Origin of the sequence: Buttiauxella sp. BIGb0552, assembly GCF_004366275.1 — a bacterium.
Lineage (GTDB): Bacteria > Pseudomonadota > Gammaproteobacteria > Enterobacterales > Enterobacteriaceae > Buttiauxella > Buttiauxella gaviniae.
Genome location: NZ_SODY01000005.1, coordinates 346,028 through 403,698 on the forward strand (window position 1 = coordinate 346,028; position 57,671 = coordinate 403,698).

A 57,671-nucleotide genomic window follows, 5' to 3' on the forward strand; every position below is an offset into this window, starting at 1 on the left:
ACCCACGCCAACATCCGCCGCAAAAACCGCAAACTCGCGCCGTTTACCGTCATCGAGCAGATAGATTTTGATCTTATCGCGCGGGTAGTCGATACATTGCGCGGCCAGTACGGTATCGCGCACCACATCGAGGCTTTCGTTGTAGCTGGGAATATAAACGTCCACCGTCGGCCAGGTCGACGTATCGTCCGGCAACGGCACAATTCCCCTTTTTAACGGGAAAGAAGTTTGCAGATAGCTCAGTAATAAAATAACCCAGATAAATAGCTCAGCTAAAAATAGCCCTATTCCGAGGATGGCTTCTATTTCAGAATTAAAGTGCAGCGTTTGCGTGGCACGAAAATAAATATAACGCGTCGACATCAAGACCGAGACCAGCATCATGATTATCGACACGCTGTGCTTTTTGCTAAAACCTAATACAAACATTATCGCGAGACTGATAAAACCAAAAATATACTGCTTCTGGCTATCCATAGGCGTAATGATGATCAGCACTGCTATTGGTGCTAACACCAATAGCAGTAAATAGAACAGGACCTTTTTCATAGGACATCCTGAATGATTGTCAGAAATTTGACGTTCTTAAGGCGGTGTGAACCGCGCCATCACCAATTTTTATACCGAGAAGAGCGGCTACGCGTTTACTAATAAGCTCAATATCAAAAGCCGCAGCGGAAGCTGGGCTGAAATCGAATATTGATTGCTGAGAGGCATTAGCTTCAGCCACACTTTCATCGCGGTTAATAACACCAAGCAGGCGATCGCCAAGACGTTGCTGCATAAATGCAGTGACGTCGCGGCTTATATGACGGCGGTTATCACTTTGGTTGAGCACAAAATAATATCCTGCTTTATTGTTTAGCGGCTCGCCAATCAAGCGGTGATTTTCAATATGCGGCAATAGGGAAAGTGAAGCTGTATCCGCAAGCATCGTCACCAGATGCAAGTCGGCCAGATGCGATACGGCTTTCAGTGCAGGATTCGGCCCTGGGGGGAAATCAGCAATAATCACAAGGCCTGGATAGTTCAGCAAAGTGCTTAACCCGCGTAACAGAAAGTGGCTGTCGTTAGTCAGACGCTGTTCAAACTCAAGTCTTTGATCTTCAGTGACGTCACCATATGGCAGTACAAACATATTACTGCCTGCCGTCAGAACTGACTGGCTCCAGTCTGCCGATTCAATGGCTTTCGCGACATAACCCCGTCCATCAGACAAAGGCACACCAAAGTGCAGGCGCAGCGCGTTCTGCACATCAAAATCAATGGCTAACACTTTGCTACCTGCGCGAGCCAACGCATACGCCAGATTGGCGGTAACCGTGGTTTTTCCTACTCCGCCTTTTGGCGAGCAAACACAGACTAGCGGCATGACGCAATCATCTCCAGCAACGGTTGCAGCGGTAAGTCTTTGGCGGGATGACTCCGCGCCGTATTCCCTTTGGCTGCGAACAGTTTGTCAAAACGCACGGGCTCTGTTTTTACCGGCGCAGGGGCCTGCGGCGCTGAAACAGCGGCAGGTTTCACGATTTCTTTTATAGGTTCTATAACCGGTTCAGGTGGTGCAACCACGGGGGCCAGTTGTTCAAATAATGTATTAGTGGTCGGTTTACCAGGCTCGGGCTGCGAAATCGTAGACTTAGCTTCAGGCAATGCACTATTCAGGCTATTGAGAATCGAGCCCTGTGATGCAGTGTTACTGATAGGTTGTGCCGTAATCGGCCTGAAGTGGCTGGCATCAAACTCATCAGCCTTCACTGCTTGCGGCGCAGGAACAGAAATACTCCCGGCCTGAGCAAGCACAGAATCATCATCGCCAGCATTCATTAACTGTTTAATTATCGTCCAGTTACTGGCTTCTGATTGCTGATTTTGCGCCGACATATCCTTGAATTCGATAGCGCCTGTGCGGGTCTTATCCTTGAATCGCTGCAAGTCATCATAGTTTTTCATTGCGACACTCATGATTTATAAGACGTTTCGATGAGATAGTTATTCAAAGCTTATACCAATACTATTAAAAAGGTTTTTTAGTTAATGATTATGACTTATTGACTTCATGAATCATTATTAATTGCCATGCGTTATCATTACTTATTTTATTATTCTTTTTTTGATAAATCGACGGCATTTCAAGCCAATATATAGGCTCAGGAGGTCATTTCTCCACCTTTTTTTCTTATTAATATCTATCTAAGCATGAAGATGCATAGATTTGTGATTAAACGCCATTTAATTCTGATCGGTAAAGGTAGCAGACTTTTTTTGTGATTCAACACACATAAAGGAATATTTATAGCCCACTAATATTTCACGATGGACATTAACTTTATAAGGAAAATAAATGTTTTTAGGGAGTTTTGTAGGACAAATATGACAGGATTTGTAGGAATAATATGACAATAAGGAAATCGCTGGGATTATTTTTGATAATTATCCACTTTTTGTGTGGTTAATTTATGGGGATTAAGGAGAAAAAGAAACTTGTCGCCCTCACCTCAACCTTCCGCTTTGTGCGGAACTATAATCCCTGAATTTGGTCGATAGGGGCATGTAGTTTTAACGATCTAAAGTTCACTAAAATGCACTAACGGCTCCATTTTATGATGCTATATTCTGAGGATAAAAATATCGTTATCGCGAATGCGATAGAAGATGGCATGTAAGCGGTAGTCCACCCCAGGAACACCTTCCGCGATTTCTGAGTTTTCCCGCCCCATTCGCGGCGAATGGACAACCGACAGTAAAACCGAGCGATCGCCTGGAGCGAGTCGCGAACGCACCTGAATGTTGGGGAAATAATCGGGGTTTACCGCGCAGCGGCGATTTACTTGCCGGGCGCGGGGGTCGCCAGGGGGCTGGCGTTCAGTACAGCATGAGCCACCTGGCACGTTCACCATTTACATCGCTTACAGAGATAACCAAACGTTCGGCTGAACGGAAAACAACAGAGCTTCCATGCTCACACTCGTGCTACCGAATTTCCCCGTTCTCATCCTGATCAACAGCGAAACACGCCACCAGTTGGCCGCCGTACTCTTTGAGCTGTGGCTGCAACTGCGTGCACGGGCCGAAACGGCGGCGGCAGCGGGCGTTGAACGCGCAGCCTGGAGGCGGGTTCAGCGGGCTTGGCAGTTCACCGGTAAGTTTGATGCGTTCGCGGCGGTCGTCCGGATTCAGACGAGGTGTCGCAGAAAGCAGTGCCTGAGTGTACGGGTGGAGTGGGTTTGAGAAGATCTGATCTTTCGTCCCTTTCTCTACACAGCGCCCCAGATACATCACCATTACTTCGTCGGCGATGTGTTCAACCACAGACAAATCGTGGGAGATAAACACATAAGACAGCCCCATTTCCTGCTGCAAGTCCATCATCAGGTTCAACACCTGCGCACGCACGGAAACGTCGAGCGCGGATACCGGTTCATCGGCGATCACCACGTCCGGGTCGAGCATCAGGCCACGGGCGATAGCAATACGCTGACGCTGGCCACCGGAGAACATATGCGGGTAGCGGTCGTAATGCTCGGTTTTCAGGCCAACTTTCGCCATCATCGCCAGCGATTTTTCACGGCGTTCGGCTTTGCTCAGGTTGGTGTTGATTTGCAGTGGCTCTTCAAGGATTTGCCCCACTTTTTTACGTGGGTTCAGCGAGCCATACGGGTTCTGGAAGACGATCTGGATTTTCTGACGACGCAGCTTTTCAGCTGTTTCGTCAGGCTTGAGCAGATCCTGACCCTGATAGTAAAGCTCACCACCTGTTGGGATCTCAATCATCGTCAGCAGGCGGCCCAGCGTGGATTTACCACAGCCGGATTCGCCTACCACGGCCAGCGTTTTGCCGCGTTCGAGTTCAAATGAAACGCCATCCAGCGCTTTTACCAGGCGTTCCTGGCCGAAAAAGCCCTTCTTCACCGGGTAGTGTTTTTTCAGGTCGATGGCCTGCAACAGAGGTTGCGCGGTGGCCTTATCGGTACTCATAGCGTTGGCCTCCCGGCATCATCGAGTGGGAAATGGCATTTGGACTGACGCCCGTTATCCACCATATTCAGTTCTGGCTCTATGCTGCGACATTTGTCGGTGGCATACGGGCAGCGTGGGTTGAGCAGGCAGCCGTTCGGGCGGTCGTACTTACCCGGAACCACACCCGGCAGCGAGGCCAGACGCGCTTTGTCCTGTGCAAATTCAGGCAGCGCACGCAGCAACGCCTGAGTGTACGGGTGACGCGGCGCACGGAAGATATCTTGCGAAGCCCCCGTTTCCACCACTTGCCCGGCGTACATCACGATGATTTTGTGTGCCGCTTCAGCCACCAGCGCGAGGTCATGGGTGATAAGAATCAGCGCCATGTTCTCTTTTTGCTGCAGTTCCAGTAACAGTTCGATGATTTGCGCCTGGATGGTCACATCCAGTGCGGTTGTCGGTTCATCGGCAATCAACAGCTTAGGGCGACAGGCAATCGCCATCGCGATCATGACGCGTTGGCTCATACCGCCGGAAAGCTGGTGCGGGTAGACGTCCAGACGCGAAGCCGCATCGGGAATACCCACCAGGTTCAGCAGGTCGATTGCTCGCTGAACGCGGGTTTTCTTGTTGCCGCCCTGGTGCACCTTGATAGCTTCCATAATCTGGAAACCAACGGTGTAGCAAGGGTTGAGGCTGGTCATCGGGTCCTGGAAGATCATCGCCACTTCGGCGCCCACCAGGTTGCGACGTTCTTTCTCAGAAATCTTTTGCAGATCCTGGCCGTTAAACTCCAGCTTTTCGGCCATCACGCGGCCTGGGTAATCAATCAGCCCCATAATCGCCAGCGAGCTGACCGATTTACCGGAACCAGATTCCCCAACGATACCGACAACTTCGCCTTGATTTACGCTGTAACTCACGCGGTCTACGGCACGGAACGGTGTCTTTTCGTCGCCGAAATGCACCGATAATTTATTTACATTCAATAACGCCATTACGTAGCCCTTTACTGCTTGAGTTTAGGATCGAGTGCATCACGCAGCCCGTCACCCATCAGGTTAAATGCCAGCACCGTCAGCAGAATGGCGACACCAGGGAAGGTGACCACCCACCAGGCACTTTGTGCGAACTGCAACACATCGGAAAGCATTGTGCCCCACTCCGGTGTTGGCGGTTGCGCACCCATGCCGAGGAAGCCGAGAGCGGCCATATCGAGAATGGCGTTAGAGAAGCCAAGTGAGGCCTGCACGATAAGCGGTGCAAGACAGTTTGGCAGAATGTTGATGAACATCTGACGCATGGAACCTGCACCCGCAACGCGCGAAGCGGTTACGTAATCGCGGTTCACTTCCACCAGCACCGCACCACGCGTCAGTCGCACATAGTGCGGCAAGGCGACGAAGGTGAGCGCCAACGAAGCGTTGACTATCGACGGGCCGAAAATCGCCACCAGTACCAGCGCCAACAGCAGACTCGGCAGCGCCAGCATAATGTCGACAACACGCATAATAATGTTGTCGATAATGCCGCCGAAGTAACCAGCCACCAGGCCGAGCACCACGCCCATAATCAGCGACAGCAAAACCACCAGGCAACCTACCAACAGCGACAGACGCGCGCCGTACATCAGGCGAGCCATGATGTCGCGGCCTACGTCGTCAGTACCGAGCAGGAACTGCCAACTGCCGCCATCCTGCCAGACCGGTGGGTGCAGCAGTGAATCACGGAACTGTTCTGCCGGGCCGTGTGGTGCTAGCACGTTGGCGAATATGGCGATCAAGATCATCGCGGTGACATACACCAGGCCGATGACCGCCCCTTTGTTACGTTTAAAGTAGTGCCAGAATTCCTGGAATGGCGTCATTGGAACTGGCGCCGCTACCACTTTGTTTTCAGTTAATTGCGTCATGATGGCCCCTTATTTCTTATGGCGTATACGCGGGTTCACCACGCCGTACAGTAAGTCGACGATCAGGTTCACGAGGATAATCATCGTCGCGACCAACAATACGCCGCCCTGTACTACCGGGTAGTCACGACGTTGCAATGCATCAATCAGCCAGCGGCCAAGGCCCGGCCAGGAGAAGATGGTTTCCGTCAGGATGGCACCCGCCAGCAACGTACCGACTTGCAGGCCGATAACCGTCACAACTGGCAGCATGGCGTTGCGCAGCGCATGAACCACGATGACGCGCATACGCGTCAGGCCCTTCGCACGAGCGGTACGGATGTAGTCTTCACCGAGTACTTCTAGCATTGAAGAGCGAGTCATACGCACGATAACCGCCAGCGGGATAGTACCGAGCACCACGGCTGGCAATATCATATGCATCACTGCATCGATGAAGTCGCCCGGCTCACCCCATATAGCGGTGTCTATCAGCATGAAGCCGGTGAGGGGCAAGGTGTCGTCGAGGAATACCGTATCGCTGACACGCCCTGATACCGGGGTGAGGTTCCAGTAGACGGAAACCAGCATGATTAACATCATACCCCACCAGAAAATTGGCATTGAGTAGCCTGTCAGAGCAAGTCCCACAGAGGTGTGGTCAAACACGGAACCACGTTTAACCGCAGCCAGCACGCCAACCGGAATACCCACGGCAACGGCAAACAACATCGCGCAGACACCGAGTTCCATGGTCGCTTTAAAACGCGGTACGAACTCGTCCCACACAGGAAGACGGCTTTTTAACGAAATGCCCAAGTCGCCGTGCATCACGCCCCAAATATAATGGACGTATTGCTGCCACATAGGCTTGTCGAGGCCAAGTTCAGCCAACAACTGAGCATGACGTTCAGGAGAGATACCGCGCTCACCGGCCATAATCATCACCGGGTCACCGGGAATCATATGCACGAAGGCGAAGGTAAGAAGGGTAATACCGATAAAAGTGGGGATAACTAGCCCCAGACGTCGGAGGATGAACTGCAACATAACCCGGATTCTCTGTAGTGACTGAAAGCCTTGCAGCCTTCAGTCTGTATTGCTCACAAATCTTTCACCCTCTCCCCACTGGGAGAGGGAATAAAGCACGCTACTGTTATTTATTATTCGACAGACACGTTCTCAAAGTGGTGTTTGCCCAATGGGTCAACCACATAACCTTTCACTTCTTTGCGCACTGGCTCATATACCGTGGAGTGAGCAACGATCAGCGCCGGAGCCTGGTCATGCATCACGACCTGAGCTTGCTTGTACAGCTCGATACGCTTGTTGTGATCGTCTGTGGCACGCGCAGGTTGAATCAGGTCTTCAAACGGCTTGTAGCACCAGCGAGAGTAGTTAGAACCGTCTTTTGCTGCGGCACAGCTGAATAGAGTCGCGAAGAAGTTATCCGGGTCCCCATTGTCGCCAGTCCAACCCATCATCACAGCCTGGTGTTCACCGGCTTTAGCGCGTTTCAGGTACTCGCCCCACTCGTAAGTTACGATTTTGGCGGTCACACCGACTTTCGCCCAGTCAGCCTGAATCATCTCAGCCATACGGCGAGCGTTCGGGTTGTACGGACGCTGTACTGGCATTGCCCACAGATCAACGGTGAAGCCGTCAGCGTGGCCGGATTCTTTCAGCAGCGCTTTTGCTTTCTCAGGATCATAAGTGTAATCCTTCACGTCATCGTTGTAGCCCCACATGGTTGGTGGGATCAGGTTTTTAGCCGCAGTGCCTGCGCCTTGATAAACCGCTTTGATGATCGCTTCTTTGTTCACCGCATAAGTCAGCGCCTGACGAACTTTCACGTCATCAAACGGTTTTTTCTCGGTGTTGAAGGACAAGTAACCCACGTTCAGGCCAGCCTGTTCCATCAAGTTGATGCTCTTATCTTGTTTCATGCGAGCGATGTCAGCCGGGTTTGGATACGGCATAACCTGGCACTCGTTTTTCTGCAGTTTGGCGTAACGCACAGACGCATCAGGCGTGATGGAGAAGACCAGACGGTCGATCTGCGGCTTGGTGCCCCAGTAGCCTGGGAACGCTTTGTACAGAATGCGAGAATCTTTCTGGTATTGCAGCAGCTGGAACGGACCGGTACCGATTGGGTTCAGGTCAGTTTTTTCCGGCGTACCGGCTTTCATCATGTTGTCAGCATATTCTTTGGAAAGAATAGAGGCGAAGTCCATGGCGAGATCGGCCAGGAATGGTGATTCTGGACGAGTCAGCACGAACTGAACGGTATTGTCGTCCACTTTCTTAATTTCGCTGATCAGGTCAGATAAACCCATGCCTTCGAAGTATTCGTAGCTGCCGCCAGAAACTTTGTGATACGGGTTGTTGGCATTTTTCTGACGATCAAAAGAAAACACGACGTCATCAGCATTCAGATCGCGCGTTGGTTTGAAATCTTTGTTGTCTTGCCACTTCACACCTGAACGAAGGTGGAAGGTATAGGTTTTACCGTCTGCACTGACTTCCCATTTCTCAGCAAGGCCCGGGATAATTTCAGTGGTACCCGTTTTGAACTCGACCAAGCGGTTATAGATTGGCACTGAACTGGCATCGTAAGTTGTACCAGAGGTGAACAACTGCGGGTTAAAACCTTCTGGGGAACCTTCTGAGCAATAAACCAGGGTTTTTGCCTGAACGCTAGCTGCTACGGTCAAGGCCACCAGGCTCAGACCAAACTTCAGCATCCCTGACTTCTTCAAGGAAAGACTCATTCTTCTGCTCCGTTGTGATGTTCCCTTTATCTTTCTTGCCACGGCTTTACGGGCTGCCTTTACTCACACCGATCGCGTACTCAAGTAAGCTCACAATGATTTGTTCAGTTACCGCAGTGCTACAGCAAGAAATAATTCGGGGACATATGTCGTGTTGTTTTTTCCGTTAGACCTTTGTTATTTGTGTGCGGTCCGTTCGGTATGCCCGGAGGCGGTAGTGAGGCCAGGTGTTCCTTTCGTCAGGCTAGCTGTGTGGTAGTGCGGACTGTCCATAATTTGCCCCTCACGCCCTACAATCTGTCAATAGATGAGTAAAACGTCAATATAGGTAACGGGGATTTACAACCGAGGTGAGAATCAGCGAACAAAGTTTAAAAAAAGCCAGTCGCTCTGTTTCCAGCAGGGAAATTTATGCTACTGCCATGTAACCAGAATTATCCACTGATTAAAAGACGAGCGGGAGTGGTATGCAGTTGTGCTATTTCTGTAAAATTTCTTGCCAGATGCTGATTATCTGAACGATAAGTTTTGTGATCTATATCTCTTACAGCGAATCATGCTGGTATGAAACATAAGCAATGGCGTATTAACCCACGATTTTCCATAACAAAATACGATGGGAAATGTCACAAAAGCATATAAAGACAGATGTTGGACGATGAAGCGGATATTTTTACAAGGTTAGGGGTTTAACGTGGGGCGGGTGAGCGAGATGTCAGATGCGTGGCGGTAAACTACAGACGTAAAAAAACCCAACCTTGCGGTTGGGTTTTCTTGAATTTGGTCGGCGAGAGAGGATTATTCCCCTACGGGCCGTTGCTAAAGCAACGTTGTCTCGCTGCGCTCGGCTCAAACCTCCTGCGGAGATTCTCATCCTCTTCAAACTACAGATGCAAAAAAGCCAACCCGAAGGTTGGCTTTTTCTAAATTTGGTCGGCGAGAGAGGATTATTCCCCTGCGGGCCGTTGCTGAAGCAACGTTGTCTCGCTGCGCTCGGCTCAAACCTCCTGCGGAGATTCTCATCCTCATAAACTACAGACGTAAAAAAACCCAACCTTACGGTTGGGTTTTCTTGAATTTGGTCGGCGAGAGAGGATTCGAACCTCCGACCCACTGGTCCCAAACCAGTTGCGCTACCAAGCTGCGCTACTCGCCGAATGCGGAGCGCATCTTACTGCGCACCGTTTTACCCGTCAATCCCTGAAACTGAAAATCCTGTCTGTTTGCTTTAAATTCCAGCACATGTGGCTAAAAAGTTACTGTGCGGCTTTCTTTTCGGGCACATGGCACCAGTTGTTGTTCTGGTTAATACCACCGTCTGGAGATGTATAGCCCAGACAACCCATGATGGTGTCATACAGCTCAACATGGCGGTGCGGCACCTTCATTTTCGCCTGTTCCTGCATATGTGCAAACTCACGTGCGCGATCCGGGTTTTCCAGATATTTATCAGATGCCCAAACCAGCAACGGCACACGGAACTGCTCAGGTGGAGCCATTTTACGTGGTGTACCGTGCAGGTGTTTGTGCTCGTCGATAGACTCACCATGGTCAGAGGCATAGAAAATAATCGCACGCTTATCACGCAGCTCAGAAATCACTTGTTCAAGCACGCTATCGGTATACAACACCGAGTTATCAAAAGCGTTAATCAGCTGCTCTTTGCTGCACTCTTTATCAATGCTGACGCACTCTGGAGTCCATTTCGCGTAGCTGCGTGGGTAACGTTGCACGTAAGAGAAGTGCGAGCCTTTGGTGTGCAGCACAATCAAATGCTTGCCGTTAGGATGCTCGTCCACAGAACGTTTCATCTCTTCGACCAGCAGCATGTCATCGACTTGCTTACCGCGGTTCCGCGGTTCAGCGGCAATCTGCTCACGGTAAGAGAAGTTATCTGCCATGGTGTTGCCGTAGAACCAGACTTCACTTTGCATCGCAAAAAGGTTTGAGCTGAAACCAAGCTGTTTAAGTACCGCAAAGACGTTCTGCTCTTTCAGAGTACGCTGCGGATTCTCTTCCGTCCCGCCTTCACGCACGAACATACAACGCAGCGAAAGCTTAGTCGCGGTATCGCAAGATTCACCTCTGAACGCGACCAGGTTTTTCTCCTGGGCGAGTTTTGGTGTGGTGTCACGGTCATAGCCCAGAATACCCATGTGATCCCAGCGAGTGGTTTCGCCAATCACAAACACAACATAGGTATCATCGAGCTCTTTTGGCGCGACATACGTAAACTTCTTCGCTGGGTTGAGCAACGAACTATTGTCGTTGGACTCATCAGCCTGAGCCCAGGCAAAAAGACCCAACGCTGAGACCCAGTTTGATGGCAGATAAGAGTTAGCCACCACGCCGCCGTAGCTTGGCATATCTACCGTGGAGCGTTTTTCTGTACGATTTTGTTGTTTATCAAGTAAACGCAGTGGTGCCCAAACCATCAGTCCAGCCAACAGCACAATGGCCACGTTTTTGATGCGCTGACCAGGGGTTTTCAATTGATTAAGCAAGGTATCGCGTGTTTTGCTTCCCCAGATAAGTACCAACGGAATAGCACTGACCAAAACCATCCACAATACGAATTGATAGCCGACAATTTCTTTCGAGAGGTCGATATCTGTGGTCATCACCGAGGCGATAATACCGTAGCCAATAACGACGTTAAGCAACGTCATGTAATAGCTGGCACCAACGGAGCACAACACGATTAATGTAGCGAGGATTCGCCAGACGGTACGGCCAAACAGGGATAACACACGGAATAAAAAGAAAGTGACCAGTACACAAGCCACGACCTCTGCGACCATGGAGAAACCTTTCAGGCGACTAAAGTCCTGAGCAAAGCCCATGAAACGATTATAAAAAACCGAAAGGTTCAAAAATATGCCGATGTATACCGCTAACAGAAAACAGAGTTTCTGCTGGGTCATCGATTTAATGTAATTCATGCAGGTTGTCCGAAAAAATAATGCAAAAAAGAGATGTTATAAACATCACTCAGACTCCCCCTGGTGAAGAAAATTCTGAGCAATAAAAAATAGAGTCCGAATCAGGATGATTCTTAGCCAATTTTTGGCGCGGATTAGTAGAACATAGGGAGAGTAAAAAGTATCGGCAAAATTAGTGATCCACACGGTTGTTTACATATCTCATGCTGGCTCAACACAGGTGGGTTATGGAACATATCAGGCAATATTGGTGATGCAGAGAGGTAGTTATGCTGTCTTTAGAAGAACGCGCACGCCGATATGCAACAAAGGCTCATGCAGCTTGCGATCAGCGCCGCAAATATACACTTGAGCCATATATCGTCCATCCCGCAGCCGTGGTGGAGATAGTCAGAAGCGTTTCTCCTATTGAGGAAGTGCTCGCGGCAGCCTGGTTGCACGACACTGTTGAGGATACCGGTACCACGCTTATCGACATTCAGGAGCACTTTGGTCCGGATGTGGCAACTCTGGTGGCAATGGTCACCAACCCTGAACAACTCCCCGGCACCAATCGTATGCATCGTAAACGTGCTCACTTCCTGCATACCGCCAACGCAAGCCTCGAGGCGCAAACCATCAAACTGGCTGACATCATCGATAACACGCGTGAAATTTTGCGCTACGACCCACACTTTGCCCGGGTCTACTTGATAGAAAAACGCATTCAGTTGGCAGGATTACAACGAGGGAATGAGATCTTAAAAGCACAAGCGGAAGGCATTATAGAACAGGGGATTTCACAATTAATGATGCCGCCGTATAACGTCCCGGCGGCATGGTTTGCGGCATTAATGGCTCGCTATCAAGCGTGAGCTTCTTGATAAACTTCGCGCGCTGGAGTGCGGATGGTGGTGGAAATCGCCAGAGACAAAATCAGCAAGGCAAAGATGACGCAGAAGGTCACGTAGAAGCCGCCGAAGATGGAAGCGATAATCGAACCGCAGATGCTGCCGATACCGAAGCCTAAGTAAATCACACCGTAGTTTTTAGTCAGGTTATTCAGACCAAAGAACTCGCTCACCAGTGATGGGTAAACGGTGATGGTGCCGCCGAAGTTAAACGCTACACAGGCAATCGCTGCAAAGAAAGTCGCTTCGTTAAGTGGGGCAAACAACAGTGCAGCCATGCCGACCAAAGAAATAACCTGGCCGATAGTGATAACGCGGATACGAGCAATCTTATCGGACAGAATACCCAGCACCAGGCGGCCACTCAGGTTAGCAATCGCGATAACGGTTACCGCGTTTGCCGCAGACTCAGCAGTCAAATGCACCATGCCTTGTGCGATATCTTTTGCTACACCGATAACATACAAACCACTCATGCAGGCAGTCAGGAACATGATAGCCAGCATCCAGTACTGTGGCTTACGCATAGATTCTGCAAGGGTGTAATCTTTTTCGGCCACACCATTCGCGGTTTTAACTTCCTGCAATGGGGCATCTTTCATCAGTAATGAACCGAGAAGAATCATCACCATCGCCAGGCCACCCCAAATCATAAAGGTGCTTTCAAGGCCGTAAGTTGCCAGTAAATGGGTATCGATATATTTGAAACCCAGGCTGCCGAGGCCGTAAGAGCCAATGGCGAATGCGGAAATCAGGCCTTTACGCTCCGGGAACCATTTCACGCAGTTGGAGAGTGTTAACAGGTAACCCGCACCATCGGCCAGGCCCACCAGCACACCGGCACTCAACCACAGCATCAGCAAGTTATTGGAATGTGCGGTCAGGAAAAAGCCGACACCCAGCAGAACACCTGCCGCCATCGTTACTTTGCGTACACCAAAACGTTCCTGCAATTTGCCCGCAACGGAAGAGGAAATCGCAAGGCCAAGGCTTAATAAACCAAAGGAAAATGCCACCTGGCTGATTGGCTCACCCAGCTTTTGCGACAGTGCGCTGTTGAACAAGCTCCAGGTATAAACGGAACCCAATGCAAACTGGGTAATGATGGTGCCGATCAGAGTTAACCAACGAGTACGGTTGTAGGTAGAATTATTCATGGCAGATGTCCGCAAAATTTAAGAGAAATCTTCTGCTGCCAAGAGTAACGAAGTGCATTTTATTCCAGGAGAAAAAGGCATGAAGTGCACTCAGGCCGGAATGAAATGCACCTGAGAGGGAATGAATGACCTGGACGTTAATTCAAAATCAATAAAGTTAGTGCCTACTATCAATATAAGGTGCGTAAACACTGATTATTAAATGTTAAATATATCAGTTCAAGGTTACATTAATGATCAGAAGCGCGCGCTAACGCCAACATTATAAATATATGCCTCACCTGTCGTTAATCCTTCGGCTTGTGACATAGAAGCAAACGCTGCCATATTTTTACCAATTGGCATATCGGCACCCACGGTCACATCCATCCAGCTTGCGTCCTGACTCGGCACGACATTTGCTCGTAGTCCTGACTGTGCCTTCCAGAGATTTTCACCATACTGATGGTTATAACTAACTTGTGCCCACGGGCGCAGATAGCCTACCGAGGAATCCATACGCCAACCCACAGTAGAGACGCTGGCATGCCAGAGTTGATCGGTAAATCGCGCTGCGACAGCCGTGTCGCCATACTCGTTATAAATTCCGGGCGTTGTGCCATCCCAACTGTATTTTGCTGTCGGGCCGGTTGTAATATTGCCAGGCAAAGAGATATTCCAGCCGATGCCCAAACGTGAGGTATCAGCGCTAATATTATCGTTACCAGAAACGAGCATCAGCCCCTCCTGGTTTTGGGAGGTAAAAGAAGAATTGATCCTTTCTGCGAGAATATCGTTGTAGCTTGGTTGGCGATTACTGTCCCAAGTGTAACGATCCTGCGCTTCGCCCGAAGTTTCTTCGGCGACATATTCTTGTTGCCAGGCAAATACATTCGTAGCGTGTGACAGGCAACACAAAGCCAGCACCGTGGAGAAAGTGACACGGCGACCACTGCGTATAATTTTGATCATCAAAACGACTCCAGAAAAGAGCCAAATCCGGCGATATTATTAGTCTTTTTGTCGGGCTTGCGGATAACCCCTAATTAACTCATGGTGTATCAAGATGGCCCTGAATTAACTATTGTCGCTTTATTTCGCACGTCAAGTTGGCACGAGAAATTTCATCAAAGGAGAAACGTATGCTGCGTTGTGGATGGGTATCAAATGACCCGCTCTATATTGAGTATCACGATAAGGAATGGGGTGTGCCGATGACTGACGGGCAACACCTGTTTGAGATGATTTGCCTTGAAGGACAACAGGCCGGTTTATCATGGATAACCGTGCTGAAAAAACGCGAAAACTACCGTCGCTGCTTTAAAAATTTCGATCCGCAGGCCGTGGCTTTACTGCAACCGGAAGACGTAGACGAACTGGTACAGGATGCCGGTATTATCCGCCATCGCGGGAAAATAGAAGCCATCATCAATAACGCGAAAGCGTATCTGGCGATGGAAGCCAACGGTGAGAAATTCCCGGAGTTTGTCTGGTCGTTTGTCGATAACCAGGCGCAGATTACACAGGCGGCAACGCTTGCAGAAATCCCTACCACCACCCCCGCGTCCGACGCGTTATCAAAAGCGCTGAAAAAACGCGGCTTTAAGTTCGTCGGGTCAACCATTTGCTACTCGTTTATGCAGGCCTGTGGGCTGGTCAATGACCACGTCACCACTTGCTTCTGCCATCCCGATAATCTCAAATGATTCGCCGCCTACAGCCTGGTGAAATGGATGAACTGATTGAAATCTGGCTTGCCAGCACGATTCAGGCTCATCCATTTATTAGCGAAAATTACTGGCACGAAAGTGAGTCCATCGTACGGAATGTTTATATTCCGCAATCTGCGACCTGGGTTTATCTGCATCAGGACAAAATGGTGGGATTTATTAGCGTGCTGGATTCGCTATTTATTGGCGCATTGTTTGTTAGCGAACCTTTTATTGGCAAGGGAATTGGGCAAGCGTTGATGGAGCACGTCAAAGCGCTTTATCCCTCACTGAGCCTTGAGGTTTACCAGAAGAATCATCGGGCAGTGCATTTCTATCATCACCAGGGCTTTCGCATTGAAGAAAGCGCCTGGCAAAACGAAACGCACCACCCGACCTGGATTATGAGCTGGCAGGCGGAACAAATGCCGTAACTTCCGGTACCGGGCCGAGATACTTTTCGGCCCATACCAGCGACGAGTTTGCAGCACAGCCATTTGCCAGGCGCGAAGTCGGAATATCAAGCGTCAGCACATTCACCGCACCGTTTTTACACAGCTTTTCGTCGTCTAAATCAGGCCACGCCCCTTGGTGAATACAGACCACTCCAGGCTTTATGCCTTCTGTTACCAGCGCACCCACCAGCACCTGCCCACGCGCATTCCAGACACGCACTAAATCACCATCCGCAATGCCACGTTCAGCCGCATCTTTTGGATGCAGTGTTAACGGCTCACGTCCGGCAATCGCGTATTTATCACGCAGCGCCGAATAGTTAAGCTGGCTGTGCAGGCGATGTGCCGGATGAGATGAAAGCAGTTGAAGCTGACCGGACTGCGCATTGCCTTGCCATTCGTCTGGCGCAAGCCAGGTCGGATGCGCAGGGCAATCAGCGTAACCAAAACTGGCAATACGCTCGGAATAAATTTCGATTTTCCCGCTTGGTGTTTTTAATGGATTAGCCTGCGGATCATGGCGGAAATCAGCGAAACGAATAAAAGCGGCGTTCTTTTCACTTTCCGGCATTTCTATCAGCTGGTTAGCTTCCCAGAACTGTTTAAATTCCGGCAGTTCTACCTGCTGCGTTGCACCGCGCTTGCGCGCAATGTCATAGAACTCCTCCAGCCATTGCAGCTCGGTTTTTCCTTCAGTAAAACGGGCTTCGCCGCCCTCTTCCCACAATGCACTGAGTTGGGCAAAAACATCGAAATCATTGCGCGCCTCCCCTTGTGGGGAAACGACCTGCTTCATCGGCACTAAATGCTGATTACTGTAATCACCGGTCATCGTTAAATCATTGCGCTCAAACGATGTGGTGATCGGCAACACAATATCTGCGTGTTTTGCGGCCGCCGTCCAGAAGCATTCGGAAATAATAACCAACTCCGGTTTCTGCCAGGCTTTGATCAGACGATTGGTATCTTGATGGTGGGTAAAATTACCGCCACCCGCCCACCAGAGCATGCGAATATCCGGGAATATTTTTTGCTGCCCATTATGCTGATACTCGCCACCTGGGTTTTCCAACGCTTCAACAATGCGTGCCACCGGGATTTTCTCGACAGCATCAGTACCGTTTGCCACCGTTCCCTGCATTGAGCCCAGCACCGCCGCGCGCCGCGTTGGGTTGCCACCGTTCGCAAAGTGATAAGACAAACCAAAACCGCTGCCCGGCGTACCAATTTGCCCCAGCATCGCTGCAAGCGTGACCAACATCCAGTGCTTTTGCTCGCCATACTGCTGGCGCTGCATCCCCCAGCCCGACATCAGCATGGTGCGATTGCGGCTAAATACCTGCGCCAGGTATTCAATGGTTTGCACCGGCACACCACAAATCTTCGCCGCCCATTCGGCGTTTTTCGGCTGACCGTCTGATTCGCCCGTCAAATAAGCGGCGAATTTATCGTAGCCATGAGTACAGCGCGCCAGGAAGTCAGTATCGTGCCAGCCGTGTTTAACCAGCGTATGCGCGATACCCAACATCAGCGCGACATCAGTTCCCATATTTGGAGCAATCCACTGGGCATTTTCACCAAAGAAATCCACCGTTTCCGATCGCATCGGATCAATGGCGATCACGGTTTTACCGCTGTTTTTCAGTTGCTCAAAAAACTTCACGCCCTGTTCGTCGCTGGCATTCCAGGCAATCTTCAGCGTGTTCAATGGGTTGGCGCTCCACAGCACCACCACATCGCTGTGCTCCAGCACCAACGGCCAGCTAGTTTGCTGCTGATAAACCTCATTTGAGCCAACCACATACGGCATGATGACCTGCGCAGCACCGGTTGAGTAATCGCCCAGGTGCCCGGTATAACCGCCCGCGAGACTCATATAGCGCTGCAATAATGTCGCCGCTTTATGAAGTACGCCATTGGAGCGCCAGCCGTAGGAACCCGCAAAAATGGAAGCTGCCCCATAAGTCGTGCGAATGCGTTGGTGCTGCTGGTGAATCAACTGGAGCGCTTCACCCCAACTGATGCGCACATACTCATCTTCACCCCGCACACCTTGTGGTGCTTCGGGTGAGGCAAGAAAACCTTTCCTGGCCATGGGATACTGCACACGGGCTTTACTGTGTACCTGGTCTGGAACTGCGCTTTGCAGTGAATTCTCATGCCCGGTTTCCAATGCCCCTCTGGAAGCGAGGACTCGCTCTCCATCAGTTTCAACTATCATCGGGCCCCAGTGTGCGGCAGTTAGAATTTTCTTGTTTGATGAGAATACGTTAGCCAATTCGGGCTCCCTTATTTGCAGGTGTTGTGCAGGTGGCGGCCTGATGGCCACTCAATATTTTGTTTACAAATTCAGACGACTCTATAGAAATTTCTACACATTCACACGGCATAATCAACCGCCGCTGAAGTCGCGGTTGAGTTATTAAATTCACAAAGGAAATGAGATGAAAAAACGCGTCATGATGATTGCCGCCATTGTTTGCGGCACGTTAGCAGTTTCTGGTTGTACTACCAACCCTTACACCGGCGAACGTGAAGCAGGGAAATCAGGCATTGGAGCCGGTATTGGCTCGCTGGTAGGCGCAGGCGTTGGCGCACTCTCCTCATCTAAAAAAGATCGCGGCAAAGGTGCACTGATTGGTGCCGCAGCAGGTGCTGCATTAGGTGGTGGCGTTGGTTATTACATGGATGTGCAGGAAGCGAAGCTTCGTGAAAAAATGCAGGGAACGGGCGTGAGTGTGACGCGTAGTGGCGACAACATCGTGCTTAACATGCCAAACAATGTCACCTTCGACAGCAGCAGTGCAACTCTGAAACCGGCTGGTGCGAATACCCTGACCGGCGTGGCAATGGTATTAAAAGAATACCCAAAAACTGCGGTTAATATCGTTGGTTACACTGACAGCACCGGAAGTCAGGAGCTGAATATGAAGCTTTCCCAGCAGCGTGCAGATGGTGTGGGTAGCGCGCTGATCACACAAGGTGTGGCAGCAAACCGTGTGCGTACCACAGGTGCAGGCCCGGCCAACCCAATCGCCAGCAACAGCACGGCTGAAGGCAAAGCCCAGAACCGCCGCGTAGAAATTACGCTGAGCCCGCTGTCTTAAGCATTGGATTTGGCTGTATCTCGCCCTGGCTCATTGCCAGGGCGAAGTTTGATAAAAAACTCTGCATTTACATCGGCGGTATCAGGCCATCTTTACCGGCGGATATCCCGCGAGCAACTAACTGACCTTTATCATCTTTCGCTGTGTGTAATACGACTTTAGTACCAGGTTTCAACAGTGATTTATCCGCTGGGGTAATTAGCACCACCGGAGCGTCATCCGGAACAATGACTGTTTTTTCCTGATCTTTAACCTTCACCGTCATCGTACGGCCATGACTATTAACCAGTTTTCCGACCGTACCGTTGGTCATCGTGTTTACATTGCCGTCGGCAGATTCAAAAGGGTTAAACCCTTCACCCGATCCCCGCAAGCTCGGCGCGAATACATGTACTTCTAACGCTTTTAGCGTTCCATCAGCTTGCTGCACCGCCGCTGTGCCAATAAAACTATCAGGTTTGATATCACTTACTTTTGCCTCGCTAACGCTATTCACTTTGGTTTGATCGGTCAGAGTGACATCGAGCTTCTCCCCCTGCCGCGTGGTGATAATGAGCGTATTACCATTCACAGCATCGATAATGCCACGCACCGGCCTGATAACATTTTCAGCTGCCGTCGCCATAGAACCAGCACTCAGCAACAATGCGCTGAGCAGCAAAGCGGAAAAACAATGCTTAGTCATTTTTCTCTCCAGTATTCAGTTTACGAATCATTAGCAAGCTTATTAAGGGTAATTCGCAAATGAAAACCGGTGAGGAAAGTCGTTTGAAAGAGTGTGTTTAAACATTTCGCCAAATCGTGTGGCGCCAGGCAGTCGGAGCTAAACTATCCATGATACGCTGCGTGAATACGCTATCCATTGTGCTGATCCAGGAAGAAATATGGCTTACAAATTTGCTCTGATAGTGCTTATCCCACTCGCCGTTATTGGCTGTTCATCGACTGATACCTCAGGCTATGACGGGCATAAAACCATTAACCCGGCAGAGACTAACGAGGCATTAATCATGCGCTCGAAATATCCGGATCAGTATTATGGCCGTGAAAACTTAACCACGGAGCAGCGCAGAGAAATAAGCGAGAAAATGCGTGCAGACAGGCTGGAAGCACGAGGACGGCAGGATAATAGCACTGACAGTGGCGATGGCTTCGGGCAATCCGTTCCCCACGGGTTTTAGAACTAAGTCAATTTCAGAACCTACAAAAACAAAAAACCCCGCTGGTGAGGCGAGGTTTTTTGTTTTTGCTACTAGTGCTTTTACTGCTTCGCACACCAGATCACATCAACCCCCAAAATATACGACGAAACCCACTCTGGTGCAAATAGTTGCTGATAATGTGAGCAATGCATAAATCTGTGGCTTGCGAAGCTGTTCGCATTTTCATCTTTTTACTGTTTATTTATACAGTATAATGGATATACTGATTGTGTTGAATGTGATGTGCTCTGAGGCCGCAAACCGCCGCGCAATTTAAGTCCTGGCTGAAACGGGTGGTGCCGTCAGTGCCTTAACCTCAGAGGAGCGCATCGGATCACCTCAACAAACTCAGCCGACTACAGGCAGCGGAAAGGCTCGTCGGCTGAAAGTGCTCCTGGTAACAGGAGAAAGCGTATGGGCTTGATGGGACTGGCTATTTTGTTTCTGAAACTCATGGTTGCGTTACTGCAACTGCTTGAAGTCGCCATGAAATACTTCAAGTAATTCATCGTCTTCAAGTCGCACCAAAAGGAGGCGGGAAACCGCCTCCTTTTTATAAACCTCTGTTGCCGTTTCGCTGGCAACATAAATTGCCGTTCAGGCTTTACATGCTGCCAATTTATCTCTCATCCAAAAGGTGTCAGGCCATAGGTTTTCATCGTCTTTGTGTGGTAGATTCCTCTCGATTTTTTGGCGCAGTCAGTTTAATAAACTGACAATTGGCATATACACCCCAAATAACACCTGAGAAAATGAAAAAGTTAGCCAATATTCACCTGCTGATGATGTTGATTCTGCTGGTTGCTGTCGGGCAAATGACGCAAACCATTTATATCCCTTCAATTCCCGATATGGCTCACGATTTCGGCGTGCGCAGCGGTGCAATTCAGCAAGTGATGGCGGCATATTTGCTGACCTATGGCGTGTCGCAACTTGTCTACGGGCCGATATCAGACCGCATCGGCCGCCGCCCGGTCATTCTCACCGGTATGAGTATTTTTATCCTCGCCACACTTTGGGCTCTGTTCACCACTAATTTAACAGCTCTGGTGATTGCCAGTGCGTTGCAGGGAATGGGGACAGGCGTTGCAGGTGTGATGGCACGAACCATGCCGCGTGACCTTTACGAAGGTGCATCGCTCCGTTCTGCCAACAGTCTGCTGAATATGGGGATTCTGGTCAGCCCGCTATTGGCTCCGGTCATCGGCGGGATGCTTGACTCCGTATGGGGTTGGCGTGCTTGCTACGGCTTCTTGCTGGTGCTTTGCACCATTGTCGCTTTCTGCATGTTGCGTTGGTTACCTGAAACTCGCCCGGTTCAGGCTAAACCTCAACGACTGGTTGCGAGCTATAAAGCCTTACTAGGCAGCGGCTCGTTTAATTGCTATTTGCTGATGCTGGTCGGTGGCCTTGCAGGCGTGGCGGTGTTTGAAGCCTGTTCCGGTGTGTTGATGGGCGGCGTTCTTGGGCTCAATGGCGTAGTGGTGAGTATTCTGTTTATTCTCCCTATCCCAGCAGCCTTCTTTGGCTCCTGGTATGCTGGCCGGGAGAATGCGCGCTTCTCTTCATTGATGTGGCAAGCCGTATTGAGCTGCCTGTTTGCCGGCATTTTGATGTGGATTCCAGGCTGGCTTGGAATTATGAACATCTGGACATTACTGGTACCAGCCGCGCTGTTCTTCTTCGGCGCAGGGATGTTATTCCCATTGGCGACCAGCGGCGCAATGGAGCCGTTCCCATTCCTCGCAGGCACCGCGGGCGCGCTGGTTGGTGGGCTGCAAAATATTGGTTCAGGAGCGATGGCGTGGTTTTCTGCGTTACTGCCACAAACCGGGCAATTCAGCCTCGGAATGCTCATGACGGCAATGGGCGTGATGATTTTGTTCTGCTGGCTTCCGCTGTCGCATAAGTTTCAGCGGCATGGGGAAGCGGTGTAATTTACGCTAAATCCGAGAGAATTAAACGCGAACGTAGGTCGGGTAAGCGTAGCGCTACCCGACACTATCCAACTTAAAGCACTTTACTCAAAAACTCTTTGGTACGTGGGTTAGTCGGGTTGCTAAACAGTTGCGACGGCGGCCCCTGCTCCTGAATCACACCCTGATCAATAAACACCACGCGGTCCGCCACTTCACGGGCAAAGCCCATTTCGTGGGTGACGATAACCATCGTCATTCCTTCCAGCGCCAGTTGTTTCATGACTGCCAGCACTTCACCCACCAGCTCGGGGTCGAGTGCCGAAGTCGGCTCATCAAACAGAATGATCGACGGCTCCATTGCCAATGCACGAGCAATCGCTACACGCTGCTGCTGCCCGCCGGAAAGGCTTGACGGCCAGGCGTCGATTTTGTCTATAAGCCCAACCTTTTGCAGCAACTTTTCCGCACGTGACACGGCTTCAGCCTTCGATAACCCTTTAAGCGACATCGGCGCCATCGTCAGGTTTTCCAACACTGTCATATGTGGGAACAGGTTAAAACGCTGGAATACCATGCCAATACTTTCGCGCAGCGTGTTGAGGTTAGTTTTCGGGTCGTGCACGGCAAAACCGTTCACCATAACCTCACCACCGTCTGGTTTTTCCAGCGCATTCAGGCAACGTAAAAAGGTACTCTTACCGGAACCGGACGGACCAATCACACATACCACTTCCTGCGGCGCGATATCACAGGAAATGCCGCGCAGCACATGAGTTTTGCCAAATTTTTTCTGTAAATCCTTAACGTGAATCACTTTTGCCGAGCCTCTTTTCCATGTGTTGCACCATCAGCGAGAGCATGAACGTCAGCACCCAATACACCAGCGAGATCGTCAGGTACGGTTCCCAATAAGTCGCATAAGCGCCAGAGACAGTACGTGCAACGTAGGCCAAATCTGCAAGGCCAATCGCCGAGGCCAGTGAAGAATCTTTCACAATGGCGATAGCGTTATTACCCAGCGGTGGCAGAATCCGGCGGAACGCCTGCGGCAAAATCACTTTGCGCATCGTTTTGCCCCAGCCCATACCCAACGCACGCGATGCTTCCATCTGGCCTTTGTCGATTGACTGAATACCCGCACGGAAAATCTCAGAGACATAGGCCCCGGCATTGAGCGTAATCGCCACCACGCACGAGAGAAACGCGCCATATTCAGAGCGCAGTGCACGGGCAAAATCGACCGACATCAGCCCGCTGGTCACTAACATGCCATCACGCGGGTTGATAAACAGCGGCACCAGCGCAAAGTGAACCACCATGATTTGCACAAACAGTGGTGTGCCACGGAACGCACTGACGTAAACGCGCACTGGCCATTGCACCGCATAACGCAGTACATGTTTCCACGGGCCATCTTCGGCGTGCGCCATGCGGCCAAGTCCAAGTAATAATCCCCAGGTGGTGCCTAAGATTACGCAGATGATGGTGCACTTGATGGTCATGATCGCGCCTTGCATAAATAACGGCGCGTATTCTGAGATTATCTCCCAGCGAAATCCGGTCATACCTGTCCTTGTTGGGGCCGAAAAGGCCCCAAAGTCATATACCCATTATCCTTCAAGCTGCAGGGGTGTTGGCTGCAACTCGAATGCTAACGGGTATTGCAAATTATTCAGCGGGGAGAGTTGGAACGTTGCTATCAAACCATGTGGAATAGATTTTTGCGTAGGTCCCGTCTGCGACGATTTTCTTCAGGCCTGCATTGATTTTACCCAGCAGTTCCTGGTTATCTTTCGCTACCGCAATGCCGAAATACTGGCGTTCAAATTTGTCGTCTTTTACCGCTTTCAGCGCTTTTTCCGGGTGAGATTTGATGTAGTACTTCACCACACCCACATCGCCAACCGCTGCGTCGATACCGTCTTCAGCCAGCTCTTGCAGCATCAGCGGCGTATTATCAAAGCGCTTGATGTCAGTGCTGTTTTTGCCCAGCGTGTCGGACACGACAGTATCGCCAGCGCTAGAGTTCACTACGCCAACTTTCTTACCTTTCAGCGCGTTAACGGAATCCACTTTGGAATCATTAGGTACCACGATGGACTGCTCTGCCGGGAAATATGGCGCTGAGAAATCAACCATCGCTTTGCGTTTATCGGTGATGGTGATGCCAGAAATAATGATGTCACGGTCACCGGAGTTCAGCGTGGCAAAAATACCTTCCCACGGTGTATTAACCAGTTTGATATCAAAGCCTTCTGCTTTAGCGATGGCTTTGATGATGTCGATATCAAAACCTTCCAGCTGTTTCTGGCTGTTTTCAAATTCAAACGGGCGGTACGTACCACCAGAACCCACAACATAGGTCTGTTGTGCGGCATAAGCAGAAGTACAAACAGCGGAAACCATGCATCCGGCCAAAATAACTGACTTAACTAACTTCCTGAACATTTCGCGCTCCATTAAATTATTTATGCACTTTATATGCATAAAAATACATAATTTAATGCTGCACGGCAACTACAAAATTACACCGCCGACTGCATCCACTGAATAAACGCTTCAATTTTTGGCCATTGCCGCCCAGGCAATGTAGTGGCGTAATAATGCTGATGGCACTTCAATGTCATTTCGCCAAAGGGGGCAACCAGCTCACCGCGATCCAACCGTTTTTGCACCAATCTTTTGCGCCCCATCGCCACTCCAACCTGGTTTACCGCGGCAATCACGGCTAAATCTGAGCGATCAAACCCGATACCCGAAGAGGAAGGTAAATCGACGGTAAAGTGCTGCGCCCAGCTGTGCCATTCATCTGTACCCGAATCATTACTCCACGCCTGGCGGTCATGTAACAGCGTGCAATTGCGTAAATGTGCAGGTTTATTTTTTAACTCAAAACGCTGGGCATATTCCGGGCTGCACACCGGCAGAATGGACTCATCCATCAAAAAATGATGGGTTAGCTGTGACGAAGGGGCATCGTCAAAATAGAGCGCCAGATCGACTCCCGCACGTTGCAGATTCACGTTGTCATTGCCAGTCAGAATGGTCAGTGAAATCGAAGGGTAGCGCCGCGTAAAATCCCCGAGCCGCGGCACCAGCCAACATTGTGCAATGGAAGGGCGCGAATATATCGTCAGCAGGCCAGACAGTTCCTGATTTTTGATATCCAGAATTTCCTGGTTGAGCGTATCGAGCGACGATTTCAGCGCCCAGAAAACCCGTTTTCCCTCATGCGTTAACTCGACTTTACGGTGTGAGCGCACAAACAGCTGGATCCCCAACTCCTGCTCAAGTTGATTAATCCGGTGGCTGACCGCGCTCGAACTTAGCGAAAGCTCTTCCGCTGCCAGTGCAAAAGATTGATGCCGGGCCGCGACTTCAAATGTGTAGAGTTTTGATAGCTGCCAGCCGTTAAGCAGGCGGTTTCTGACTTCACGAATCGGGTCCATAGTGCTTTCCTGAAAGATAAATCATGGCGGCATTGTAAAATACGCCCTCGAAAACGTCGTTTTAAGATGTGAAAAATCGAATCAAAATCAAATAAACACCCCTAATTTCGACCTAAATCACTCTTTTGCATCAATCTGGCTCATCTGAGATGCCATTTATATCGTTTGTCAGCCTGGAGCAATTTTTATCCAATAGCGGCAGATAAATCACAGAGTGAGGTGGGTATGGAATCTCAGATTTGGGTTGTGGGAACGCTGCTCAGCAGCATAATTTTAATCGTCTTTACCATCGTAAAACTGAAGTTTCACCCTTTCCTCGCTTTGTTGCTGGCTAGTTTTTTTGTCGGCACCATGATGAGTATGAGCCCGCTGGATATGGTGAACGCCATTGAAAACGGCATTGGTAGCACGTTGGGCTTCCTCGCGGCAGTCATTGGCCTTGGCACGATTCTGGGCAAGATGATGGAAGTGTCAGGCGGTGCTGAACGAATTGGCCTGGCGTTACAGCGTTGCCGATGGTTATCGGCTGACGTGATCATGGTTTTGGTCGGCTTGATTTGCGGTATCACGCTGTTCGTAGAAGTTGGGGTTGTGCTACTGATTCCACTGGCGTTTTCAATTGCTAAAAAGACCAACACCTCTTTGCTGAAACTGGCTATTCCATTGTGTACTGCGTTAATGGCAGTCCATTGCGTGGTTCCGCCACATCCAGCGGCGATGTTTGTCACCAACAAACTGGGTGCGGATGTCGGCACAGTGATTGTGTATGGTTTACTGGTGGGCTTAACTGCATCACTAGTCGGCGGGCCACTGTTCCTGAAAATCGTTGGAAATCGTCTGCCGTTTAAAGCGGTGCCAGCTGAATTTTCCGACCTGAAAGTGCGTAACGAAGAAACGCTGCCTTCGTTGGGCGCGACACTGTTCACGATCTTGCTGCCAATTGGACTGATGCTGGTCAAAACCCTCGCCGAGCTGAATATGGCGAAAGGCGGGGCGTTATATACCCTGCTGGAGTTTATCGGCAACCCAATCACAGCCATGTTTATTGCGGTGTTTGTCGCTTATTACGTACTTGGATTACGCCAGCATATCGGCATGAGCCCGCTATTAACCCATACCGAGAATGGCTTTGGTTCTATCGCAAATATTTTGCTGATTATCGGTGCGGGCGGTGCGTTTAACGCCATTCTGAAAACCAGCGGCCTGGCAGATTCTCTGGCTGTGTTGTTATCCAATTTGCACATGCACCCGATTTTGCTGGCATGGCTGGTCGCCCTGATTTTGCATGCGGCTGTAGGCTCTGCAACAGTGGCAATGATGGGCGCAACCGCGATTGTGGCACCGATGCTGCCGCTTTATCCCAACGTCAGCCCGGAAATTATCACCATTGCTATTGGCTCCGGCGCAATTGGCTGCACCATCGTCACAGACTCCCTGTTCTGGTTGGTGAAGCAATATTGCGGCGCAACGCTTAACGAAACATTCAAATATTATACAACGGCGACTTTTATCGCCTCTCTGTTAGCACTGGGCGCGACGTTCCTGCTTTCCTTTATCATCTAAGCGCAAAGAGATTGTCTTATGAAAAACGCTGAAATAAACACATTGATTCAACAATTTCCGCTGGTTCGCGATCTGATTGATTTGCAAGAAACCCGTTGGTTTAACCCGGAAACTACAACTCTCGCCGAAGGATTACCGTACGTGGGGCTCACAGCCGAAGATGTGCAGGATGCCCATGCACGCCTGACGCGCTTTGCTCCTTATCTGGCGCAGGCATTCCCGGAAACCGCTGCGACTAACGGTATTATCGAGTCCGAACTGGTCGCGATTCCGGCGATGCAAAAGCGCCTGGAAAAAGAGTTTGATCAGAAAATCTGCGGCCAATTGCTGCTGAAAAAAGACAGCCATCTGCCGATTTCGGGCTCAATAAAAGCACGTGGTGGGATTTATGAAGTCCTGACACATGCCGAAAAACTGGCTATCGAAGCCGGTTTACTGACCACTGAAGATGATTACACCAGACTGCTATCACCTGAATTTAAAGCTTTCTTTGGCCAATACAGCATCGCCGTGGGCTCAACCGGAAACCTGGGGTTATCCATCGGCATCATGAGCGCGCGCATTGGCTTTAATGTCACCGTGCATATGTCTGCCGATGCCCGAGCGTGGAAAAAAGCCAAACTGCGCAGCCATGGCGTGACGGTTGTGGAATACGAGCAAGATTACGGCGTTGCCGTTGAACAAGGTCGCAAAGCGGCTGAGTCCGACCCTAACTGTTTCTTTATCGACGATGAGAATTCCCGCACGCTTTTCCTTGGCTATTCCGTTGCCGGTCAGCGCTTAAAAGACCAGTTTGCCCAGCAAGGTCGCGTTGTGGATAAAGAACACCCGCTGTTTGTTTACCTGCCATGCGGCGTGGGCGGTGGACCTGGTGGTGTGGCATTTGGCCTGAAAATGGCGTTCGGCGATAACGTTCACTGCTTCTTTGCAGAACCGACGCATTCGCCTTGTATGCTGCTGGGGGTTTATACCGGCCTGCATGATGAGATATCCGTGCAAGATTTGGGTATTGATAATGTTACTGCCGCTGATGGCCTGGCGGTGGGGCGTGCATCCGGGTTTGTTGGGCGCGCAATGCAACGGTTACTCGACGGTTTCTATACTCTTGAAGACCAGACCATGTATCATTTGCTCGGCTGGCTTGCGGAAGAAGAAAATATTCGCCTTGAACCTTCTGCGCTGGCGGGAATGCCAGGTCCACAGCATGTAAGTGCCGATACGGCTTACCAGCAGATGCATGGCCTCACAACGCAGCAACTGCAAAATGCCACTCATATCGTTTGGGCTACAGGTGGCGGCATGGTGCCAGAAGCAGAGATGGCGCAGTATCTGGCGAAAGCGAAGTAATCCGTTTACAGCAAAGTTGTCGGATGTCACTAACGCTAATCCGACCTACGAAAAAATCTGGAGTAAGGGGCAGCCCCTTACTCCAGTTAGCCGCTATTTCAGCTCAGGCCAGTACTCTTTATTCGCTACAATCAAATCATCAAGAATCGCTTTGGCAACCGAGGCGCTCGGCACGGTTTTAGACAGTGTAATCGCCTGCCACAGTTTCAGATAAGAACGCTCTTCCCAGGCTTCGACAACCAGTTTTTCTACCGCAACCTGTTGGCTCATCAACCCTTTCTGGAACTGTGGAATATTGCCGACTACCAGCGGCTCCGGCCCGCTTTTCCCAACCAGACATGGAATTTCAACCATCGCTTCCGGGTCAAAGTTATTAATCGCGCCGTTGTTTGGCACAATCAAAAGCATGCGTTCTTGTGTGTTAAAGGCAATTGCTGCCGCCAAATCGACGATGTACGACGCATGTTCGTCAATCTCCAGCTCCCCTGCCGATGATTTCCCTGCCTGAATGATGGCATTACAGGAACCGAAAACGTGCTTTTCACGGTGTTCCATCACTTCTTTGGCGCGGGTATGTTCCGGGTTGGAGTGCTCAACCACATAATCCGGGAACAGATAGTATTTCAGGTAAGTATTAGGGAAGGTGCTCGGGTCCAGGGCCCACACATCTTTTGCTTTAGAGAATGTATCGTTCCAGCTGGCTTCGGTTCCATGCTCATCTGATGGCGGAACATAACCAAATTTAGCTACATGTTCGCGGATTTTAGGCATCAAATCATTGCCATTCTGGTCCTCGATTGATGTCCACCAGCCAAAGTGGTTAAGGCCGTAATAACGTACGCGCATCTCTTTACGATCTTTCAAGCCAGCGATTTGCGCCATGCGGCTTTCAATGCCTATTGGCATATCGCAAATGTTGAGAATCTTCGCGTTCGGGCGCAGTTTACGAGTTGCTTCAGCCACAATCGCTGCCGGGTTGGAATAGTTAAGCATCCAGGCATTTGGCGAGTATTTCTCCATGAAATCAACCAGCTCTAATACGCCACCGATGGAGCGCATACCGTAGGCGATCCCGCCTGGGCCACAGGTTTCCTGGCCCAGAACGCCATGGCGCAATGGGATTTTCTCATCTTGTTCACGCATCGGGTATTTACCCACGCGGATATGGGCCATCACGAAGTCCACATCGGTAAAGGCTTCTTTCGGGTCGGTGGTATAGCTGAACTCGATTTCAGGAGCCTGCTCTTTGAGGATAACTTTACAAGCTTCTGCAATCGTTTCCTGGCGTGCACCGTCATTGTCATAAAACTTCAGGGCACGCAGCAGGAAGCGATGCTGGTTTGCCAGTAACATCAATACGATACCAGGAGTGAATGTGCTGCCGCCACCGGCTACTACTACAGAGAATTTTTTCATGATACTGCCTCCGTCATGGATTTAAGTTCGGTCGAAGAAGTGTCTTTCATCAGAGTTTCAAGTTGGTCTCGGACTTGTGGGACATGCAGGCCCACAATCACCTGAATACCGTTGCCGCGTCGCACCACACCGTGGGCGCCCAGCGCTTTGAAAATGTCGTCACTGTGCGTCAGAGCCATATCTGCGAGGGTGATACGTAAGCGAGTCGCACAGTTATTGATGCTAAGAATGTTGTCGGTACCGCCGAGCGCTTCGAGGAAGCCTGCGGCCTGGCCTTGTTTGGTCTCTTTGGTCGCCGCAGCAGTGGTTTGCTTGCGTGATGCCTGGTAATCCGCCTTGCTGTACAGCTTGACCTCACTGTCTTCACGCCCTGGTGTTTTCAGGTTGAAGTGCAAGATGAGGGCGCGGAACACCACGAAGTAGATACCGGTGAAGACGAGGCCAATACCAATCTGGATAAACATCATCGAGGCGTGGTTGTGGAACATCGGTATCCAGTTTTGCGGTAGGAACTGGTCGAGAAGCCCGCCCCCCATGTTGCCCACCACGCCACACATGTACATTACGGTCGCCATCGTTGCGGCGAGGAATGCATGCACTGCAAATAAAACCGGCGAGATAAACAGGAAGGTAAATTCGAGTGGCTCGGTAATACCCACAAGCATCGCAGTGAGTGTTGCTGGTATCAGCAATCCGGCGACTTTTACGCGATTTTCAGGTGCTGAGGTGGCGTACAGAGCAAGCGCAATACCCAGGCAGCCAAAGATCTTAGAGTTGCCGTGCAGTGCAAACCCGCCTTCCGGGAACAGGGTTTTCAGCGGCAGCGTGCTCTGGCTGAACTCCTGTAAATGCTGCGCCCAGTAAACCTGAATACCGCCTTCAACTACCGCCGGGCCAAAGATAAACGGACCATAGATGAAGTGATGAAGGCCGGTTGGAATCAGAATGCGTTCCAGGAAGGTATAAACCCAGACGCCAAGCGAACCGGCGCTGCGCAAAAACTCCTGAAGTGACTCAATGCCCATTTGCACTTTTGGCCAGCCATAAAGGGTGAGCCAGGCGCAAGGAATCATGGCAAAGAAGGCGACAATCACGACAAATGAACTGCCCTGGAAGATGCCAAGAAAGACGGGGAGTTGTTTTTCGAAATAGCGGTTGTGGATAGCCGTGACAAAACCGGAGATAACAATCGCGCCGATGATGCTGGTATCAAGCGTTTTGATCCCGGCAATCATCGTTAGCCCGGTTCCCGCTACCGGATCGGCGCTGAAATCGACACCGAAGTAATGGCCCCAGGTCATACCCATGGCGTTGATGAAGTAGTTCCAGGTCATAAAGCTCACCAGCACCGCTAAGCAAGCACGGCCCTGCGCTTGCTTAGCCAGGCCAATCGGTAAGCCGACGGCAAAAATCAGCGGCATATTGCGGAACACCGTCCAGCCGCCTTCTTCAATAATGTGAACAATTTGCGCGAATAAATTATCGGGTGCGGTTAGCGCTTCGCCGACAAACATCGGATTGCGCAACATAATGGCAATGCCTACGACAATCCCGGCGAACGGAAACAACAAAACCGGGGTAAACATTGCGCCACCAAAACGTTGTATTTGACTGAGCATTTTTAAATCCTCACGTAACAACCTGTAGGGTAAATGGCCTTATTTTTTAACGCTGGTTTTAACGCTGGCCTGAGACTGAGAGTAGGGAGACACAGGTGACTTATCGTTGCCCGTCACACTGATTCGTGATCGCTTTCATAGTTTTTATTTGGGGTAAGTTGTCTACTTTTTAATGCTTAACTAGACACGATGATTTTAAATTTCTTATTCATCATAAAAATATGAAATAAAAACCATTTAAATTATGTAGTTGATTAATGAAATGACGGTTCTATAAACCCCATTCGAAGCGGCTAAGAGGTCTACAGGTGATCTACAAATCTATCGCCGATCGGTTACGCATCCGGTTAAATTCTGCTGATTACAACATTGGCAGCCCACTACCTTCTGAAGTTCGTCTGGCAGGCGAGTTTGGTGTTTCACGTATGACGATTCGTAAAGCCATCGATTTGTTGGTGGGCTGGGGGTTGGTCGTACGCCGCCATGGCAGTGGCACTTATGTAGCGAAGAAAGATGTTCACCATGAAACCACGAATCTGACCGGGTTTATTGAGGTGATGCGTAACCAGGGCAAAGAGGTGGTGAGCAATGTGCTGGAGTTCAATGTGATGCCCGCCCCACCAGCAATCGCCAGCCAATTACGCATTAATATTGATGAACGGATCTATTTCTCGCGCCGGGTGCGTTCGGTAGATGGCAAGCCGTTAATGGTAGAAGACAGCTATATGCCGGTGAAATTATTCCGTAATTTGTCCATCGCACATCTGGAAGGTTCTAAATTCAGTTATATCGAAGATGAATGTCACATCATCGTATGCGGTAACTATGAAAGCCTCACGCCCGTGCTGGCCGACAAGAAAATGGCAAAACTGCTCAATATCGATGAGCTAACACCCATTCTGCGCATCACGTCACTGTCATACAGCGACAGCGGTGACTATGTGAATTATTCGGTGATGTTCCGAAATGCCAGCGAATACCAGGTGGATTACCATTTGCGGCGGGTGCATTAAAAAGAGATGCCCGTCGAAGCGGGCACCTTTGTGTGTCAGATCCAGAAAATAACAGCCAATAGCTGCGGCGTAATAATGCGCAGGAACATTACCAGTGGATAAACAGTGGCATAAGAGAGTGCTGCAGCTCCACTGGTTGCGTGCAAGCCGTTGGCAAAGGCCAGTGCAGGGGGATCGGTCATTGAGCCTGCCAACATTCCGCACAGTGTCAGATAATTCATTTTGGCGAGTAATCTTGCCAACAATCCAGTAACCAGCAATGGAATTCCCGTAATCAGAATTCCGTAGCCAATCCAACTCACTCCTTCTCCGTGTAGCAAAGTACTGACAAAATCACCGCCCGATTTCAACCCAACCACCGCCAGGAACAGCACAATTCCTAACTCGCGCAGCGCAAGATTCGCACTTGGTGGCATAAACCAATAGAGCTTGCCGATGCTGCCAATTCGCCCAAGAATGATCGCCATAATAAGCGGCCCACCTGCCAGCCCAAGGCGTAGCGCCACAGGGAAACCAGGGATGAAAAGCGGGATAGAACCGAGCAACACCCCAAGACCAATGCCGATAAATACCGGAAGCATTTGTACCTGCTGGAGTTTCTGTTGCGCGTTACCGACTTCAGCGGCTACTGCTTCAATAGATTCCGGACGACCGACCAGGTTCAGGATGTCACCAAATTGCAGGCTGGCATTGCTGCTTGCGACCAGTTCAATACCTGCACGATTCAGACGCGAAATCACCACGTCATACTTTTGTTTTAAATGCAGATCGCGAATTTTCTTGCCGAGCACTTTCTCGTTAGTCACCACCACACGCTCAACGCGCAGGTCTGTGCCTCGAGTCGAAAGCGAGGTATCCACCTGCTGGCCAATCACCAGCAATGCAGAGTGCAGATCTTTTTCCTGGCCGACGAGGTGTAGTAAATCTCCGGTTTGAATAACAGTGCCAGGCGCTGGCACCATCAGCAATTCCCCACGTTTCAAACGCGAACAAATAATAGTGTCGCTATTAAGGACCGGCACTTCCTGAATAGGTAATCCGTTAAGGTTAGGGTTGGCAACACAGATATTCATAGTCTGGAGTTGCGCGTGGTTTTGCCCACTACTGTTATCAAAGCGTTGTGCTTCTTGATCGACATTAATTCTAAATGCCATGCGAATTAACCACATGGTCAGAAGAATCCCGCAAATACCGAATGGATAAGCCATCGCGTAGCTCATCCCCATTTTATCGACCAACTCTGAGGGCGTGCCGAGGTCGGTCAAAATTTGCTGACCTGCACCTAACGCTGGAGTGTTAGTTACCGCTCCCGAGAAAACACCGAGCACCACAGGAAGCGGAACATCGAAGATTTTATGGACGAGTGCCGTGACCAGCGCACCAATCACTACAATCAGAAGAGCAAATAGATTAAGGCGTAAACCGGAAACGCGTAGCGAGGAGAAGAAGCCAGGCCCAACCTGAATACCAATGGTGTAGACGAAGAGGATCAAGCCGAATTCCTGAATGAAATGAAGCATATCTCCATTCAGACTTACCCCAGCCTCACTAACGAAATGGCCAACAATAATCCCGCCGAACAGCACGCCTCCGATACCAAATCCGACACCGCGGATTTTGATATTGCCAATCCATAAACCGACAACTGCGACCAGAGCCAACATACTGACAGTTAACGCTATTCCACTCATCGAAGATTTCCCTGTGAATAACATCATCGTTACAAGGGATTCTGGCAGAGAGGTGAAGGAGTTAATGGGGTGCAGAGCACAAAAAAGGCCCCATAAAATGGGGCCTAAAAGGGGATACTCAGTTTAGCTGTTTAGTGCAGGACGTTCGCTGATAGCAATGCGTTTTGGCGCAACGGCTTCAGGGATTTCACGCACCAGATCTATATGCAGCAGACCGTTGGTAAAGGTCGCGCCAGATACTTTCATATATTCAGCAAGGGTAAAGCTCAGATTAAATGGCTGAGTCACTAACCCTTGATGCAGCCAGGTTGGCTCTTTCTCAGGTTTAACCGGCGTCCCTTTCACATGCAGACGCGTACCTTCGAGTTCAATTTCGAGATCTTCCTGGCGGAACCCTGCCAGCGCAAGCGTAATGCGGTAATGATTGTCATCGCCTTTTTCAATGTTGTAAGGCGGGAATGACTGGCCTTCAGTGCTTGTTTGTAAAGCATTAGCCAGTTTGTCAAAACCGATCCATTGACGCAGCAGAGGTGATAAATCGTGATTACGCATATTTCTTCTCCTTCTTTGAAGCGAGTTAAGTCTTACCAGTATGCGAACTGGTATTGGCTCCCTATCGGCAAGCCAGCCTTTATTGCCTGGGCCGCACAATGCGACCCGCTGAAATTAATTGATTTCGATACGACGCGGTTTCATCGCTTCTGGAATCACACGTTCCAGGTCGATATACAGCAGGCCGTTAACCAGGTTAGCACCACGGATGTGGATGTTTTCCGCTAACTGGAATTTGCGTTCAAAGTTGCGCTCAGCAATCCCCTGATAGAGATAAGTGCGCTCTGGTTGCGGATCTGCATGCGCGCCCTTAATAACAAGCAGGTTATCCTGGGCTGTAATATCCAGCTCGCTTTCTGCGAAACCGGCAACAGCAATCGCAATGCGATAGTTATTTTCGTCAACTAATTCAACATTGTATGGAGGATAGCCGCCGTTGCTCTGGCTTTGATTGTTTTCCAGCAGGTTAAACAGACGGTCAAAACCAATAGCTGAACGATAAAGCGGGGAAAGGTCGAAATTACGCATATATAAAAACTCCTGAAATCAGCGAGAATCAAACATTGCCTTCCATCATGGACAGGCCTCTAAAACCAAGTACCCTTACGGCGTACTTTTTCTGACTACATCTCTAAAATCGGTCCTTATTCGCACTTTTCAAGGCCACAGAAAGAAATTTTTTGCGGCTTCTGCTGTCAGTACATAGACTGTCCTGGTAGTAAACAGGATTTATCTGCGATAGCCGCCACAGAGTGGCAAGAGCAATATATTAATTATCTGCATGGGTGATATAAACCAGAGCAGCCTGGCCGGAAATGGCCCCCAGAAACGATAAGCAACACTAATGATGAAAAGCTATCTTCCAACATTAATTCTCGGCAGCGGATTGCTAACAGTCAGCGGATGTTCAAGTGTGATGACTCACACTGGTGGGCAAGAGGGATACTATCCAGGCACACGTGCCAGTTACGAAATGCTGGCCGATGGCGAGACAAGCTGGGGATACAAACCTTTTGTCGCGCTGGATATGCCGTTTACGGCAGTAATGGATACCGTGTTGTTGCCATGGGATATGTTCCGCACCGACAAGTCAATCAAATCTAAAGTAGAAGCAAGCGAGAAGCAGAATCTGGCAACCAACTCTGTGATCCCGCCTGTTCAGTAATTAAAACCCTGTTTGCGTCATAAATAACTGACGGAATCCGTCCACATTCTGCATCCAGGCGATGTATTTGCCATCAGGTGAAAACACCACCGCATCCGCTGAAGGCGCACAACTATCTGTTGCTGTAAGCGGCGTGATTTCACCATCGTTTAAATCGCACAAGACAATCTGCCCCTTCCTCACAAAGCCCAACGCTTGCCCTGACGGGTGCCAGTTAAACGCCGACTGAATATCATCTTGCCCATCCGTAAGCTGGCGTGGCTGCCCACCGTTTGGCGAAATCAGATACATTTGCACAATACCTGCATCATCGCGCATCAAGAACGCCAGTAAACTGCCGTCCGGACTGCTTCGCACCCAATGCCTTGGCTGGGTGGCTAATCCTGGGTAGCGCTGCTGATGAGTAAAAGTCAGACGTTTTTGCTCAATGCCCGCAGGTGGTGCAGGCAGCGAGGTTGGCGTTCCTTCAATTGGCTCACAACCCGCCCGGAAATAAGCTTCTTTGTTTTCAGGTAAATCGACGATAAACAGCTCGGGTACTTTCTCGCCCTGGGCTGAAAGGGTATCGCCAATAAACGCCAGCGCCCAACGTTGTTGACTGCCACCAGGTTTTAAATAGCCATGGTTGCCCACCCAACCTTCTTCATAGGCACGGTTTATTTCATCGCTTCCGGGCTGTGGTAATGGCGTAGTGCGGGTCACCAGCACGCAATAGTGGCTACCATCATATTCACGAGGGTGCTGTTTAGCTGGTGTCACCGGACCGAATGGCAGAGCAATACCAACGTTACGCAGATCTTTCGCCGCATCGTATTCGTGCATCACATGGTCGTTATAGGTAAAGCTCACGCGTGAACCATCTGGGCTCCAGACGTGGACATGGCTGCCGCCACGCAAAGCGCCGGGGGTAAACGGAAGGGTAATATCCATTGCATCGAGATTGGTTGCGATGCCATTTTCGACCACCACACCACGGCGGTGATGGAAATCGTAATGCCAGTTAGCATCCGGGTTTTCCGGGCCGTGGATGAAGACATAGCGATCAGGTTGCTGCGGGTTCACAGTCACCACGCCAACATGCGCGCCATGTGATGCCTGATAGATCAGTTCCACTTCGCCAGTCATCACGTTTACCCTTTCAATCGTTTCACTGGTAAACGACGCGCCAGAAGGGCGAACATCAAACACCAGCCACTGGCTATCTGGCGTCCAGGTGTTGATGTTAGTGAGTTGATGATTACGTGATACAAAGGTGAGTTGTTTGGTCATGGTTTTACCCTGAGACGATGACTGAGATGAGCTTTAAGCACGCGTACTAGCAGCATGATGATGGCAAGCATCAGCACACCCAATATGATCCCATAAAATCTCTGCAAAGCGACATGCGGATCGGCAGACCAGTAATGGGGTTGGATGAAAATCATGATCCACGCGATGGTAAATTGCCTGCCTGTATAGCTGACATTATCGCTTCCTTGTTGCAGGTGGCAGCCCAGCCACAGCCCGGCAGTGAGCGCCAGGATATATAACCACGCAGAGCCATGAAGCAATGGCAGAAGCAGAATGCCCAATATCCCAGCCAGCAAACAGCCCACCAGCCTTTGAACCATGCGGTCGATAATTTGCGTATTGGTTTCAGGGGTGTTTTTACCGGCGGGTAAAACAGAAATGGCAATGACGGTTACCAGTGCCTGTGAAAGGTCGCTGATATTGGCCTGCCACAAAATGAGCGCGACGATAAAAACGGCGATACCCGCTTCCACACCAAGCAATATGCGCTTTGAGCGCCATTCCGATTCACTGACGACAATTACGCTAGCAGTTGCGGCAGGGGATTTATCGCCCGCCAGGTTCAGCAATGTGCTAATCCAGTGGAAGATAAAACCCGTCACCAAACACATGCTTATCCCCACGGCAACTTCCGAAATACGGCTTAGCGTAAACCTCACGACTACGGGGAATGATGAAACAGATTGTGCATCGATGATAACCATCATCGCTGTAACCGCACCGAGCAGCCAGGCATAAGACCAGGGAGATTCATTAGCGCGATAAACGGTGTACCCGCCAATCAAGCCACAAAGCAGAAATGCAACATCGACATATGGCAGAACGACAACAGTGGCGAGGAGACCAAAGCAGCCCCCAACTATTGTGCCCAGCAATCGTTGCAGAGCACGAACGGAGCTTTCCTTCGGCGTTGCTTTTGTCACGGCAAAGCTGCTGAGTGCCGCCCACCAGGCAAAATGTAACCCTAATTTTTCTGATACCCACACTGCAAGCGCAAGCGCGACAATGACCTCAGCAGCAAAAAGCATTTTTGTGGCCGATGTATGCCAGAAACGGAGTTCATGATTTAAAGCCGAAAAATGGTCGAGGCAGTATTGTCGAGCGGAGGTCAGAAAAGGCATGGTTAACTTCTAAAGAATAAGACCCGATGAGTATCAGTGTAGATAAGCCCCGGCATAAATGACTACCGGGGTGCATGCTTTATCGGTCGTTCAAAACAAACTTCTCAATCGCGTATGCAACGCCATCTTCAAGGTTTGATTTAGTGACAAAGTTACTGACTTCTTTAACTTTATCGATGGCGTTATCCATCGCAACACCGATGCCCGCATATTCCAGCATCGCGATGTCGTTTTCCTGGTCGCCCAGCGTCATCACTTCTTCTTGCTTGATACCGAGAGATTCAGCCAGCGCTTTCACGCCTGTACCTTTATTGACGCGCTTATCGAGAATTTCCAGGAAGTATGGCGAGCTTTTCAGCAGGGTATAGCGCTCATAAACATCAGCTGGAATTTTAGCGATCGCTTTATCCAAAATAGCCGGCTCGTCGATCATCATCACTTTCAGGTACGCACCGTTTTTATCCATATTTTCTGGTTCTCTGAACACCAGAGGGATATTGGCGACGAAGGATTCGTGAACGGTGTAATAGCTGATATCGCGGTTCGCGGTATATAGCGTGTGCCTGTCCAGCGCATGGAAGTGAGAACCAACATCACGGGAAAGCTGTTCCAGATAACGGTAGTCATCATAGCTAAGTGCGGTTTGCGCCACACTGCTGCCGTCGCTCGCTTTCTGCACCAGAGCTCCGTTATAGGTGATGCAGTAATCATTCGGCTTATCCATATGCAGCTCGCGGAGATAGCTCTCAACACCTGCAAAAGGGCGTCCGGTACACAAAACAACGTTTACGCCACGTTCGCGCGCACTGGCGATGGCGGCTTTAACGGCTGGAGAAATGGTGTGGTCAGGCAGCAACAATGTGCCGTCCATATCAATAGCAATGAGTTTTATAGTCATAGGATTTTCTGAGGTAATGAGTTTATCTCATGCTAACGCGATTAAGCCTGCAAAAATAGCGCTACGTTTCGAATGAAAAAGGTCCGTTTTTTGGCTAATAAAACGCCACCCGTAAAGAGTGGCGTTTATACCCAAAATAATTCGAGTTGCAGCCAACGCATCTGCGGCTTGAAGTATGACGGGTATTAGCTGAAGAATTTATCCTTTAGCATATGGAAGCCTTTAGTCAGCAAATCTTCGTCGTGAGCAACTTCACCTGCGGGTGAAAGCGTATCAACAATTTTCGGGAACTGCTCTGCGAGTAGTTGCGATGCGCTTCCCACATCAATCCCGAGTTTTTCAGCCAGACCGCTGATTACTGGTGTGCCCAGCACGTCTTGCATTTGCTCTGGGCTAACGCTTTGGTTATGCGCGCCGCTCAGCCAGGAGGTGACAACATCAGAGAAACCCTTTTCGCGGAAGCGCTCAAGAATTGCCTGAATACCGCCTTGTTCATTAATCCATGTAAGGATGACTTTGAATTTACCTGCATCGCCACCCCCCATCATGCCAGTAACTTGATCGAATAAACCCATGACCGTGTCCTCTGCAATCACGAAGTGTGCATTAGAAGTGTAGTCATTGACGGATATTAGCGTGGAGAAATAGAGGTGCGAGAGAGTGAGATTATTGGTGGGCAGACGCCCACCAACGGGTAGAGATTAGATATCGATGTTCGCCGCTTTCAGGGCGTTTTCTTCGATAAATGCGCGACGTGGTTCAACCGCATCACCCATCAGGGTGGTGAACAGCTGATCCGCTGCAATCGCGTCTTTAACAGTCACGCGCAGCATACGACGGCTTTGTGGATCCATTGTGGTTTCCCACAGCTGATCCGGGTTCATTTCGCCCAAACCTTTGTAGCGCTGAATAGACAGGCCACGACGGGACTCTTTGCCCAACCACTCCAGCGCCTGCTCGAAGCTGGCAACTGGCTGTTGGCGCTCGCCACGTTCGATGAACGCATCTTCTTCGATAAGACCGCGCAGTTTCTCGCCCAGCGTGCAAATACGACGGTATTCGCCACCAACGATAAACTCTTGCTCCAGCGGATAGTCAGTATCAACGCCGTGGGTACGCACACGAATTACCGGTTCAAAAAGATTCAGTTCACGGTTATGACGAACCAGAGAGTTCCAGGTACTGCCGTGCTGTTCGTTTTCGTTCAGTGCGGTGACCAGAGCAGAAACCCAGGCTGTCACTTTGCTTTCGTCAACCAAGTCGGCATCAGCAAGTGTTGAGTGATAAACCAGGTTGTTCAGCAAGTTGCGCGGATAACGGCGCTCCATGCGGCCAATCATTTTCTGGCAGGCTTTAAACTCAGACACCAGTTTTTCCAGCGCTTCGCCAGCAATGGCTGGTGCGTGAGCATTGGTGTGCAGCGTTGCGCCATCCAGAGCGATTGCAATCTGGTATTGGTCCATCGCTTCATCATCTTTGATGTACTGTTCTTGCTTGCCTTTCTTCACTTTGTACAGCGGTGGCTGTGCGATATACACATGGCCGCGCTCAACGATTTCAGGCATCTGACGGTAGAAGAAGGTCAACAGCAGAGTACGAATGTGTGAGCCATCGACGTCCGCATCCGTCATGATGATGATGCTGTGGTAACGCAGTTTGTCCGGGTTGTATTCGTCACGGCCAATGCCGCAGCCCAACGCGGTGATCAGCGTGGCAACTTCCTGAGAGGCGAGCATTTTGTCAAAGCGCGCTTTCTCAACGTTCAGAATTTTACCTTTCAGTGGCAGGATCGCCTGGTTCTTACGGTTACGCCCCTGTTTTGCAGAGCCGCCCGCTGAGTCCCCTTCCACAAGGTACAGTTCGGAGTGAGCCGGGTCGCGTTCCTGGCAATCAGCCAGTTTGCCTGGCAAACCAGCCAAATCCAGCGCGCCTTTACGACGAGTCATTTCACGTGCACGACGTGCTGCTTCACGAGCACGAGCGGCATCAATAATTTTACCGACCACGATTTTCGCGTCAGACGGGTGTTCCAACAGGTATTCAGACAGCAGTTCGTTCATCTGCTGCTCAACCGCTGTTTTCACTTCAGAAGAAACCAGTTTGTCTTTGGTCTGAGAAGAGAATTTAGGGTCTGGAACTTTTACGGAGACAACAGCAATCAAGCCTTCACGGGCATCGTCACCGGTGGCGCTAACTTTCGCTTTTTTGCTGTAGCCTTCTTTTTCCATATACGCGTTCAATGTACGCGTCATCGCCGAGCGGAAACCTGCCAGGTGAGTACCACCATCGCGCTGCGGGATGTTGTTGGTAAAGCAGTAGATGTTTTCCTGGAAACCATCGTTCCACTGCAACGCCACTTCTACGCCAATGCCGTCTTTTTCAGTGCTGAAATAGAACACAGTTGGGTGAATTGGAGTTTTGTTTTTGTTGAGGTATTCAACAAACGCACGGATACCACCTTCGTAGTGGAAGTGGTCCTGGCGGCCATCACGCTTATCAATCAGGCGGATAGAAACACCAGAGTTCAGGAACGACAATTCGCGCAGGCGTTTAGCCAGAATGTCGTATTCAAACTCAATCACATTGGTGAAGGTGTCGTGGCTTGGCCAGAAACGGACTTGCGTACCGGTTGCATCGGTATCACCCGTTGCCGCCAGCGGCGCTTGTGGCACACCGTGAACATAAGTTTGCTGGTGCACTTTGCCTTCGCGGCGAATCAGCAGTTCCAGCTTCTGGGACAGGGCGTTAACAACCGAAACACCCACACCGTGCAGACCACCGGAAACTTTGTAGGAGTTGTCATCGAACTTACCGCCGGCATGAAGCACGGTCATAATAACTTCGGCAGCAGACACACCTTCTTCCGGGTGAATACCAGTAGGAATACCACGACCATCATCGGTTACTGAGACAGAGTTATCAGCATGAATGGTGACAACGATGTCTTTACAGTGACCGGCAAGTGCTTCGTCGATAGCGTTATCTACGACCTCAAATACCATGTGGTGCAGACCGGTGCCGTCATCCGTATCACCGATATACATTCCCGGGCGCTTACGTACCGCATCCAGCCCTTTAAGGACTTTGATACTGGAGGAGTCATAAGAATTCGACATCAACGTTTCTCGCTCATTTATTCTTGGGTTAATCCGTTATTTTACCCTGATCCACGGCGAACATCTTCGAATTTTTGTCCGCCATATCCATCACATGTTCTGCGCTAATCGCGCTAACAAAAACTTGTGATTCCGTCGCCTTTAACCGGCTGGCTAATAGACCACGGCGTGCATCATCTAGTTCAGAGGCAAAATCATCTATCAGATACAGGCAACGTCGCCCGTTCTGTCGGGTGAGAAACTCACCCTGCGCCAGTCTTAAGGCGCACATCAGTAATTTAAGCTGCCCGCGCGACAGAGTATCTTCTACCGGCGCACCGTCAGCACGGATCCGAAAATCAGCTTTGTGGGGGCCGTGGGCGGTGTAGGTCAGCATTCTGTCGCGTTCGAAATTGCGTTCCAGTAGCTCGCCGTAGTCACTCTCTTTTTCCCAGCCGCGCTGGAAAGAGAAGTTTAGCGAGAACTCTGGTAGAAATTGCGCACAGGTATCAGCCATGTCATCGGCAATGGCTGCACTGTATTCAGCACGCCAGCGGCTAATTTGCTCCGCTAGTGGGATAAGTTCTTGATCCCATGGCCGCAGTTGCGCATAACGCGTGACCTGGCGCAACGCAGCGTTACGTTGCTTTAACAGGCGCTTGAGATTGCTCCAGGCGACAAAAAAACCTGGTTCGTTGTGGAAACATCCCCAATCGAGGAAAGCTCTACGGAATTTGGGACCGCCGTTGAGCAATGTAAACCCTTCAGGAGTGATAAGTTGCATTGGCATCAATAGAGCAAGTTCAGCCACTTTGTGGCCGTCGCTGCCATCGATACGCACTTTGCTGTCGCCTGCACGGTCTTTGGTCAGGCCAACAGAGGTTTCCCGCTCACCGTTCTGTATACGCCCATGCAGTACAAAGGATTCTGTTTCATGGCGAATGACGCGCTCAATTTTCAGACTGCGAAAAGCGCGACCGTGCCCGAGGGTATAAATCGCCTCAAGCACGCTGGTTTTGCCACTTCCGTTGGCTCCGACCAGGAAATTAAACCCTGGAGACAGAGCCAGATCCGCATCTTCGATATTTCGAAAGTCTTTAATCAATAAACGCGACAGCGACATATTTAACTCACAACCAGGGCGTTATCGGCGCAGTTAGTCTGATTACGGCCAGCGCGCAACAACCGGAGCGTACTGAAGTACGTGAGGATTGTGAGCACTGCCCGGAACCAGAATAACAAGTAAGATAGCCCGATACTAAAGACGCATTGGCATGACGACGTAGGCCGCCGCCTGAGAAGCTGCATCTTCAATCTGCACACTGGAAACAGAATCGGTCAGCAAAATGCGCACGTTCTCGCATTTGAGTGCATTCAGAACATCAAGCACGTAACTGACGTTGAAGCCGATTTCCATATCTGTGCCGTCATAAGTGACGTCGAGAATCTCTTCGGCTTCTTCCTGTTCCGGGTTGTTAGCGGTGATTTTCAACTGATTGGCAATCACTTGCAGACGAACACCACGGAATTTCTCGTTTGAGAGAATAGCCGCACGTGAAAACGCTTGTTTCAGCAAATCGCAGCTGGCATCGAGGTGTTTATCAGGATTCTTCGGCAATACACGACGATAATCCGGGAAACGGCCATCAACCAGTTTGGATGTGAAGATAAAGTCACCGACGTGAGCGCGGATGTTGTTGCTGCCGATCTGGATACGCAACGGTGAATCGCCGCCATCCAACATACGCATCAGCTCAATCACGCCTTTACGCGGCACGATCACCGAATGGTTTGGCAGAGACTGACCGACCGGCATAGAACACACAGCCAGGCGGTGACCATCGGTCGCCACGGTGCGTAACTCTTCGCCTTCGGTTTCAAACAACATGCCGTTCAAATAGTAACGAACGTCCTGATGCGCCATAGAAAATTGCGTGGCTTCAATCAGGCGTTTCATGGTCGCTTGCGGGAGCGTGAATTCTACTTCGCTCTGCCAGTCGTCCAGGTTCGGGAAATCAGCAGCAGGCAGCGTCGAGAGCGAGAAACGGCTACGCCCGGAGCGCACCAACATACGGTCGCCCTCAAGCGTAACAGCGATTTCTGCACCTTCCGGCAAACCACGGCAGATATCGAAAAATTTACGTGCTGGAACCGTTGTGGCACCCGGCTCATGCGGTTGCACCAACGCGACACGCGCCACCATCTCCATTTCCAGGTCAGTACCTGTTAATGAAAGAGTTCCTTCCGCGACTTGCAACAGCAGATTGCCGAGAATCGGTAACGTCGGACGGCCACCTAACGGGCCACTCACCTGTTGCAGCGGTTTTAATAAAGTTTCACGTTCAACGGTAAATTTCATAGCGTCACGAAGATAATGTTCTGATTAGGTTAGAGAAATCTTCTTTGATGTCGTGGCTTTCTTCACGCAACTGCTCAATCTTACGGCAGGCATGCAGAACCGTAGTATGGTCGCGGCCACCAAAGGCATCGCCGATTTCTGGCAAGCTGTGGTTCGTCAGTTCCTTCGCTAGTGCCATTGCCATTTGACGTGGACGGGCAACAGAGCGGGAACGACGCTTGGACAACAGGTCAGCAATCTTTATTTTATAGTACTCTGCCACCGTCTTCTGAATATTGTCGATGGTGACAAGCTTCTCTTGCAGCGCCAGCAAGTCACGCAGCGCTTCACGCACGAAGTCGATAGTAATCGCCCGGCCAGTAAAGTTGGCGTTGGCGATAACACGGTTCAATGCCCCTTCAAGCTCACGCACGTTTGAACGTAAACGCTTAGCAATAAAGAAGGCCACTTCACCAGGCAGACGGATATCGTTCTCGTCTGCTTTTTTCATCAGGATCGCAACACGCGTTTCCAGTTCTGGTGGCTCAATCGCAACTGTGAGCCCCCAACCGAAGCGAGATTTCAGACGATCTTCAACCCCATTGATCTCTTTTGGATAACGATCCGAAGTCAGAATGATCTGCTGGTTACCTTCAAGCAAGGCGTTGAAGGTGTGGAAGAATTCTTCTTGTGAACGTTCTTTATTAGCAAAGAATTGAATGTCATCAATCAGCAGCGCATCAACAGAACGGTAGTAACGTTTGAACTCTTCAATAGCGTTATTTTGCAGTGCTTTTACCATGTCCTGAACGAAACGTTCAGAGTGCATGTACACCACTTTTGCATTCGGTTTGCGCGCAATAATACCGTTGCCAACAGCATGCAAAAGGTGCGTTTTACCAAGACCCGTGCCGCCATAAAGGAATAAAGGGTTGTAAGCGCCACCTGGGTTGTCTGCCACCTGACGTGCTGCCGCGCGAGCCAGTTGGTTCGACTTACCTTCAACGAAGTTATCGAAAGTATGTTTTACGTTAACGTTAGAGCGATAGGAGTGTTCAGCCGGAGCCGGAGAGTTATCCCAGCTTGGGCGAAGATGAGTAGTAGGGCGTGCGATGTGTACATGCGCCGGAGCAGTAGTAACAGTCTGCTGATTCAGCGTTTGGCTGACCGGTTTGCTGCCTACTTCAAAACGCAATACGGGTGCATCAGTGCCGCAGAAATCATTCAGCAAGCCATTGATGTTATTAAGGTACTTATCTCGCACCCAGTCGAGAACAAAACGGTTTGGCGCATACAGGGCCAGCGTGTTATCGCTCAGTTCCGCCTGTAGGGGGCGTATCCACATACTGAATTCTGTGGCTGGTAACTCATCCTGCAATCGGGCAAGACACTGCTGCCAAAGCGAAAGTGACACGGCGGACTCCACTCGAACAAAGTCGATAAAATGACGAAGACTGAAAGTTTATATTCATGATTGTTGACACACGCCGACTCTTCCTCAACGGAACCCCGATTCGGGAAGCGTGCGAACCGCTATCTGCGGTTTACCCCAGGGTGAACGCTAAAGGATCACGATCGGGACCGCGGATCATAGCCTAAAGTACGCCAGAGATCTTCTGTTTCTCACAGTTTCTTCCCGATTTATCCACAGGGCTGTTTTGTGGAGTCTAAGTGTAAACGATCCTGTCAGACGCACAGCGCTTTACCTTCCTATATTGGAAAATTTAATGACTAGTGCACAAAATCGACTTATCTGATCTAAGGAAGATCCCCAACGATCCTTGCGCTTTAATGGGGACGCCGTATAATTCCCCACCCGTCGCGTGTCACCACGGCTTTATTTTGGTCAGATCCTGGTCTTTTTAGGGGTCAAAAAGCGAATTAAGGCACGGGAATAAGGAAAGAGAATTGACTCCGGAGTGTACAATTATTACAATCCGGCCTCTTTAATCAGCCACACTGAGGCGTAAGTCGTTTGCAGTTTCTGCAAGGCTCTTCGCTAACCCAGTGAAATTTATCCAAGTTTAGGTAGAAATCGCCATGAAACGCACTTTTCAACCGTCCGTACTGAAGCGTAACCGTTCACACGGTTTCCGTGCTCGTATGGCAACTAAAAATGGTCGTCAGGTTTTGGCACGTCGTCGTGCTAAAGGCCGTTCCCGTCTGACCGTTTCTAAGTAATAAAAGCTAACCCCTGAGTGGTTAAGCTCGCATTTCCCAGGGAGTTACGCTTGTTAACTCCCACTCATTTCACTTTCGTCTTCCAGCAGCCTCAACGGGCTGGCACGCCGCAAATCACCATCCTCGGCCGCCTAAATTCGCTGGGGCATCCCCGCATCGGTCTTACAGTCGCTAAGAAAAATGTTAAACGTGCACACGAACGCAATCGGATTAAACGTCTGACGCGTGAGAGTTTCCGTTTGCGTCAGCACGAACTTCCTCCAATGGATTTCGTGGTAGTGGCTAAGAAAGGGGTTGCAGACCTGGATAACCGGGCTTTATCGGAAGCATTGGAAAAGTTATGGCGCCGTCATTGTCGCCTTTCTCCCGGCTCTTGATAGGCCTGATTAGGGTCTATCAGCGCCTGATAAGTCCGCTTCTCGGGCCGCATTGCCGTTTTACTCCAACCTGTTCTCACTACGGAATTGAGGCATTGCGCAGGTTTGGGGTGTTAAAAGGCAGTTGGTTGACAGTGAAACGCGTATTAAAATGCCACCCTTTGAACCCCGGTGGAGACGATCCCGTCCCACCTGGACCTTTTGATACCAGAGAACACTAACGATGGATTCGCAACGCAATCTCTTTCTCATCGCTTTGTTGTTCGTGTCTTTCATGATCTGGCAAGCCTGGGAGCAGGACCACGCTCCACAACCTCAGGTGCAACAGACCACGCAGACTACGACCACCGCAGCAGGTAACGCCGCAAACCAGGGTGTGCCGACCAGTGGCCAGGGTAAAATCATCACGGTTAAAACTGACGTTCTTGAGCTTTCCATCAACACCCGTGGTGGTGATGTTGAGCAGGCGCTGTTATTGACCTACCCGAAAGAGCTCAAATCTAATGAGCCGTTCCAGTTACTGGAAACTACGCCAGAGTTTGTCTACCAGGCACAAAGTGGCCTGACCGGTCGCGATGGCCCGGATAACCCGGCTAATGGTGAGCGTCCTCTGTATAACGTTGCTAGCGATACTTTCGTGCTGCCAGAAGGCCAGAACGAAATCGTTATCCCAATGACGTATACCGATGCGGCGGGCAATACCTTCACTAAATCCTTCACCCTGAAACGCGGCGAGTTCGCGGTAAGCGTGAATTACGATGTGAAGAACGCCGGTGAGAAACCGCTGGAGCTGGCTACTTTTGGTCAGTTGAAGCAGTCCATCAATCTGCCGACTCACCGCGATACAGGAAGCAACAACTTTGCGTTGCATACCTTCCGTGGTGCTGCGTACTCAACTCCAGATGCGAAATACGAAAAATATAAATTCGATAAAATCGCTGATGGTGAAAACCTGAACGTTAACGCCAGCAATGGTTGGGTTGCGATGTTGCAGCAGTATTTCGCAACAGCGTGGGTTCCAAATAATCAGGGTACCAACAACTTCTATACCACCAAACTGAACAACGATGTGGCAGCGATTGGTTATAAATCCTCGCCGCAACTAGTTCAGCCAGGTCAGACCGCCAAACTGGGTAGCACCCTGTGGGTCGGCCCGGAAATTCAGGACAAAATGGCAGCCGTTGCGCCGCACCTTGACCTGACAGTGGATTATGGTTGGTTGTGGTTTATTTCTCAGCCGCTGTTCAAGCTGTTGAAATTCCTGCACAGCTTCATCGGTAACTGGGGCTTCTCCATTATCGTAATCACCTTTATCGTTCGTGGCATCATGTACCCGCTGACTAAAGCGCAGTACACCTCCATGGCGAAAATGCGTATGTTGCAGCCGAAACTGGCCGCCATGCGTGAACGTATTGGTGACGATAAACAGCGCCAGAGCCAAGAAATGATGGCGTTGTATAAAGCTGAGAAAGTTAACCCGTTGGGTGGTTGTCTCCCACTGGTTATCCAGATGCCAATCTTCCTGGCGTTGTACTACATGCTGATGGGTTCTGTGGAACTGCGCCATGCGCCGTTCGCACTGTGGATTCATGACTTGTCTGCACAAGACCCGTACTACATCCTGCCGATCCTGATGGGCTTGACGATGTTCTTCATTCAGAAGATGTCGCCGACCACTGTGACCGACCCGATGCAGCAGAAGATCATGACCTTTATGCCGGTCATCTTCACGGTATTCTTCCTGTGGTTCCCGTCAGGCCTGGTACTGTACTATATCGTCAGTAACACCGTGACCATCATCCAGCAGCAGCTGATTTATCGCGGTCTTGAGAAACGTGGCTTACACAGCCGCGATAAGAAAAAGACCTGATAACAATTAGCTAGAAGCTTACGAAAGGCGGTCAATAGACCGCCTTTTTTATTTTGTAGGGTGGATAAGCGAAGCGTCATCCACCAGCCATCTCGAAAGGGAAAATTATGAGCCATAACGAGACAATCGTTGCCCAGGCGACTCCGCCGGGACGTGGTGGAGTCGGTATCCTGCGCGTCTCAGGCCTGCAAGCTCGTGAAGTCGCGCAAGCGATTTTGGGTAAACTCCCCAAGCCACGCTATGCCGATTACCTGCCATTCCGTGATGCGGACGGCAGCGTGCTCGATCAAGGCATCGCGCTGTGGTTCCCTGGGCCAAATTCCTTCACAGGTGAAGACGTGTTGGAATTTCAGGGGCACGGTGGTCCAGTTATCCTCGACTTGCTGTTAAAACGCATCCTGGCGCTCCCAGGGCTGCGTATCGCAAGGCCTGGTGAGTTCTCCGAGCGTGCATTCCTGAATGACAAGCTGGATTTGGCTCAGGCTGAAGCGATTGCTGACCTGATTGATGCCAGCTCAGAACAAGCAGCTCGCTCAGCCTTAAACTCTTTGCAGGGGGCTTTCTCTGCACGGGTTAACCATCTGGTCGAAGCGCTGACTCATCTACGTATTTACGTAGAAGCGGCAATTGATTTCCCGGATGAAGAGATCGATTTCCTCTCTGACGGCAAAATCGAAGCGCAGCTGAACCAGGTAATTGACGATCTGGATGCTGTGCGTGCCGAAGCGCGCCAGGGAAGTCTGCTGCGCGAAGGGATGAAGGTAGTGATTGCCGGTCGTCCAAACGCTGGGAAATCGAGCCTACTGAACGCCCTTGCGGGCCGCGAAGCGGCAATTGTGACGGATATTGCCGGAACAACTCGCGATGTCTTGCGTGAACATATCCATATCGACGGTATGCCACTGCATATCATCGATACCGCAGGGCTTCGCGAAGCAAGCGACGAAGTTGAGCGTATCGGTATCGAACGTGCGTGGAATGAGATTGAACAAGCAGACCGTGTGTTGTTTATGGTTGATGGGACCACCACCGATGCCACAGACCCTGCAGATATTTGGCCAGACTTTATTGCGCGCCTGCCGGCACGTTTGCCGATTACAGTTGTGCGTAACAAAGCAGACGTCACCGGCGAAACGCTGGGCCTGAGCGATGTGAATGGTCACTCACTTGTACGCCTGTCTGCGCGTACCGGTGAAGGCGTAGATGTGCTGCGCGATCATCTAAAACAGAGTATGGGCTTTGAAACCAATATGGAAGGCGGCTTCCTGGCGCGTCGTCGCCACTTGCAGGCCCTCGAACAAGCGGCAACCCATCTACAACAAGGCAAAGCGCAACTTCTGGGCGCATGGGCCGGGGAATTGCTGGCTGAAGAGCTACGTCTTTCTCAGCAGAGCCTGAGCGAAATCACCGGTGAATTTACCTCTGACGATTTGCTTGGCCGCATTTTCTCCAGCTTCTGTATCGGTAAGTAATCTAAAAAGTAAGCGTGCGCTTACTTTTCATTCATCCCGCAAAGCTCATGGCTTTGCGGGATTTTTTTGATCGTTACGGCAATTGAAAACCCGGGATTCTTGCCATAATGCTGTTCAGTAGCGCTTCGTCAGAAATCCCCTGGAAGTCATAACGCGGTGTGTACGGCGATTCGAGCACCATAAGCTCATCTTCAGTCAGCGTGATATCCAGTGATGCCAGCGCATTGTCGATTTGCTGAATGCTGCTTGCGCCCACCAGCGGAGCAGTCACCACTGGGTTTTTACGCAACCACGCCAGGGCGATTTGCGCACGAGAAACGCCACGGATGGCGGCAATATCGCCAACGGCATCAATAATTTGGCGATCGCTTTCCTTCGTAAATTGGGTATAGAGCATATCGGCAAAACCATCTTTGCCTGAACGTTCGGTCGTTTTCGCATCATCCCAGCCACGCGCCAGACGACCCCGTGCCAGCGGACTCCAGACCATGGTTCCCACGCCTTCGTCGGCGCACAGCGGCAGCATTTCGCGTTCTTCTTCCCGCGCCAGCAAGTTGTAGTGGTTTTGCATCGTAACGAAGCGCGCCCAGCCGTTGGCTTTTTGCATATGCAGCGCTTTGCTAAATTCCCAGGCATGCATCGAGGAGGCCCCGAGATAACGCACTTTCCCGGCTTTCACCACGTCGTGCAGCGCTTCGAGGGTTTCTTCGAGCGGCGTGGAGTTATCCATACGGTGGATTAAGTACAGATCGACATAATCGGTGCCTAATCGACGCAAACTATGGTCGATTTCCGCCATGATCGCTTTACGAGATAACCCTTTGCCATTTGGCCCAGAGCGCATTGGGTGGCGAATTTTGGTCGCAATCACCACATCATCACGGTTGGCATAATCTTTTAATGCCCGTCCAAGAATTTCTTCACTGCTTCCCTGGGAATACAGATTTGCGGTATCAAAAAAGTTAATTCCGCTTTCCAGCGCGTGTTTGATCAGCGGGCGACTCTGCGCCTCATCCAGCGACCATACAGGATGGCCACGGCCTGGTTCACCGTAAGTCATTGCTCCGATTGCCACAGGTGAAACATCTAATCCGGTATTGCCTAGTTTGATATAACGCATCGGTGATTCCTCGGAAGAAGTAAACAAATCAGGCTGTAGTTTACGCGCAGGAAATAGAACGATGAATGCGCTAAAATTCACGAAACATGCTCAGGAGTTCAGAATGCACAGCGACCCGTTTTCAGATTTTCTTCGTCTGGCCGATGCAAAACCGGTCGTTGCCGGAGGTTTTAGTGCAGGCGGCGACTGGGCGATACGCTTCCCAAAGCCTGAATACCTTAAATTTTTTGCGCTGGTGAAAGGGCGCTGCGTTCTGATGTTTGAAGGTGAAAGAACGCCGGTTTACGTCGAAGAAGGCGACGTATTTTTGCTTTCTTCCACGCCATCGTTTGTGCTGGGAAGCGATTGCATCACCGAGCCGGTAGACGCCAAAGCCTTATTTAGCGGCAGTCACAACAAAACCGCAGTCATTGGCGATGGCAAAGACTGCATTCAGCTTGGCGGCCACGTTAAGCTTGATCCGGATAGCGGAAAGCTGTTGGCACAAGTGCTGCCGTCGTTAATCCACGTGCGAGCATCCTCGCAACAAGCAGGTGTTTTATCGTGGCTGCTTGAACAACTGGTGCGAGAAGTTTCTCAACCCCTTCCCGGTTTTAGTGTCGTTTCGATGCAGCTCACTCAATTGATGTTTGTGCAGATCTTGCGTGAATATCTGCAAACCACCACGGATCTACCGTGTAACTGGCTCAAAGCCGTCAGCGATAAACGTCTCCAGCCTGCGCTAGCATTAATGCACAACGATCCGGCGCAAAACTGGCAGTTAAGTGAACTGGCAAAGGCCGCAGCGATGTCGCGCACCAGTTTTGCGGTGTATTTCAAGTCGATCGCTGGTGTCGCGCCATTGACCTACCTGACGCAATGGCGCATGTATTTAGCCGGGCAATCACTTCGTCAAAGTGAGCTGTCGGTGTCCACGCTGGCGCTTCAATACGGTTACGCCTCAGAAAGCGCATTTAGTACCGCCTTCAAGCGCATCAATGGCGTTTCTCCACGCAATTATCGAAATTTAAAAATGGCGGAGCTGGCAGACAATTAAAATCAAAATATTCATGGTCTTGATCATTTGTTGAGGTTTTGATCGTTTTTTATCCATGGTGGACCGTGCGTTTCCCCGCTAAAAAACCTACAATCGAGAACAGAGTACATTGCCTGGTATCAAGGAGAGACAAATGGCAACGCATTTCGCAAGATGGACGATCAACCCAAAGTACCCCTTTTCAAGCCGGCTGAATGACGAATGTCATGCTCACGCCCGCCAGATGCCAGAACACCGCCGCTCACGATTTTTAGCCTCCCGCAGTCTGTTGGCTGAATTGCTACATATGCTTTATGGCATTCAACAACTGCCGAGAATCGTCGCCACTGCTGCTGGACGCCCACACTTTGCCGATCCTTCATTGATGGACTTCAGCATTGCCTATGCCGGAAACAATGTCGCTGTTCTGATAACAACCGAAGGCCGCTGTGGATTAGATATTGAGATTAATCAGTCTTTTGGGCATCTCCCCTCTGTCGCTTCAGGCTCCACTTTACGCAGTAATGAATCCATCTGGATAAACAATCAAAAAAACCCAGATGAAGCCCGCGCACAGCTACGCACATTGCATCAAAGCACTTTTAAACTGACAGGCCGCGAAGAAAGTTTGCAGCTTCTGCCAGGCGCTGGGCGAATACGCGCTAGCGACCAATCAGAAATTGAAGCGATCAGCGATGTGGAAGGACTCTTGATCTGGGGATGCGTGGTGTCACCCGCCATTGAAAAGCTCAGTTTGTGGGAATTTGAAGCTCCGCAGAACTGGCATAGTCTGGGAGATGTAAAATCTCGCTATCGGGATCCTAATGGCAGCATTATTCGCTTAACCAGCATGTCGTCAGAAAAAGTGTTATATCAAAACTGATCGTTTCCGAACGTACTGACACCAAGGAGTATTCATGTCCGACACGTTAAAGATAGTGACGTTATTAGGTAGCCTACGTCATGGCTCATTCAATGCCATGGTTGCTCGTACTTTGCCAGGAATCGCTCCTGCGGGAATGAGCGTTGATGCGTTACCGTCGATTAAAGACATTCCCCTGTATGACGCCGATGTGCAGCAAGAAGAGGGTTTCCCATCAACTGTGGAAGCGATTGCTGAACAAATTCGCGCCGCTGACGGTGTGGTGATTGTCACTCCGGAATATAACTACTCGGTACCGGGCGGGCTGAAGAATGCCATCGACTGGCTATCTCGTTTGCCTGAGCAGCCTCTGGCGGGTAAGCCCGTGCTGATTCAAACCAGTTCAATGGGCGCAATTGGCGGCGCGCGTTGTCAGTACCATCTACGCCAGATTCTGGTGTTCCTCGACGCGATGGTGATGAACAAGCCAGAATTTATGGGCGGCGTGATTCAGAATAAAGTCGATACACAAACAGGTGAAGTGGTCGATCAAAGCACGCTTGACCATCTGGCTGGGCAACTGGCAGCTTTTGGTGATTATATTAAGCGGGTTAAAAGCTAATTCGCTAGTGCGCGCCACATAGACTCGAATCCGAGTGCTTTATAATCGCCAGCACGCTCCGGTTCGCGGCTGGCGAACTCCATAGTCGTTTCTGCCAGTGATGAAAACATCGCGTCGCTAAAGGCTCGGTACGGGCCGTTTTGAAAAGCTTTCAATATCGACTGCGAGCAGATCTCATGCATTTCCGGGAACATCTCTGCCACTTTCTGCTTGGTTTCTTCGCCTATCTTATCGCTCACCGCTAATTGACGAATCGCGCGGTGGGCTTGTGAGTTGCGGATTGCCCAGTCGATATAACTGTTCCAGATGTAACGGGTATATTCTTTCGGGTCTTTCAGTGTGCGGTCCAGATTCTCCTGCATCGAAAAAAGTAAGCCCTGTTTCAAATGCAGGTACAGCTCGTTGAGCAAATCGTCCTTCGTGGCAAAATAGCGAAACAGTGTGCCTTCTGCCACACCGGCAGCACGAGCAATCTGCGCAGTAGACGCAACGATCCCCGCCTGGCCAATAGCGATGGTCGCCGCTTCCAGTATCGCTAGTTTCTTATCTTCACTCTTCGGACGAGCCACAACGTTTTTCCTCATTCACACCAAAACACAAATTGAATCACGCAAGCTACAGCACTGCAACGCGCAATGTCAGCGATTGAAAATGATCTTGACGGTTATCACACCGCACCTATAATGAGTGCTTACTCACTCATTATCAAGTTTAATAGCATTGTACCAGTGGATGGTACGGAATATGCAGGCCTGGATATGAAACGTCTCTCCTTATACGCGGTAATAATTATGTTGATTGCAACAGCAGCCAGTTTGCCTTTTGTCCTGAATGCCGGGTTTGGCCAAGCTCCGCAAGGGGAAGGTTTAAGTTTAGTTGAGCGTTCAGCCCATTACGTTGACGGGCAATTTCGTAACCAGGTTCCTACCGAAGGCTATACCGGCAAGAAAAGTAAGCTGGCAGCGATGTGGGAGTTTTTAACCAGCAAAATTGAAAATGCGCGCCCGCAGCAACCTTTGCCATTAGTGAAAACCGATCTGGCGAACCTACCGATAGAACAAGACACCATGGTCTGGCTCGGCCACTCCTCGTGGTACATCCAACTGGCTGGCAAACGCATTCTTATCGACCCGGTATTCAGTAGTTACGCGGCACCTTTTTCATTTCTGAATAAAGCGTTTCCCGGCGATTACCCATGGACGGCTGAGTCGATGCCAGTGATCGATCTGCTGATTATTTCCCATGACCATTACGATCATCTGGATTACGCGACCATCAAAGCGCTGAAACCGAAAATCCGCCAGGTGATTACGCCACTGGGCGTCGGTTCACATCTGCGTTATTGGGGCGTAAATAGCGACATCATTCATGAAAAAGACTGGAACCAGGCGGTAAAAGTCTCGAATGAGCTGACTGTACATGTTTTACCCGCTCGCCACTTCTCAGGCCGCAGCCTGAAAAGCAACCAGACGCTATGGGCGAGTTTTATGTTCGTCACCAATGACCATAAAGTCTATTACAGCGGCGATACCGGCTACGGGCCTCATTTCAAAGCTATCGGCGAACAGTTTGGTTCGGTTGATCTTGCCATCATGGAAAACGGCCAGTACGACGAAGACTGGAACAATATTCATATGATGCCGAACGAGACTGCGCAGGCTGCCGTTGATTTGAATGCTCACGCTGTACTTCCCGGCCATGCGGGTCGTTTTGTACTGGCTAAGCACACCTGGGATGCACCCTACAAAAGCCTTGCGCAAGCCAGTGCGGATAAAGATTTTCGCCTGTTAACACCGAAACAGGGTGAGCCTGTATTGGTGAACGACAACGCCCAACAATTTAGCGCCTGGTGGGAGTCTGCTGGCGCCATGTAAATGAACCGCGCAGGGGGATAAATGACAATTTCAGCTCAGGTTATCGACACCATCGTTCAGTGGATTGACGACAATTTGCATCAGCCATTACGCATTGATGATATTGCTGATCATGCGGGTTATTCGAAGTGGCACTTACAGCGTTTGTTTATGCAGTACAAAGGCGAGAGTCTCGGGAAATATATCCGCGATCGTAAATTGCTACTGGCAGCACGTGATTTACGCGATACCGATAACAAGGTTTACGATATTAGCCTGAAGTATGGTTTTGATTCGCAGCAGACGTTTACGCGGATATTTACGCGCACGTTTAATCAGCCGCCGGGCAGGTATCGCAGAGAGAATCATACGTAGGTCGGATTAGCGCAGCGACATCCGACAAAACAGGCATAAATTAGGGTGGATGTCGCTTACGCTAATCCACCCTACAAAACACTATTAGTGTGAGTCAATAAATACGATTTTCAGCACAAACAACAGCGCCACAACAATCACGCATGGGCTGATTTCACGCCAGCGGCCCGTGCCGAGTTTCATCACGCAATAAGAGATGAAGCCGAGTGCGATACCTTCGGTGATTGAGAAGCTAAATGGCATCATCACGGCAGTAATAAACGCCGGAACCGCTTCAGTCAGGTCATCCCATTTCACACGCGACAGGCTGGATGTCATCAACACGCCAACGTAAATCAGAGCACCTGCTGCTGCATATGCCGGAACCATACCCGCCAGCGGTGACAGGAAGATAACCAGCAAGAACAGCAAACCAACGATAACTGCCGTCAGGCCAGTACGCCCGCCAACAGACACACCAGAAGTGCTTTCGATATACGCGGTAACGGAAGAAGTCCCGATAAACGCACCCGCAACAGATGAAACGCTATCAACGTACAGCGCTTGCTTCATGCGTGGGAATTTCCCTTTTTCGTCGGCAAGACCTGCTTTATCTGTCACACCAATCAGCGTGCCGGATGAGTCAAACAGGTTAACCAGCATAAAGGAGAAGATAACGCCCGCCAGACCAATGTTCAGGGAGCCGGCTAAATCAACCTGACCCACAACAGACAACACGCTTGGTGGTGCAGAAACAATGCCGTGGTATTGCACATCGCCCAACATCCAGCCCAGTAGCGTAGTCACCACAATCGAAACCAGTACGGCTGCGTGAATATTACGCGAGGCAAGGATGGCGATAATAAAGAAGCCCAGCGCGCCCAGCAGTACGCTGTGCGAAGTCAGGTTACCAATGGTTACCAGGGTGTCTTTATTCGCCACGATAATACCGGCATTTTTCAGGCCCATCATCCCGATGAATAGCCCAATACCGCTGGTGATACCGATGCGCAAGCTCACCGGAATATTAGCAATCATCCAGTAACGCACGCGGAAAATGGTCAGCAACAGCAAACCTACGGCACCCCAGAAAATGGCGCCCATCCCGATTTGCCAGGAGATCCCCATCGCGCCAACAACCACAAAGGCGAAGAACGCATTCAGGCCCATTGCCGGAGCCAGTGCGACTGGCAGGTTGGCGAAAATACCCATCAGGATGCTACCTAATGCGGCAATCAAACAGGTGGTGACAAAAACGGCCTGGGTATCCATACCAGCGGCGCCAAGGATCTGCGGGTTGACGAAAACGATATACACCATCGTCAGGAAGGTCGTAAGACCGGCGATCACTTCAGTGCGGGCCGTGGTGCCGTGTTCGCGCAGTTTAAACACGCGCTCGAGCAGCC

General features: G+C 50.4%; 55 protein-coding genes, 1 tRNA gene, 2 other RNA genes and 1 other annotated feature (2 of these 59 running past the window's edge). Of the genes, 21 read left to right on the forward strand and 37 right to left on the reverse strand.

All coding sequences use genetic code 11. The annotated features are described in order from the left end of the window. The 13 genes from bcsA to eptB all read right to left on the reverse strand — a co-directional run. Window positions 1-549, reverse strand: partial view of a UDP-forming cellulose synthase catalytic subunit gene (bcsA, locus tag EDF88_RS16735; RefSeq protein WP_064514756.1) — the 5' end (the start) only. Its footprint begins 1,572 nt before the window's first position; 549 of the gene's 2,121 nt are visible here — the first part of the coding sequence; it begins with the start codon at window positions 547-549; the stop codon falls past the left edge of the window. 19 nt (window positions 550-568) lie between these two features. Beyond that, window positions 569-1,372: a cellulose biosynthesis protein BcsQ gene (bcsQ, locus tag EDF88_RS16740; RefSeq protein ID WP_034460607.1), complete on the reverse strand. Its 804-nt coding sequence runs from the start codon at window positions 1,370-1,372 to the stop codon at window positions 569-571. Beyond that, on the reverse strand, window positions 1,363-1,953 hold the full coding sequence (gene bcsO, locus EDF88_RS16745) for a cellulose biosynthesis protein BcsO (protein ID WP_166671986.1): 591 nt from the start codon (window positions 1,951-1,953) through the stop codon (window positions 1,363-1,365). Before bcsO ends, bcsQ begins: the two co-directional genes overlap by 10 nt. Before the next feature lie 656 nt (window positions 1,954-2,609). Then, window positions 2,610-2,900, reverse strand: coding sequence for a hypothetical protein (locus tag EDF88_RS16750; RefSeq protein WP_134185942.1), 291 nt, complete (start codon window positions 2,898-2,900; stop codon window positions 2,610-2,612). Window positions 2,901-2,973: 73 nt separating this feature from the next. Further along, window positions 2,974-3,978, reverse strand: coding sequence for a dipeptide ABC transporter ATP-binding subunit DppF (gene dppF, locus EDF88_RS16755; protein WP_064514760.1), 1,005 nt, complete (start codon window positions 3,976-3,978; stop codon window positions 2,974-2,976). Then, a complete protein-coding gene (dppD, locus tag EDF88_RS16760; protein ID WP_064514762.1) occupies window positions 3,975-4,958 on the reverse strand; it encodes a dipeptide ABC transporter ATP-binding protein in 984 nt (327 codons plus the stop codon). The genes dppF and dppD overlap by 4 nt, the downstream gene beginning before the upstream one ends. A gap of 11 nt (window positions 4,959-4,969) precedes the next feature. Next, the gene (gene dppC / locus EDF88_RS16765; protein WP_064514764.1) at window positions 4,970-5,872 is read right to left on the reverse strand and encodes a dipeptide ABC transporter permease DppC; all 903 of its coding nucleotides are present in this window, start codon (window positions 5,870-5,872) and stop codon (window positions 4,970-4,972) included. Between the two features lie 9 nt (window positions 5,873-5,881). After that, entirely contained in the window at window positions 5,882-6,901 is a 1,020-nt protein-coding gene (gene dppB, locus EDF88_RS16770) for a dipeptide ABC transporter permease DppB (RefSeq protein ID WP_034460620.1), read from the reverse strand. A 113-nt stretch (window positions 6,902-7,014) separates the two neighbouring features. Continuing rightward, window positions 7,015-8,622, reverse strand: coding sequence for a dipeptide ABC transporter periplasmic-binding protein DppA (dppA, locus tag EDF88_RS16775; RefSeq protein ID WP_064514767.1), 1,608 nt, complete (start codon window positions 8,620-8,622; stop codon window positions 7,015-7,017). Between the two features lie 781 nt (window positions 8,623-9,403). Then, window positions 9,404-9,517: non-coding RNA, RtT sRNA (locus tag EDF88_RS16780), on the reverse strand. A 35-nt stretch (window positions 9,518-9,552) separates the two neighbouring features. Beyond that, a non-coding RNA gene (locus EDF88_RS16785) (RtT sRNA) lies at window positions 9,553-9,665 on the reverse strand. A gap of 36 nt (window positions 9,666-9,701) precedes the next feature. After that, window positions 9,702-9,778: transfer RNA gene (locus tag EDF88_RS16790), tRNA-Pro, on the reverse strand. Between the two features lie 100 nt (window positions 9,779-9,878). Further along, the gene (eptB, locus tag EDF88_RS16795; protein WP_134185944.1) at window positions 9,879-11,564 is read right to left on the reverse strand and encodes a kdo(2)-lipid A phosphoethanolamine 7''-transferase; all 1,686 of its coding nucleotides are present in this window, start codon (window positions 11,562-11,564) and stop codon (window positions 9,879-9,881) included. Window positions 11,565-11,833: 269 nt separating this feature from the next. Between eptB and EDF88_RS16800 the strand changes: the two genes are divergently transcribed. Further along, on the forward strand, window positions 11,834-12,418 hold the full coding sequence (locus EDF88_RS16800) for an HD domain-containing protein (protein WP_134185946.1): 585 nt from the start codon (window positions 11,834-11,836) through the stop codon (window positions 12,416-12,418). Here EDF88_RS16800 and EDF88_RS16805 read toward each other — a convergent pair. Both EDF88_RS16805 and EDF88_RS16810 read right to left on the reverse strand, forming a co-directional pair. Then, complete coding sequence (locus tag EDF88_RS16805) at window positions 12,409-13,611, reverse strand: MFS transporter (RefSeq protein WP_064514773.1); 1,203 nt, start codon at window positions 13,609-13,611, stop codon at window positions 12,409-12,411. The genes EDF88_RS16800 and EDF88_RS16805 overlap by 10 nt on opposite strands. Before the next feature lie 237 nt (window positions 13,612-13,848). Continuing rightward, window positions 13,849-14,562, reverse strand: coding sequence for an autotransporter domain-containing protein (locus EDF88_RS16810; RefSeq protein WP_064514775.1), 714 nt, complete (start codon window positions 14,560-14,562; stop codon window positions 13,849-13,851). 170 nt (window positions 14,563-14,732) lie between these two features. On the opposite strand from EDF88_RS16810, the gene tag reads away from it, so the two are divergent. After that, complete coding sequence (gene tag, locus EDF88_RS16815) at window positions 14,733-15,296, forward strand: DNA-3-methyladenine glycosylase I (RefSeq protein ID WP_064514777.1); 564 nt, start codon at window positions 14,733-14,735, stop codon at window positions 15,294-15,296. Next, a complete protein-coding gene (locus EDF88_RS16820) occupies window positions 15,293-15,733 on the forward strand; it encodes an N-acetyltransferase (RefSeq protein WP_064514779.1) in 441 nt (146 codons plus the stop codon). The genes tag and EDF88_RS16820 overlap by 4 nt, the downstream gene beginning before the upstream one ends. On the opposite strand, the gene EDF88_RS16825 is transcribed toward EDF88_RS16820, so the two are convergent. Continuing rightward, complete coding sequence (locus EDF88_RS16825; protein WP_134185948.1) at window positions 15,702-18,032, reverse strand: molybdopterin guanine dinucleotide-containing S/N-oxide reductase; 2,331 nt, start codon at window positions 18,030-18,032, stop codon at window positions 15,702-15,704. The two genes, EDF88_RS16820 and EDF88_RS16825, sit on opposite strands and share 32 nt — an antisense overlap. Window positions 18,033-18,198: 166 nt before the next feature. Between EDF88_RS16825 and EDF88_RS16830 the strand changes: the two genes are divergently transcribed. Continuing rightward, window positions 18,199-18,861, forward strand: coding sequence for an OmpA family lipoprotein (locus tag EDF88_RS16830; RefSeq protein WP_034460637.1), 663 nt, complete (start codon window positions 18,199-18,201; stop codon window positions 18,859-18,861). 67 nt (window positions 18,862-18,928) lie between these two features. Here EDF88_RS16830 and EDF88_RS16835 read toward each other — a convergent pair whose 3' ends face one another. Then, window positions 18,929-19,546 carry a hypothetical protein gene (locus EDF88_RS16835; protein WP_134185950.1) on the reverse strand — a complete coding sequence of 206 codons (618 nt, stop codon included), beginning with the start codon at window positions 19,544-19,546 and terminating at the stop codon, window positions 18,929-18,931. 199 nt (window positions 19,547-19,745) lie between these two features. Here EDF88_RS16835 and EDF88_RS16840 point away from each other — a divergent pair, with 199 nt between their 5' ends. From EDF88_RS16840 to emrD, 3 genes are all read left to right on the forward strand, one after another. Beyond that, complete coding sequence (locus tag EDF88_RS16840; protein ID WP_064514786.1) at window positions 19,746-20,042, forward strand: hypothetical protein; 297 nt, start codon at window positions 19,746-19,748, stop codon at window positions 20,040-20,042. Between the two features lie 435 nt (window positions 20,043-20,477). Beyond that, window positions 20,478-20,567 carry a type I toxin-antitoxin system toxin TisB gene (locus EDF88_RS16845; RefSeq protein WP_134185952.1) on the forward strand — a complete coding sequence of 30 codons (90 nt, stop codon included), beginning with the start codon at window positions 20,478-20,480 and terminating at the stop codon, window positions 20,565-20,567. A gap of 248 nt (window positions 20,568-20,815) precedes the next feature. Continuing rightward, window positions 20,816-22,000, forward strand: a complete 1,185-nt coding sequence (gene emrD / locus EDF88_RS16850; RefSeq protein WP_064514788.1) for a multidrug efflux MFS transporter EmrD — start codon at window positions 20,816-20,818, stop codon at window positions 21,998-22,000. Between the two features lie 73 nt (window positions 22,001-22,073). Here emrD and EDF88_RS16855 read toward each other — a convergent pair whose 3' ends face one another. From EDF88_RS16855 to dsdC, 4 genes are all read right to left on the reverse strand, one after another. After that, the gene (locus EDF88_RS16855) at window positions 22,074-22,796 is read right to left on the reverse strand and encodes an amino acid ABC transporter ATP-binding protein (protein ID WP_134185954.1); all 723 of its coding nucleotides are present in this window, start codon (window positions 22,794-22,796) and stop codon (window positions 22,074-22,076) included. Further along, the gene (locus EDF88_RS16860) at window positions 22,783-23,547 is read right to left on the reverse strand and encodes an amino acid ABC transporter permease (RefSeq protein ID WP_134185956.1); all 765 of its coding nucleotides are present in this window, start codon (window positions 23,545-23,547) and stop codon (window positions 22,783-22,785) included. The genes EDF88_RS16855 and EDF88_RS16860 overlap by 14 nt, the downstream gene beginning before the upstream one ends. 103 nt (window positions 23,548-23,650) lie before the next feature. Next, window positions 23,651-24,430, reverse strand: coding sequence for a basic amino acid ABC transporter substrate-binding protein (locus tag EDF88_RS16865; RefSeq protein ID WP_064514794.1), 780 nt, complete (start codon window positions 24,428-24,430; stop codon window positions 23,651-23,653). A 77-nt stretch (window positions 24,431-24,507) separates the two neighbouring features. Beyond that, complete coding sequence (gene dsdC / locus EDF88_RS16870; RefSeq protein WP_134185958.1) at window positions 24,508-25,431, reverse strand: DNA-binding transcriptional regulator DsdC; 924 nt, start codon at window positions 25,429-25,431, stop codon at window positions 24,508-24,510. 225 nt (window positions 25,432-25,656) lie between these two features. Here dsdC and dsdX point away from each other — a divergent pair, with 225 nt between their 5' ends. Then, window positions 25,657-26,994 (forward strand): D-serine transporter DsdX, encoded by a 1,338-nt coding sequence (gene dsdX, locus EDF88_RS16875; protein ID WP_134185960.1) that lies wholly within the window; start codon window positions 25,657-25,659, stop codon window positions 26,992-26,994. Between the two features lie 18 nt (window positions 26,995-27,012). Next, a complete protein-coding gene (dsdA, locus tag EDF88_RS16880; protein WP_134185962.1) occupies window positions 27,013-28,341 on the forward strand; it encodes a D-serine ammonia-lyase in 1,329 nt (442 codons plus the stop codon). A gap of 93 nt (window positions 28,342-28,434) precedes the next feature. Here dsdA and EDF88_RS16885 read toward each other — a convergent pair whose 3' ends face one another. Together EDF88_RS16885 and EDF88_RS16890 are read right to left on the reverse strand one after the other, a co-directional pair. After that, window positions 28,435-29,757 carry a 6-phospho-alpha-glucosidase gene (locus EDF88_RS16885; RefSeq protein WP_134185964.1) on the reverse strand — a complete coding sequence of 441 codons (1,323 nt, stop codon included), beginning with the start codon at window positions 29,755-29,757 and terminating at the stop codon, window positions 28,435-28,437. Continuing rightward, on the reverse strand, window positions 29,754-31,376 hold the full coding sequence (locus EDF88_RS16890; protein WP_134185966.1) for an alpha-glucoside-specific PTS transporter subunit IIBC: 1,623 nt from the start codon (window positions 31,374-31,376) through the stop codon (window positions 29,754-29,756). The genes EDF88_RS16885 and EDF88_RS16890 overlap by 4 nt, the downstream gene beginning before the upstream one ends. Before the next feature lie 308 nt (window positions 31,377-31,684). On the opposite strand from EDF88_RS16890, the gene EDF88_RS16895 reads away from it, so the two are divergent. Next, window positions 31,685-32,389, forward strand: coding sequence for a GntR family transcriptional regulator (locus EDF88_RS16895; protein WP_134185968.1), 705 nt, complete (start codon window positions 31,685-31,687; stop codon window positions 32,387-32,389). A 35-nt stretch (window positions 32,390-32,424) separates the two neighbouring features. Here EDF88_RS16895 and EDF88_RS16900 read toward each other — a convergent pair whose 3' ends face one another. The 3 genes from EDF88_RS16900 to ibpA all read right to left on the reverse strand — a co-directional run bounded on the left by EDF88_RS16900 (window position 32,425) and on the right by ibpA (window position 35,160). Further along, entirely contained in the window at window positions 32,425-34,080 is a 1,656-nt protein-coding gene (locus tag EDF88_RS16900; protein ID WP_134185970.1) for a putative transporter, read from the reverse strand. 123 nt (window positions 34,081-34,203) lie between these two features. Beyond that, entirely contained in the window at window positions 34,204-34,632 is a 429-nt protein-coding gene (ibpB, locus tag EDF88_RS16905; protein WP_034460659.1) for a small heat shock chaperone IbpB, read from the reverse strand. A 114-nt stretch (window positions 34,633-34,746) separates the two neighbouring features. Further along, entirely contained in the window at window positions 34,747-35,160 is a 414-nt protein-coding gene (ibpA, locus tag EDF88_RS16910) for a small heat shock chaperone IbpA (RefSeq protein WP_064514809.1), read from the reverse strand. Next, window positions 35,154-35,230: a sequence feature (ROSE (Repression Of Heat Shock gene Expression) occurs in the 5'-region of heat shock genes and acts as an RNA thermometer to modulate expression.), on the reverse strand. It overlaps the preceding gene by 7 nt. Window positions 35,231-35,476: 246 nt before the next feature. Here ibpA and EDF88_RS16915 point away from each other — a divergent pair. Further along, on the forward strand, window positions 35,477-35,797 hold the full coding sequence (locus EDF88_RS16915) for a YceK/YidQ family lipoprotein (RefSeq protein ID WP_134185972.1): 321 nt from the start codon (window positions 35,477-35,479) through the stop codon (window positions 35,795-35,797). On the opposite strand, the gene EDF88_RS16920 is transcribed toward EDF88_RS16915, so the two are convergent. The 8 genes from EDF88_RS16920 to dnaA all read right to left on the reverse strand — a co-directional run bounded on the left by EDF88_RS16920 (window position 35,798) and on the right by dnaA (window position 45,953). Further along, on the reverse strand, window positions 35,798-37,066 hold the full coding sequence (locus tag EDF88_RS16920) for a DUF3748 domain-containing protein (RefSeq protein WP_134185974.1): 1,269 nt from the start codon (window positions 37,064-37,066) through the stop codon (window positions 35,798-35,800). Next, the gene (locus EDF88_RS16925) at window positions 37,063-38,208 is read right to left on the reverse strand and encodes an FUSC family protein (RefSeq protein WP_134185976.1); all 1,146 of its coding nucleotides are present in this window, start codon (window positions 38,206-38,208) and stop codon (window positions 37,063-37,065) included. Before EDF88_RS16925 ends, EDF88_RS16920 begins: the two co-directional genes overlap by 4 nt. Window positions 38,209-38,287: 79 nt before the next feature. Beyond that, window positions 38,288-39,106: a sugar-phosphatase gene (yidA, locus tag EDF88_RS16930; RefSeq protein ID WP_134185978.1), complete on the reverse strand. Its 819-nt coding sequence runs from the start codon at window positions 39,104-39,106 to the stop codon at window positions 38,288-38,290. Window positions 39,107-39,291: 185 nt separating this feature from the next. Further along, complete coding sequence (locus tag EDF88_RS16935) at window positions 39,292-39,681, reverse strand: YidB family protein (protein WP_134185980.1); 390 nt, start codon at window positions 39,679-39,681, stop codon at window positions 39,292-39,294. 126 nt (window positions 39,682-39,807) lie between these two features. Continuing rightward, window positions 39,808-42,222 (reverse strand): DNA topoisomerase (ATP-hydrolyzing) subunit B, encoded by a 2,415-nt coding sequence (gene gyrB, locus EDF88_RS16940; RefSeq protein WP_064514822.1) that lies wholly within the window; start codon window positions 42,220-42,222, stop codon window positions 39,808-39,810. 28 nt (window positions 42,223-42,250) lie between these two features. Beyond that, entirely contained in the window at window positions 42,251-43,324 is a 1,074-nt protein-coding gene (gene recF, locus EDF88_RS16945; RefSeq protein ID WP_064514824.1) for a DNA replication/repair protein RecF, read from the reverse strand. Between the two features lie 135 nt (window positions 43,325-43,459). Beyond that, window positions 43,460-44,560, reverse strand: coding sequence for a DNA polymerase III subunit beta (dnaN, locus tag EDF88_RS16950; RefSeq protein ID WP_064514826.1), 1,101 nt, complete (start codon window positions 44,558-44,560; stop codon window positions 43,460-43,462). A 4-nt stretch (window positions 44,561-44,564) separates the two neighbouring features. Beyond that, a complete protein-coding gene (dnaA, locus tag EDF88_RS16955; RefSeq protein ID WP_193216230.1) occupies window positions 44,565-45,953 on the reverse strand; it encodes a chromosomal replication initiator protein DnaA in 1,389 nt (462 codons plus the stop codon). Between the two features lie 626 nt (window positions 45,954-46,579). Here dnaA and rpmH point away from each other — a divergent pair. From rpmH to mnmE, 5 genes are all read left to right on the forward strand, one after another. Next, window positions 46,580-46,720: a 50S ribosomal protein L34 gene (gene rpmH / locus EDF88_RS16960; RefSeq protein ID WP_003849659.1), complete on the forward strand. Its 141-nt coding sequence runs from the start codon at window positions 46,580-46,582 to the stop codon at window positions 46,718-46,720. 17 nt (window positions 46,721-46,737) lie between these two features. Continuing rightward, window positions 46,738-47,097: a ribonuclease P protein component gene (rnpA, locus tag EDF88_RS16965; protein WP_034499799.1), complete on the forward strand. Its 360-nt coding sequence runs from the start codon at window positions 46,738-46,740 to the stop codon at window positions 47,095-47,097. Next, entirely contained in the window at window positions 47,061-47,318 is a 258-nt protein-coding gene (gene yidD / locus EDF88_RS16970; RefSeq protein WP_072009476.1) for a membrane protein insertion efficiency factor YidD, read from the forward strand. The genes rnpA and yidD overlap by 37 nt, the downstream gene beginning before the upstream one ends. A gap of 2 nt (window positions 47,319-47,320) precedes the next feature. Next, window positions 47,321-48,967 (forward strand): membrane protein insertase YidC, encoded by a 1,647-nt coding sequence (gene yidC, locus EDF88_RS16975; protein WP_064514830.1) that lies wholly within the window; start codon window positions 47,321-47,323, stop codon window positions 48,965-48,967. 107 nt (window positions 48,968-49,074) lie between these two features. Further along, window positions 49,075-50,439 carry a tRNA uridine-5-carboxymethylaminomethyl(34) synthesis GTPase MnmE gene (mnmE, locus tag EDF88_RS16980; RefSeq protein WP_064514832.1) on the forward strand — a complete coding sequence of 455 codons (1,365 nt, stop codon included), beginning with the start codon at window positions 49,075-49,077 and terminating at the stop codon, window positions 50,437-50,439. A 73-nt stretch (window positions 50,440-50,512) separates the two neighbouring features. Here mnmE and EDF88_RS16985 read toward each other — a convergent pair whose 3' ends face one another. Next, window positions 50,513-51,559: an aldo/keto reductase gene (locus EDF88_RS16985; RefSeq protein WP_134185985.1), complete on the reverse strand. Its 1,047-nt coding sequence runs from the start codon at window positions 51,557-51,559 to the stop codon at window positions 50,513-50,515. A 103-nt stretch (window positions 51,560-51,662) separates the two neighbouring features. Here EDF88_RS16985 and EDF88_RS16990 point away from each other — a divergent pair, with 103 nt between their 5' ends. From EDF88_RS16990 to EDF88_RS17000, 3 genes are all read left to right on the forward strand, one after another. Further along, on the forward strand, window positions 51,663-52,595 hold the full coding sequence (locus EDF88_RS16990) for an AraC family transcriptional regulator (protein ID WP_134185987.1): 933 nt from the start codon (window positions 51,663-51,665) through the stop codon (window positions 52,593-52,595). A 133-nt stretch (window positions 52,596-52,728) separates the two neighbouring features. Next, on the forward strand, window positions 52,729-53,457 hold the full coding sequence (locus EDF88_RS16995) for a hypothetical protein (RefSeq protein WP_134185989.1): 729 nt from the start codon (window positions 52,729-52,731) through the stop codon (window positions 53,455-53,457). Window positions 53,458-53,491: 34 nt separating this feature from the next. Then, a complete protein-coding gene (locus EDF88_RS17000; RefSeq protein ID WP_064514838.1) occupies window positions 53,492-54,058 on the forward strand; it encodes an NADPH-dependent FMN reductase in 567 nt (188 codons plus the stop codon). Here the strand turns inward: EDF88_RS17000 and EDF88_RS17005 are convergent. Beyond that, window positions 54,055-54,627 (reverse strand): TetR/AcrR family transcriptional regulator, encoded by a 573-nt coding sequence (locus tag EDF88_RS17005; RefSeq protein ID WP_064514840.1) that lies wholly within the window; start codon window positions 54,625-54,627, stop codon window positions 54,055-54,057. The two genes, EDF88_RS17000 and EDF88_RS17005, sit on opposite strands and share 4 nt — an antisense overlap. Before the next feature lie 189 nt (window positions 54,628-54,816). Between EDF88_RS17005 and EDF88_RS17010 the strand changes: the two genes are divergently transcribed. Together EDF88_RS17010 and EDF88_RS17015 are read left to right on the forward strand one after the other, a co-directional pair. Then, a complete protein-coding gene (locus EDF88_RS17010; protein ID WP_134185991.1) occupies window positions 54,817-55,932 on the forward strand; it encodes an MBL fold metallo-hydrolase in 1,116 nt (371 codons plus the stop codon). A gap of 21 nt (window positions 55,933-55,953) precedes the next feature. After that, window positions 55,954-56,286: a RamA family antibiotic efflux transcriptional regulator gene (locus EDF88_RS17015; protein ID WP_134185993.1), complete on the forward strand. Its 333-nt coding sequence runs from the start codon at window positions 55,954-55,956 to the stop codon at window positions 56,284-56,286. 84 nt (window positions 56,287-56,370) lie between these two features. Here EDF88_RS17015 and EDF88_RS17020 read toward each other — a convergent pair whose 3' ends face one another. Then, on the reverse strand, window positions 56,371-57,671 hold the 3' portion of the coding sequence (locus EDF88_RS17020; protein WP_064514844.1) for an NCS2 family permease. It continues 37 nt past the right edge of the window; 1,301 of the gene's 1,338 nt are visible here — the last part of the coding sequence; the start codon falls outside the window, past its right edge — the gene reads right to left on this strand; the stop codon is at window positions 56,371-56,373.

Coding starts and splice junctions, on each gene's coding strand:
- EDF88_RS16800 (WP_134185946.1), top strand. CDS start 11,834: ATGCTGTCTTTAGAAGAACGCGCACGCCGATATGCAACAAAGGCTCAT.
- EDF88_RS16985 (WP_134185985.1), bottom strand. CDS start 51,559: ATGCGTTATATCAAACTAGGCAATACCGGATTAGATGTTTCACCTGTG.
- eptB (WP_134185944.1), bottom strand. CDS start 11,564: ATGAATTACATTAAATCGATGACCCAGCAGAAACTCTGTTTTCTGTTA.
- dsdC (WP_134185958.1), bottom strand. CDS start 25,431: ATGGACCCGATTCGTGAAGTCAGAAACCGCCTGCTTAACGGCTGGCAG.
- EDF88_RS16925 (WP_134185976.1), bottom strand. CDS start 38,208: ATGCCTTTTCTGACCTCCGCTCGACAATACTGCCTCGACCATTTTTCG.
- EDF88_RS16810 (WP_064514775.1), bottom strand. CDS start 14,562: ATGATCAAAATTATACGCAGTGGTCGCCGTGTCACTTTCTCCACGGTG.
- dppB (WP_034460620.1), bottom strand. CDS start 6,901: ATGTTGCAGTTCATCCTCCGACGTCTGGGGCTAGTTATCCCCACTTTT.
- EDF88_RS16750 (WP_134185942.1), bottom strand. CDS start 2,900: ATGGTGAACGTGCCAGGTGGCTCATGCTGTACTGAACGCCAGCCCCCT.
- dsdX (WP_134185960.1), top strand. CDS start 25,657: ATGGAATCTCAGATTTGGGTTGTGGGAACGCTGCTCAGCAGCATAATT.
- rpmH (WP_003849659.1), top strand. CDS start 46,580: ATGAAACGCACTTTTCAACCGTCCGTACTGAAGCGTAACCGTTCACAC.
- dppC (WP_064514764.1), bottom strand. CDS start 5,872: ATGACGCAATTAACTGAAAACAAAGTGGTAGCGGCGCCAGTTCCAATG.
- yidA (WP_134185978.1), bottom strand. CDS start 39,106: ATGACTATAAAACTCATTGCTATTGATATGGACGGCACATTGTTGCTG.
- dppA (WP_064514767.1), bottom strand. CDS start 8,622: ATGAGTCTTTCCTTGAAGAAGTCAGGGATGCTGAAGTTTGGTCTGAGC.
- EDF88_RS16860 (WP_134185956.1), bottom strand. CDS start 23,547: ATGACCGGATTTCGCTGGGAGATAATCTCAGAATACGCGCCGTTATTT.
- bcsQ (WP_034460607.1), bottom strand. CDS start 1,372: ATGCCGCTAGTCTGTGTTTGCTCGCCAAAAGGCGGAGTAGGAAAAACC.
- emrD (WP_064514788.1), top strand. CDS start 20,816: ATGAAAAAGTTAGCCAATATTCACCTGCTGATGATGTTGATTCTGCTG.
- yidC (WP_064514830.1), top strand. CDS start 47,321: ATGGATTCGCAACGCAATCTCTTTCTCATCGCTTTGTTGTTCGTGTCT.
- gyrB (WP_064514822.1), bottom strand. CDS start 42,222: ATGTCGAATTCTTATGACTCCTCCAGTATCAAAGTCCTTAAAGGGCTG.
- EDF88_RS16805 (WP_064514773.1), bottom strand. CDS start 13,611: ATGAATAATTCTACCTACAACCGTACTCGTTGGTTAACTCTGATCGGC.
- EDF88_RS16835 (WP_134185950.1), bottom strand. CDS start 19,546: ATGACTAAGCATTGTTTTTCCGCTTTGCTGCTCAGCGCATTGTTGCTG.
- mnmE (WP_064514832.1), top strand. CDS start 49,075: ATGAGCCATAACGAGACAATCGTTGCCCAGGCGACTCCGCCGGGACGT.
- ibpA (WP_064514809.1), bottom strand. CDS start 35,160: ATGCGTAATTTCGACCTTTCCCCGCTTTATCGTTCAGCTATTGGTTTT.
- ibpB (WP_034460659.1), bottom strand. CDS start 34,632: ATGCGTAATCACGATTTATCACCTCTGCTGCGTCAATGGATCGGTTTT.
- EDF88_RS16890 (WP_134185966.1), bottom strand. CDS start 31,376: ATGCTCAGTCAAATACAACGTTTTGGTGGCGCAATGTTTACCCCGGTT.
- EDF88_RS16935 (WP_134185980.1), bottom strand. CDS start 39,681: ATGGGTTTATTCGATCAAGTTACTGGCATGATGGGGGGTGGCGATGCA.
- recF (WP_064514824.1), bottom strand. CDS start 43,324: ATGTCGCTGTCGCGTTTATTGATTAAAGACTTTCGAAATATCGAAGAT.
- dnaN (WP_064514826.1), bottom strand. CDS start 44,560: ATGAAATTTACCGTTGAACGTGAAACTTTATTAAAACCGCTGCAACAG.
- EDF88_RS16915 (WP_134185972.1), top strand. CDS start 35,477: ATGATGAAAAGCTATCTTCCAACATTAATTCTCGGCAGCGGATTGCTA.
- dppD (WP_064514762.1), bottom strand. CDS start 4,958: ATGGCGTTATTGAATGTAAATAAATTATCGGTGCATTTCGGCGACGAA.
- EDF88_RS16830 (WP_034460637.1), top strand. CDS start 18,199: ATGAAAAAACGCGTCATGATGATTGCCGCCATTGTTTGCGGCACGTTA.
- EDF88_RS16900 (WP_134185970.1), bottom strand. CDS start 34,080: ATGAGTGGAATAGCGTTAACTGTCAGTATGTTGGCTCTGGTCGCAGTT.
- EDF88_RS17015 (WP_134185993.1), top strand. CDS start 55,954: ATGACAATTTCAGCTCAGGTTATCGACACCATCGTTCAGTGGATTGAC.
- dppF (WP_064514760.1), bottom strand. CDS start 3,978: ATGAGTACCGATAAGGCCACCGCGCAACCTCTGTTGCAGGCCATCGAC.
- EDF88_RS16840 (WP_064514786.1), top strand. CDS start 19,746: ATGGCTTACAAATTTGCTCTGATAGTGCTTATCCCACTCGCCGTTATT.
- dsdA (WP_134185962.1), top strand. CDS start 27,013: ATGAAAAACGCTGAAATAAACACATTGATTCAACAATTTCCGCTGGTT.
- tag (WP_064514777.1), top strand. CDS start 14,733: ATGCTGCGTTGTGGATGGGTATCAAATGACCCGCTCTATATTGAGTAT.
- EDF88_RS16990 (WP_134185987.1), top strand. CDS start 51,663: ATGCACAGCGACCCGTTTTCAGATTTTCTTCGTCTGGCCGATGCAAAA.
- EDF88_RS16865 (WP_064514794.1), bottom strand. CDS start 24,430: ATGTTCAGGAAGTTAGTTAAGTCAGTTATTTTGGCCGGATGCATGGTT.
- EDF88_RS16820 (WP_064514779.1), top strand. CDS start 15,293: ATGATTCGCCGCCTACAGCCTGGTGAAATGGATGAACTGATTGAAATC.
- EDF88_RS16845 (WP_134185952.1), top strand. CDS start 20,478: ATGGGCTTGATGGGACTGGCTATTTTGTTTCTGAAACTCATGGTTGCG.
- EDF88_RS16920 (WP_134185974.1), bottom strand. CDS start 37,066: ATGACCAAACAACTCACCTTTGTATCACGTAATCATCAACTCACTAAC.
- yidD (WP_072009476.1), top strand. CDS start 47,061: ATGGCGCCGTCATTGTCGCCTTTCTCCCGGCTCTTGATAGGCCTGATT.
- EDF88_RS16885 (WP_134185964.1), bottom strand. CDS start 29,757: ATGAAAAAATTCTCTGTAGTAGTAGCCGGTGGCGGCAGCACATTCACT.
- bcsO (WP_166671986.1), bottom strand. CDS start 1,953: ATGAAAAACTATGATGACTTGCAGCGATTCAAGGATAAGACCCGCACA.
- EDF88_RS16995 (WP_134185989.1), top strand. CDS start 52,729: ATGGCAACGCATTTCGCAAGATGGACGATCAACCCAAAGTACCCCTTT.
- EDF88_RS17000 (WP_064514838.1), top strand. CDS start 53,492: ATGTCCGACACGTTAAAGATAGTGACGTTATTAGGTAGCCTACGTCAT.
- EDF88_RS17010 (WP_134185991.1), top strand. CDS start 54,817: ATGAAACGTCTCTCCTTATACGCGGTAATAATTATGTTGATTGCAACA.